Genomic DNA, 45,381 nt, shown 5'->3' with positions numbered 1-45,381 from the left:
TGCCGTCACGCCTCAGCGCGGGGCGCATGGCCTGTGTGACCCAGCGATGCAGTGCCGTCGCGGTTGCGCAATCCAGCGTTGCCGGTTGTGAGAGGCTGATTCCGTCGACATGCGTGACCTGCACGGGGGGCTGCCACGCCACAGCCGTTGGTCGAGGATGAAATTGGCGCGATGGTTTGACCTTGCAGGCCCGCGACGCCGCACAGGTTGCCAGCCGCCCCGCTGCCGCGCGACGCGATGCCACCTGTGAAGGGAATGACCCGCCCGATCAACCGCCCGACGCTGCTGCCTTCATCCGGCGCGCGCACGCCGCCCCCTGAACAACCCGACAAAATGACGGCGACCAGCAGGCCAGCAAGCGGTTTGCGCATGGTGTAACCCTATCGTTTTGTGCGACCGAAATCGGGGGCGTCTGTATCCTGACCCGCGTCGATGATACCGCGACGGATGGCGCGCGTTCGGGTGAAATAGGCATGCAGATGCTCACCATCGCCGCGCCTTATGGCGCGTTGCAGGGCGAACAGCTCTTCTGTGAAGCGCCCAAGAATTTCCAAGGTCGCATCCTTGTTGGTCAGGAACACGTCGCGCCACATGGTCGGGTCGCTGGCGGCAATACGGGTGAAATCGCGAAAGCCCGCGGCGGAATACTTGATGACCTCGCTATCGGTGACGCGGCGCAAATCGTCGGCCACCCCCACCATGGTATAGGCAATCAGGTGCGGGGTGTGGCTGGTCACGGCCAGAACAAGGTCGTGATGGGGCGGGTCCATAAGATCGACCTGCGCGCCCATGCCCTGCCACAACTGCGTCAGCCGGTCCAGCGCTTGAGGGTCCGCGCCATCCAGTGGGGTCAGGATGGTCCAGCGATTGTCGAACAGTTCGGCAAAACCCGCGCGCGGGCCGGAATGCTCTGTCCCCGCCAGCGGGTGGCCGGGGATGAAATGAACATGGTCGGGCATATGCGGTCCGACCACATCGACCACCGCCTGTTTGACAGACCCAACATCGGTCACAGTCGCGCCTTGGGCCAGATAGGGTGCGATTTCCTGCGCCACGGCACCCATTGCGCCCACAGGCACACATAGAACAACCAAATCCGCGCCCTGCACAGCTTCGGCGGCGGTTTCGGTCACGCGGTCAACCAGTCCGATTTCGGCGGCTATTGCGCGGCTTTCGGCAGACCGCGCGGTGCCGCTGGTTTCGGCCGCCAACCCGCCACGGCGCATGGCCAGCGCCATGGACCCTGCAATCAGCCCCAGCCCGACAAAGGCGACACGCTGATAGAGCGGCGTCATCCCTGCCCCCCCATGAAACGGTCGATGACATGCGCCACCCGGCGGCAGGCGGATTCGTCGCCCACGGTAATGCGCAGGGCTTCGGGCAGGCCGTAGCTGGAAACTTGCCGCACGATCAGCCCATCGGCCAACAAGGCGGCATTGCATGCTGCAGCTTGTTCGGCGCTGGCAAAGCGCGCCAGCACGAAATTGGCGAAAGAGCGGTCCGTGGCCACACCCGCCGCATTCAGCCGGTCGGCCAGCCAATCGCGCAGGCGCGCGTTTTCCGACAGCGAGCGCGTGATATGTGCGGCATCACCCAGCGCGGCCTCGGCCACTTCAAGCTGCATGTTCGACAGGTTGAACGGGCCGCGCAACCGGTTGAGCACATCCATCACATGCGCCGGGCCATAGCCCCAGCCAATGCGCAAGCCACCCAGACCGTGCAGCTTGGAAAAGGTGCGCGTCATGACCACGTTGTCACGCGCATCGACCATGGCGGCGCCACCGTCATAGCCATCCACATATTCGGCATATGCGCCATCCAGCACCAGCAGAACCCGCGGCGGTAGTCCATCGGCCAGCCGTTCCAGTTCCGATAGCGGCACCATTGTGCCGGTCGGGTTGTTGGGGTTGGCAACGAAGACTATCTTGGTGCGCTCTGTCACGGCGGCCAGCAGCGCATCAACATCGGTGGTGCGGTCCTGTTCGGGTGCTTTGACGGGCGTCGCCCCCGCCGCCATGGCGCTGATGGGATACATCAGGAAGCCGTGCTGCGAATACAGCACCTCGTCCCCCGGCCCGGCAAAGCCCTGGCACAGGAAGGTGATGATCTCGTCCGAGCCGACGCCGCACACGATGCGCCCCGCGTCTAGCCCGTATTGCACGGCAAGTGCTTCACGCAGGCTGGCATGGTCGGTCGAGGGGTAGCGATGCAGGTCATGCCCCGCGCGGCGATAGGCTTCGCGCGCCAATTCGCCGGCCCCGAACGGGTTTTCATTCGATGACAGTTTCAACGCATCGTCGCGCCCGGAGATCTTGGCGGTGCCACCCTGATACAGGGCGATATCCATGATGCCGGGTTGCGGGCGGATCTGATGAGGCATGGGGCATCCTTCTGGTCTTGCAGGCCATCTCTTAGCGCTGCAAATAGAATAGGGCCAGAACCCATCGACGCCAAACCAGCGCAGAGGGCAGTTCACGTTGCACTTGTGCCGCGCGGGTTAGTCTGCGGCCTCTGACGACAGGGTCTGCAAACCGCTGACCCTTGGGAAGGTGCCGGTATCGGTGCGGGTGCGGGTTTCCAGCACGGGGCGGTTCTCGGACACATTGGCGGTTTCCTCGCGCACCACAATGAACACGCCGCTGGCGATGATGATCGCGGCACCAAGGATGGTGAACAGGTCCACCCCCTCGCCAAAGATCAGCGCGCCAAACAGGATGGCCCAGATCATCTGCGAATATTGCATCGGTGCGACCTGAAAGGCCGGGGCGCGCTTATATGCGGCGATCACCGCCAAGCTGGCCGCCAGCGCCAGCGCCGCCATGGCCGCAAGCGCGCCAAGATCGGCCAACGGCATCGGGCGGTAAACAAAGGGAAGCGCCAGACCCATCACGGCCAGATTGGCCATCATTGGGTATAACAGCAAAACGACGTTGCGCTCTTCCGCGCCGATCTTGCGCACGATGATCGAGGCAATCGCGCCCCCCAGCGCGCCCAGAAGGGCCGCAAGATGACCCAGCCCCAGTTCGGCCCCCGCCGTCCCCGGACGCAACACCACCAGCACCCCGCACAGGCCGACCAGAACCGCCGCGCTGCGCCGCCAGCCCACGCGCTCGCCCAGCATGGGCACCGAAAGCACGGTTATCAGCAGCGGTGTTGCGAACAAGATCGCATATGTCTGCGCCATGGGCAGCACGGAAAACGCGTAGAACACGCTGACCCCGGTCAGAACCGCCGCGCCCGTGCGCAACGCCGTCCAGCCGGGATAGCGCGGCAACAGGTTGCCATCGGTGCGGTCGCGCATCAGCAGCAGCATGGCGATGGGCAGACCCAGCAGCACGCTGAAAAATACGATCTGTACCGGGCTGTAACTGCCACCCAGCAGTTTGACGATCACATCATGCGTGGAAAACAGCACGAAGGCCAGAAGCGCAAGCCCCGGACCGGCGAAACGCGATGTCAGGCCAAGTCGCATGGCGGCCCCTTTCGTTACTTTGCCGCTGCTATCGCTATCATGCCCTTGGGGCGTGTTTCAATCACTCTCACTCATCTCTGGGGCAATGATCGTGGCATCACCCGCCTGCAAAGCCCCAGACGCCCGACCAAAGCGCAGATAGGCAATCGCCTGCCCGCCGCTTTGGGTGAATAATTTGCCCACGGATTTGCCATCGGCCACAATCTCTGTGCCGACCGGCGCGTGTCCGTCAATCTGCACCGTGGTCAGGCCTTTGCGCAATTCGGTCTTGTGGTGCATCCGCGCGGTCACTTCCTGCCCGACATAGCAGCCTTTGCGGTAATCCACCCCGTTCAACCGTTCGAACCCGCATTCCAAGATAAAACTGTCATTCGGGATCAACTCTATCCCGCTTTCGGGCACGCAATGCGCCACGCGCAGCGCGGCCCAATCCGTGCCATCCTCCGGCAACGCTTGCCCGTATAAACGCCAACCCAGCGCCGCGTGGCGCGGATCGGGGCGCGCGCCTTCGGGCGCGGGGCCAGTGCCACGGCTGACCGGCATATCTTCACGCACCAAGGTGACAGGGGCGCGCAATTTGTACATGTTCAGGCGCTTGAAAAGGTCTTCGGCCATGGGGGATGCGACATCAACCAAGACATCGGCCCCGTCGGCCACTAGGAAGAAATCTGCCAGATACTTGCCTTGCGGTGTCAGAAACGCAGCATAGACGATCCCGTCGCGCGCCAGCTTGCGGGTGTCATTGCTGACCAACCCTTGCAAGAATCCTGCCGGGTCGTCGCCCGAAACACGGATGATTGCCCTGTCTTTCATCTTCACCTCTGGTTGCCTTGCGCCGGATATAGGCATGGGGTGTGGCCGCGAACACCCCTTTGCCCCAACATGCCGGTGGAGCGGGGGCCGTGCCCCCGCCCTGTGCCGTCAATGCGCAGGCCGGATGAAGGTGCCGTTGCGCAAATCGCGCATGGCTTGGCGGATTTCTTCTTGCGTGTTCATCACGATCGGGCCGTGCCAAGCGACCGGTTCCTGCAATGGCGCGCCGGAAATCAGCAAAAAGCGCACGCCTTTTTCGCCCGCCTGCACCGTCACCTCATCGCCGGTGCCGAAGCGGATCAGCGTGCGGTCACCGGACATGTCGCGGATATTGACCTCTTGGCCCATCACCTCTTTTTCCAGCAGCACGCCCGACGGCGCAGAGGCATCGGCAAAGGCACCCGACCCGGCAAAGACATAGGCGAAGGCGCGGCGATAGGTGTCAACCTTGAAGGTCTTGCGCACGCCCGGCGGCACGGAAATATCCAGATATTGCGGGTCGGCGGCAATGCCATCGACCGGGCCGCGCTTGCCCCAGAAATCACCCACGATGACCCGCACCTTGGTGCCGTCATCGTCAATCACTTCGGGGATATCGCCAGATTTCACATCCTGATAGCGCGGCGCCGTCATCTTCAGCGCGCCGGGCAGGTTCGCCCATAGCTGGAAACCGTGCATCTGCCCGCGCGCGTTCCCGCGCGGCATTTCCTGATGAAGAATGCCGGAACCAGCGGTCATCCATTGCACGTCGCCCGCGCCCAACGTGCCGGTATTGCCCAAGCTGTCGCCATGGTCCACCTCGCCTGCAAGGACATAGGTGATGGTTTCGATCCCCCGGTGCGGATGCCATGGGAAGCCGCGCAGGTAGTGTTCAGGTATGTCATTGCGAAAATCATCGAACAGCAGGAACGGGTCCAGCTCTGTCGGGTCCTGAAAGCCGAAGGCGCGATGCAGGTGAACCCCTGCCCCTTCAAGCGTCGGCACAGCTTGGCGGATATCAATGGTCGGACGGATAGACATGGCGTTCCCCTTGAAACAGCTTCCTTGCCAAGAAGATCGTCTGTTGCGCGCCAGATGCAAGCCGCGACACGCGCGCCAAGGCTGTTCGTTTACGCACACTCGCCCAGCGCGGGGTCGCAACCGCCTAAGGTATGGCCCAGAGAACACGCCAACTGTAGAACAGCGCGAAGAGGGCCGTTGCGCCAATTCCAAGCCGCATCAGCAAAACGAGCAACCATGACGCCCCGGTAGAGCCACCGTCTTGCAGTTCAGGCGTGCGGTCCGCGCCCTTTGGTTCCAGACGTGTCGCAGCCGTTTTTTGACGGCGCGGCACGCGCCACATCGATGATCGCTTGCGCGGCGCGTCGTCTTCTGCCGTGGTCGCGTTGGCAGGCGCACGGTTGGGCGCGGGACCGCTTCGGCGCACGCTTTGGACGAACGCGTCCAGCGACAAAAGATCGCTTCCATCCTGCCCGCCCGCATCTGCGCCTTGCGACCTGCGTTTCGCCGCGCGCAGATCGGGCCATCTGGTCCACACTTCGCGCGGGATGGGACGTGGAAGTTTTGGCATCTGCGGGTTGGCGATAATCCCAACGCGGGCCTGCCGCGCCGCAAGGCTTTCCCGCCGCCGCCCGCGCCCGGCTGTTGTTGTCCCGTCCATGCAAGCCCCCACTCGTCAATGCGTAGGGACAATTTAACCCAGCCAAGTTTATATTCTCTTACCGGGACGCCGCCTTGCGCCCGGCACGCGCGAGATGAACTCTGGCGGGCGCTTGGCAACCCAAGCCACGAATTTGGCCAAGCGCGGATGGTTGCGCAAGGCCTCTGGCGTATTGAAATCGCGGGCCAATTCGGTCTCTGACAAGGTGGCGTGAATTTCCTTGTGGCAGATATGGTGCAGCAAGATCACCGGTCCGCCCTTGCCCCCGCGCAGCTTGGGAACAAGGTGGTGCAGGCTTTGCGGCACGCCCGGCGGGATAGGCCGACCACATAGGGGGCAGACCGGGTCAGAGATGTCAGGCAAATCGGGCATGGGGCTGGCCGCGCAATAAAACTATGCTACACAAGCTATACGCGGATTGCCGTGTGACAACATCCAGCCGAACAGATCGACATGCCGACAGAAAAGATTGCTGCCTTGCTTGATGACTGGGGCGCGGCGCTCGCCTCGGGCGACCCTGCAAGGATCGCTGACCTTTACGCGCCCGATGCAGTGCTGCTGCCGACCGCATCCTACCAGATCCGGCTGGAACCCGGCCAGATCCGCCGCTATTTCCGCGATATCATGCAGCGCAACCCAAGTGCGCGCTTCATGGAGGTGCATTCGCGCGTGTTTGAGACGGTCGGCATCAATTCCGGCATCTACACATTCACGATGCACCGCGACGACGGCACGCCGTTTGATCTGGTCTGCCGGTTTACCTTCGTTTACCTGCTGTTCGACGAGGTCTGGAAGATCATCGAACATCATTCCTCTATCATGCCCGATCAGGTCTGACGGTCGGCACAGTTTTCGGCCATCGCATCTTCCAGCCGATCAAAGAATTTCGGGCTGGCATGGTGGCCGAACTGGCTGCGCAGCACCGTGGCCACCTCTGGCGTGGCCCCGACAAGGGCAAGGCACCCGCCCTGCCGTTCCAGCTTGCGCGCCAGCCCGGCGATGGATTGCGCGCCCGATGTATCGACAAAGGGCACGCGCGACAGGTCCAGCACCAAAGCGCGCGGCTTCTCCGAAATACGGTCCAGCACCCGGCCCATGGTGGCGGCCGCGCCAAAGAAATACGCGCCCCGCAGACTATAGACGACCACGTTATCGGCCTGCTCGCGCGGGGCAAGGTCCGGCGGCGTGACGGGTTCCAGCTTGGCGGCTTCCGACATGCGGCGAATGAACACCGCGCCACCCAGCGCCGTGCCCGCGATAATACCTTCGGTCAGATCACGGAACACCACCAGCAGAAAGGTAATCAGCAACACCGCCGCATCGGCCCGGCTGACGCGGATCAGGCTAAGGAATTCTTCCTTCTCGAACATGTTCCACGCCACCACGATCAGCACACCTGCCAATCCGGCCAGCGGGATATGCACGGCCAAAGGTGCGGCGACTAGCAGCACCATCGCCACGAAAACCGCGTGCAACATGCCCGACATCGGCCCCCGGCTACCCGCGCGCACATTGGTCGCGGTGCGGGCAATCGTGCCGGTCACGCAAAAGCCGCCGAACAGCGCCGATCCCATATTGGCCACGCCTTGCCCCAGCAATTCGGCGTTGGAGCGGTGGCGCTGCCCGCTCATCCCGTCGGCCACCACCGCCGACAGAAGCGATTCGATCGCCCCCAGCAGCGTGAAGGCCACGGCAAAGGGCAACGCGGCCAGCACATCCTCCATCGCAAAACCCGGCAAGGCGGGCGCGGGCAGGGCGCGCGGCAGATCGCCGAAGCGGTCGCCGATGGTTTCCACCGGTACACCCGCCCAAGCCGCCAGCCCGCCCAGCGCGATGGCGATCAACATGCCCGGCCAACCGGGCCGATAACGGCGCAGGCCTAGGATAACCGCAACCGTGGTCAGCGCGACCAAGGTTGTTGTTACATCCACCGTGCCACGCGCTTGCCAAAGCGCCGCCAGCTTGTGCAGAAATTCGGGTGGCGCGGCCTGTTCCAGCCGCAGCCCGAAGAAATCCGCGATCTGGCTGGCCGCGATGATGATCGCGATGCCCGATGTAAACCCGACCGTTACCGGAAACGGAATGAACTTGATGTAATCGCCCAGCCGCAGCAAACCGACCAGCATCAGCATCAGGCCCGACAGGAAGGTGGCAAGGATCAACCCCTCGACCCCGATCTGTAGGACCGCGCCGGCCACCAGCACGATGAACGCGCCGGCAGGCCCACCGATCTGGTAGCGCGACCCGCCCATCAGCGACACCAGAAAGCCGCCGACAATGGCCGTATACAGCCCACGTTCCGGCCCGACGCCAGAGGCTATGGCGATGGCCATGGACAATGGCAGCGCGACAATTGCCACGGTCAGCCCGGCCAGCGCATCGGCGCGCAGGTCGTGCAGCCCGTATCCGCGGCCCAGCGCGGTCAGGCTCATCGGGCGCAATTCTTCACCCAAACCGGGGGCTGTATTCGTAGGCATGGCGCTATCCTAGGTTTCGCGGCGGCTGTCTGCCTGTTGCAAAGCTTTGTCAAGACGACCCAGACGCGCAGGCACATGTCAAGCTGATGCAATATCCAGTGCGAATTGCCTTATTTTCGCTGCAATGATGGCATAACGTAGGAACTCGATTTTAATTTTAAAAGAAGACCGGGCCAGCTTAAACCGCTTCTTAAACAAATGCTGCGATATTGCAGCCGTTCTTCTATAATGCTGGACATGCCCATGTTAGCGATTACCCGCCTCAAACCCTCGGACAGTATCAGCGTGGATAGCGCGGCTATCAGCGCTCTGTTTCGCACACATGGCGCTGTCATTGCGGAAGATATTCTCATGCGGCGCGTTGTCGAACTTACCGATGGGATCACCTCGCTTGACGCCACGGCGCTGGAAAAGGCAAGCGCCTTGGACGCCGACAGGCTGCGCACTTTGGCGGCATTGGCAAAGGATACCGGGCTAATCACGCTGGCGCAGTCTTTGGGCGCGGTGGTGCAGGCCTTGGCGGCGGACAACCGCATGGCCCTTCCGGCGCTGTGGGAGCGCGTAAAGCGCATCGGCGACCGGTCGCTTGTCATGCTATGGGACTTGCCGCAACTGCGCATGTAGCCACGGCCCAAGACAACGAAAAAGCGCTGCAAATTCAGAGCTGGCTGGTCTAGTGTCCCTTCAAACGCATGGAAGGACATATCTGGATGACCGCCGCTTCGCCCTACAGCTTTGCCCCTGATGGTCATGGCACCAAGGAATTGCACCTTGTTGCCGTGGAAAATTTCGAAAGCTGGCTGGAAACCCAATCGCGCCGGGTGCGCACCTGGATCGGTGCAACCGGGTTTGCTGCAAAACTGGGCGATATCGCGTTGGTTCCCGACCCGGATGGGGGCTTGGTCAGTGCCGTGATCGGCCATGGCACGGCCCGCGACCGCCAGCGGGACCGCTTTTTGCTGGGGGGCTGCCGCCGCGCCCTCCCCGCCGCACGCTACAAGCTGCACCATGCGCTAGCCCCCGATGCGCTGGCCGAAGAATGTCTGGGCTGGCTACTGGCAGGCTATAGTTTCCGCGCCGGAGCGCCCAGCCCGCGCCCCGACATAGCCGAACTCGTGGTGCCTGACGGGGCGGACACCGCGCAGCTTCAGATCCTTGCCGCCGCCGAGGTCTTCACGCGCGATCTTATCAACACCCCCGCTGCGGCCCTTGGCCCGGAAGAGCTGGAAAGCGCGGCCATGGCGCTGGCCACCCGTTTCGGGGCCGACATGTCCGTCACCTATGGCGATGATCTTCTGTATCAGAACCTGCCGCTGATTCATGCGGTCGGGCGCGCGTCGGACCGCGCGCCGCGCCTGCTGGACATGCGCTGGGGCCAAACCGGGCCGAAGCTGACACTTGTCGGCAAAGGCGTCTGCTTTGACACGGGCGGGCTGAACCTGAAACCCGGTGCATCTATGGGCCTGATGAAAAAGGACATGGGCGGGGCAGCCACGGTGCTGGGTCTGGCACAGATGATCATGGCAACAGGCTGGCCCGTGCAGTTGCGCGTGCTGATCCCGGCGGTGGAAAACGCGGTGTCCGGCAGCGCCATGCGGCCGGGTGACGTGCTGACCTCGCGCAAGGGGCTGACGATAGAGGTGAACAACACCGACGCCGAAGGCCGCCTTGTGCTGGCCGACGCGCTGGCGCTTGCCTGCGAAGAACAGCCCGATGCCCTGATCTGCATGGCCACGCTGACCGGGGCCGCGCGTGTTGCCCTTGGTCCCGACATCGCGCCGTTTTACACGCATGACGACGGCTTTGCCCAAAGGCTCATGGCCGCCAGCGCCCGGATGCGCGACCCGCTTTGGCAAATGCCGCTCTACCCCGGCTATCAGACCATGATCGAACCGGGCATCGCCGATCTGGACAATGCGCCCAGCGGTGGCATGGCCGGGTCGATCACGGCGGCACTGTTTCTTGAGCGCTTTGTCACAGACGGCACACGCTTTGCGCATTTCGACATTTACGGCTACCAGCCCAAACCGGCCCCCGGCCGGCCCAAGGGCGGCGCGGCCCAAGGGGCGCGCGCGCTATTTGCCGCGCTGCCCGATGTGCTGGGTCTGTGAGCGATCCGCGCCTGACCCCGTTTTCGGGCCGCATTGCGCATGACAGCCTGCGCGGCCAGATCGACGCGCCCGCCTTCACGCCCGGCAGGCCCGCCAGCATTGTCGCCCCGCTGGCCAACCTGCTACGCCACCCGCATGGCCCGCGCGACCGCCAAGTGTTGCGCGGCGCGCAGGTCACCGTCATAGAGCAAGCGCAGGACATGGCCTATATCCTTTGGGATGGCTATTGCGGCTGGGTCCGGGCCGATGCGCTTGGCCCGGCGCAAACGCCCACGCATCGCATCAGCGCGGGGGCCAGCCATCTTTACACCGCGCCCGATCTGAAAAGCCCGGAACAGGCCGCGCTATCGCTGAACGCGCGACTGGTCATTACCGGCGCGCAGGCGGCGTTCCTGCAAACCGATTGCGGGCATTTCGTGCCTGCCCAGCACGCCGTGCCTTGCGATCGGCCCGAAACCGACCCTGTCGCGGTGGCCGAACGCTTGCGCGGCACCCCTTACCTATGGGGCGGCAACAGCCATGCAGGGATCGACTGTTCCGGGTTGGTGCAGGTGGCGCTGCACGCCTGCAACCGCCCCTGCCCGGCCGATAGCGATTTGCAAGAACGCGCCTTTGCGCTGCATGCCCTGCCGCCCGACACACCGGCCCAGCGCGGCGATTTGCTGTTCTGGCGCGGGCATGTGGCTTGGGTAATGGACCGCGATACGATTCTGCACGCGAACGCACATAGCATGTCGGTCGCCTATGAACCGCTGCAAAGCGCCATCGCCCGCATTGCCCCGGACGGTCCGGTTACGGCACATATTCGCCTTCCAAACCCCTAAGTTCATCTTGCCAAGACAACGAAGGGCGCGCATTCAGCCCTTGCGCGGCTTTGCGCGCAAAGTGGGATCGGCCTGCACCGGGTTTTCGGGCCAAGGGTGCTTGGGGTATTGGCCGCGCATATCCTTGCGCACATCGGCATAGCTGTTGGCCCAGAAGCCGGGCAGGTCGGTTGTCACCTGCACCGGGCGACGAGCGGGCGACAACAGAACCAACCGCAAGGGCACCCGCCCCGGCCCGATGGTCGGGTGCGTGGCCTGCCCGAACAGTTCCTGCAAGCGCAACTGCACCTCGGGCGCATCACCCGAATAGTCAATCGGCACGCGGTTGCCCAAGGGGCTGACGAAATGCGCCGGGGCTTGCTCATCCAACATCTGCGACTGCGCCCAGTCCAGCCGGGCGCGCAGGGCTGGCAGCAGGTCCAGCGCGCGCAGGTCTTCGGCGCTGCGCGCGTGGGACAGATACGGACCAAGCCAGTCTTCCAACCCGTCCAACAAGGCGTTCTCCGACATGTCGGGCAGCTCGGCCCCTTGCGCCCGCAGCAGCGCCACCCGTGCAAGAAACCGGCGCGCGGCATCGGACATTGGCAGCCCCAGATCGCGCAGTCCATCGCAAGCGGCTGCAATCAGCATGGCATCATCCGGGTCGCGCCAATGGCGTTCATGCAGCACCAAGGCACCGAAACATTCGCATTCGCGCGCAACGATCTTTCGCTCGCGTTTCGACCAGTGGCAGCTACGGTCCCAGCGAAAGCGCGCGCCATAGAGGCCGCGCAGATCGCTTTCCGCTATCGTAATCGCTTGGCGAATGCGCGCCTCGCGCGGGTCGCCATCGGTATCGGTCACGACCAGCAGGCGGGCCTGCGCCAGCGGGTCGCCTTCGGGCAGGACTGCGCCCTTGCCGCCCGACAGGACGTAGCGCGGAGCGTCGCCCTTGCGCCGCAGCCCGATGCGGTCTGGGTAGGCGAGCGCCGCTATTTCGGCCGGACTAAGCCCCGCGCTACCGACACCTTGCCGCTTGATCCGGCGCAGCGTGTCGCGCGCGCGCTCTAGTGTGGGGCGGTGCAGGTCATAGGGGTGGCGCGCCTGAAGTGCCTTGGCATCGCGCAGCGCGTCCAACCGCAAGGACAGGTCCACCGGCGCCGCGCGCAGCACATCGCCTTCGGACAAAAGCGCGGCCATGGGGGCTGCCCCCTGCCCTGCATGCAGCACCATATGCGCCAATCGCGGGTGCAGCGGCAAAGCCACCATCGCCCGGCCATGCGCGGTAATGCGCCCCGCCCCGTCCAGCGCGCCCAGATCGGCCAGAAGCGCGCGCGCCTCTGCCAGCGCGGCGTCGGGAGGCGGGGTCAGAAAGCGCAGATCGTCCCCACCCCACGCGGCCAGTTCCAGCGCCAGCCCGGCAAGGTCGGCGCGCGCAATCTCTGGCGGGGCGAAGGCGGCGAGTGCGCCTTCTTCAGCCCGCGCCCACATGCGGAAACACACACCTTCTGCCACGCGACCGGCGCGGCCCGCGCGCTGTGTGGCCTCTGCCCGTGTCACGCGCTCGGTAACAAGCCGCGACATGCCCGTGCCGGGGTCGAACCGCGCGCGCCGCGCCAGCCCGCAATCGACCACCACGCGGACATCTTCAATCGTCAGCGAGGTTTCGGCAATGGAAGTTGCCAGCACGATCTTGCGCGCGGTCGCGTCGGGCGCAATCGCCGCGCGTTGGGCCGCCATGGGCAGCGCACCATAAAGCGGGCGGATTGCACCGCCGGGCACGCGACCCTCAAGCAGCGACGCCACACGGCGGATTTCCCCTTCCCCCGGCAGAAAGACCAGGATCGCGCCTTCGGTCTGCGCGGCCGCATCCAGAACCAACGCAGCGGCGGCATTCTCAAACCGCTCCTCCTTGCGGCGGGGCCGGTCCAGCCAGCGGGTTTCGACCGGGAAAGCGCGGCCTTGGGCGGTCAGAATGGGCGCATCATCCAGCAGTGCCGCGACCGGGTCGGCATCCAGCGTGGCAGACATGACCAGCAACACCAGATCGGGGCGCAGCGCGCTGCGCACTTCGTAGGTCAGAGCCAAACCCAGATCGGCGTTCAACGACCGTTCGTGAAATTCGTCAAAGATCACCGCGCCCACGCCGGTCAATTCCGGGTCCGATTGCAGCATCCGCGTCAGAATGCCTTCGGTCACGACCTCTATTCGCGTCGCTTTGGACACCACCGCCTCGCCGCGAATACGGTAGCCTACCGTTGCGCCCACGTCTTCACCCAGCAACCGCGCCATTTGTTCGGCGGCCGCGCGCGCAGCAATGCGGCGCGGTTCCAGCATGACAATCCGGCCCGCAATCTGGTCCAACAGCGCAAGCGGCACGCGGGTTGTTTTGCCCGCGCCGGGGGGCGCTTGCAGCACCGCACGGCCATGGGCGGCCAAGGCGGTTTTCAGGTCGGGCAGGATATCGTCAATCGGCAGGCGCATGGGCGCGCTTATGCCTGTGCCGCGGGGCCTCGGTCAATCACCCGCAGGCGCGCCATAAGCCGCGATCAGGGCGCGCAAGCCGTCTTCCAGCGCGGCAAAGCGCTCTGGCCCGATACGCTCGACCATCGCGGCCTGATAGGCCACACCACGCGCGCCCAAAGCCACGAACACAGCGCGGCCCGCGTCTGTCAGGGCCAGATCCTCGCGGCGGCGGTCATCGGCGGCGCGGGCGCGGGTCAGGTAGCCCGCCCCTTCCAGTTGCGCCACGGCGCGCGAGACACGGGTTTTCTCGATATGGCTGATGCGGCAAATCTCGACCGCGCTCATAGCGCCGAAGCGGCCCAGATTGGCCATGACCCGCCATTGCGTGCGCGTCAGGCCATATTCCGCCTTGTAGGTGGCGGCAAAGCCAAGGCTGACATGCTCTGCCGCTTGGTTCAGCAGATAGGGCATGAAGGCATCAAGGTCGAATTCGGGGCGGGGCGTGTCACGCATGGTCGGACCTATAAGGTGTATTGCCGTTGCACGATAGCCTTGACATAGTTGCATTTGCAACAAATAACAGGGGCAAGCAAGGGAGGGCTGCCATGACCCGTCACGATCTGCCGCAAGGAATGGTCCGCGCGCCGTCGCACACTGGCCCGCACGAAGGCTACATGCCCGGCTGGGGCAACGATTTCGAGACAGAGGCCCTGCCCGGCGCCCTGCCCCAAGGCATGAACAGCCCGCAGAAATGCGACTATGGCCTGTATGGTGAACAACTGTCGGGCACGGCCTTCACGGCCAACCCGCCCGAACGCACATGGACTTACCGCATTCGGCCAAGCGTGAAGCATTCGGCGCGCTACACCAAGATCGACCTGCCCTATTGGAAATCCGCGCCTTGCGTGGACCCGGATGTCATTTCGCTGGGCCAATACCGCTGGAACCCGGTGCCACATGCCGACCAAAGGCTGACATGGCTGACAGGTATGCGCACCATGACCACGGCGGGCGATGTGAACACGCAGGTGGGCATGGCAAGCCATGTCTACCTTGTGACCGAATCGATGGTGGATGCCTATTTCTATTCGGCAGACAGCGAATTGCTGGTGGTGCCGCAGGAAGGGCGTTTGCGTTTTTGCACAGAGCTTGGGATCATCGACATAGAACCCAAGGAGATCGCCATCATCCCGCGCGGCTTGGTCTATCGGGTAGAGGTGCTGGATGGCCCCTGCCGTGGCTTCGTCTGCGAGAATTACGGCCAAAAATTCGAGATGCCGGGGCGCGGCCCCATCGGCGCCAATTGCATGGCCAACCCGCGCGATTTCAAAGCGCCCGTTGCGGCGTTCGAGGATCGCGAAGCGCCGTCCACCCTGACCATTAAATGGTGCGGCCAATTCCACGAAACCCAGATCGCGCAAAGCCCACTGGATGTGGTTGCATGGCATGGCAATTACGCGCCCTACAAGTATGACCTGCGCACCTATTGCCCGGTGGGTGCCATTCTGTTCGACCACCCGGACCCATCCATCTTTACCGTGCTGACCGCGCCTTCAGGCGTGCCGGGCACCGCGAATATCGACTTCGTGCTGTTCCGCGAGCGTTGGATGGTGGCCGAAAACACCTTCCGCCCGCCTTGGTATCATAAAAACATCATGTCGGAATTGATGGGCAATATTTATGGCCAGTATGATGCGAAACCCCAAGGGTTCGTGCCCGGCGGGATGAGCCTGCATAACATGATGCTGCCGCATGGCCCCGACCGCGACGCGTTCGAGAAAGCATCGAACGCGAACCTCGGCCCCGACAAGCTGGACAACACCATGTCCTTCATGTTCGAAACCCGCTTCCCGCAACACCTGACGCGGTTCGCCGCCACCGAAGCGCCGCTGCAGGACGATTATATCGACTGCTGGAACAGTCTGGACAAGAAATTCGACGGCACGCCGGGGCGCAAGTAAGCCATGGCAAGCGTCACCATCCTTGGGGCCAAGGGTGGCCCCGCCCTGCGCAAGGACGGGGCTATGCCCACATCCTTGCTGGTTCAGATGGGCGGCGCGCAGATCGTAGTTGATTGCGGGCTGGGCGTGACACGCGGGCTGGTGCAGGCAGGGGTCGATTTGCGCGGCCTGTCGCAGATTGTCATCACGCATCTGCATTCCGACCATGTTCTGGAACTTGGCCCGCTTGTGCACACGGCATGGACCACGGGGCTGAGAACGCCGCTGCATATCTGGGGGCCGCCGGGGCTGCGCGCCTATTGGGACGGGTTCATGGCGTCGATGGCGTTTGACTGCGACTTGCGCGTGACCGATGAAGGCCGCCCGCCGCTGGACGATCTGGTCCGCCTGCATGTACTGGACGAAGGCGCATTCACCCTCGGCCCGGTTCATGCCCGTGCCCTGCGCGTGCCGCACCCGCCAGTTACCGATTGCTTCGCCCTGCGCCTTGACGCAGACGGCAAATCGCTGTGCCTGTCTGCCGACACCGCCTATTTCCCGCCGCTGGCCGATCTGGCGCAGGGCGCCGATGTGCTGCTGCACGAAGCCATGTTGCCGCAAGGAATTGAAGCGATCATCGCCAAGACAGGCATGGGCGACAAGCTGCGCGCGCACCTGACAGGCAGCCATTCCACCGCCGACCAAGCCGCGCAGATCGCGACGCAAGCGGGCGTCGGGCATCTGGTCTTTTACCACATCATCCCCGCCGATGACCCGGCTTTCGGCTTGACCGATTGGCAGGCCGCCATTTCCGGGCATTGGGATGGCCCCTTCACACTGGCCCATGACGGGCTGACGGTCGAATTCTAGGGGGCGCGCGATGGGATTGCTGCCAAGCTGGGTCGAAAGCGCCAATGCACCGGACTGCGATTTTCCGCTGAACAACCTTGCGCTGGGGGTGTTCGATGCCGGGAATGGCCCCCGCTGCGGCGTGGCCATCGGCGACCGGATCGCAGATGCGACCGGTTTAGAGGGTGCCGGGCTGCTGGACCTTGGCGCGCCCCTGCTGGCCCACCCGTCATGGAACGCCTTGATGGCCGCTGGTCCCGCCATATGGGCCGCGTTCCGCGACCAAATGACCGACCTGTTGCGGCAGGCTGCATCAAAGCGCGACCGGGTTGCTCCCCATCTGCACCCGATGGCGGGGGCAACGCTGCAAATGCCCTTCACTGTAACGGAGTTCACCGATTTCTACGCAGGCCGCCACCATGCCACCAATGTCGGCACCATGTTTCGCGGGGCGGACAACGCACTGCCGGCAAACTGGCTGCACATTCCCATCGGGTATAACGGGCGGGCGTCTTCGGTCGTTGTGTCGGGCACGCCCATCCGCCGCCCTTGGGGGCAGGTCAAAGGCCCGGATGAGAGCGCGCCGCGCTTCGCGCCCTCGGCCCGGTTCGATTTCGAACTGGAGCTGGGCGCGATCGTCGGGCAGTCCTCGACCGGCCCTGTCACCGTAGCGCAAGCGCAAGACATGATCTTCGGCTATGTGCTGCTGAACGACTGGTCCGCGCGTGATATTCAGGCGTGGGAATACCAGCCGCTTGGACCGTTTCAGTCCAAGGCCACCGCCACCACGATCAGCCCGTGGATTGTCATGCGCACAGCGCTCGACCCGTTCCGCGCGCCCCCACCAGCGCGTGAAACTCCGCTGCTGCCGCATCTGGCCGATGCGGGCCACGATTTCCACGATATCGCGCTGTCGGTCACGCTGACACCCGAACACGGCACGCCCCAGACCATCGCCAGCACCAACACGCGCGAGCTTTACTATTCCCCCGCGCAGCAACTGGCGCATCACACCACAAGCGGCTGCCCCATGCGGGTGGGTGATCTGCTGGGCTCCGGCACCATCTCTGGCCCCACACCCGACAGTCGGGGGTCCATGCTGGAACTATCCTGGGGCGGGCAAACCCCTGTCACTGTCAACGGCACCCCGCGCGCCTTTTTGCATGATGGTGATACGATCACCTTCCACGGTGCGGCCATCGCCCCCGACCACCGCATCGGCTTTGGTGCCTGCGCCGGCACCGTCCTGCCCGCACATCCAAATCCTTATGCGCCCTGATTTCATCTTGCCCCAGAATACCCGCGCCACAGGCGCTTATCAGCCACAGGCACCACACTAGAAGGACGAACCCCATGGCCAAAGCCTTTGCCTCGCAAGGCGACATGACCGAAAAACAGATCAGCTTTACCGAAGTGGGGCGCGATCTTTATGCCTTTACCGCCGAGGGCGACCCGAATTCGGGCGTCATCATCGGGGATGACAGCGTCATGGTGGTGGAAGCACAAGCCACGCCGCGCCTGGCGCAAAAGGTGATCGACTGCATTCGCCAAGTCACCGACAAACCGATCACCCATCTGGCGCTGACGCATTACCACGCGGTGCGGGTGCTGGGCGCCTCGGCCTATGGCGCGGGGCAGATCCTGATGTCGGATGCCGCGCGCGGTATGGTGGCAGAGCGCGGGCAGGAAGATTGGAACAGCGAGTTCCAGCGCTTCCCGCGCCTGTTTCAAGGGCATGACAGCATCCCCGGCCTGACATGGCCCACCACCAGTTTCACGGGCCGCATGTCGGTTTTCCTTGGCAATCGCCGGGTGGACCTGATGCAACTGGGCCGCGCGCATACGGCGGGCGATATTGTCATCCATGTGCCCGATGAGAACGTCATGTTCACCGGCGATATCGTCGAATATCATTCCGCCTGCTATTGCGGCGATGGGCATTTTGCCGATTGGGGCAATACGCTGGACGCGATCAAGTCTTACCAGGTCGATGCCATTGCACCGGGGCGGGGTGACGCGCTGATGGGCAGTGACATGGTCAACCAAGCCATCGAAAACACGCGCGATTTCGTGCAATCCACCTATCGTCCGGCAGCCCGTGTGGCCGCGCGCGGCGGCAGCCTGAAAGACGCGTGGGACGCCGTGCGCGCCGCATGCGACCCGAAATTTGCCGATTACGCGATTTACGAGCATTGCCTGCCCTTTAACGTGGCCCGCGCCTATGACGAAGCGCGCGGCATAGCCACCCCGCGCATCTGGACAGCGGAACGTGACTTGCAGATGTGGCAAGACCTGCAAGGATGAGCCTTGGCCCTGACCGCATAGAAACCGGGCTTCGGCTGGGCGTGTCGCTTCCTTGGCTTGGTGCCTTGATCTGGATCATCGCACCCCGCCGCATGACAGGGTTTGCTTGGGGCAAGGTGCGCGCGGACGTGGGCCTGTTCTTTGGTGGCGCGGCGTTTTGGTCGGGCCAAAAGCTTTGGCGCGAAGGAACGAACAGATGAGCAAGATTTTTGATGTGCCCCTTTACCCCTATGCCCGCCATGCCGATCAGGACCGCGATCAGGACATGCCAGCGCGCCACCCGGTCGTGATTGTCGGTGCGGGACCGGTGGGCTTGGCGGCGGCGATTGACCTTGCGCAGCGCGATGTGCCGGTCGTGGTGCTGGATGACAATGACCGCGTCAGCTTCGGGTCGCGCGCGATCTGCTTTGCCAAGCGGACGCTGGAAATTCTGGACCGGCTGGGCTGCGGGCGCGCGACCGAACTGGGCGTGACATGGAACACAGGCCGCGTGTTCAACGGTGAGGGCGAGGTTTACGGCTTCAACCTGCTAGAGGAAGAGGGCCACAAACACCCCGCTTTTGTGAACCTGCAACAGTATCATGTGGAACATATCATGGTTCAGCGCGCGCAAGCGCTGATGGCCCAAGGCAAACCGCTGGAAATTCGCGGGCGCAACCGGGTCGACACCATTGGCACCCATGACGACCATGTGCGTCTGAACGTGGCCACGCCAGAGGGCGACTATGAGCTGCACGCAGATTGGCTGATCGCCTGCGACGGGGCCAATTCGCCCACGCGGCGGATGATGGGGCTGGATTTCGTCGGCCGCGTGTTCGAGGATAACTTCCTGATTGCCGATGTGGTCATGCAGGCCGATTTTCCGACCGAACGCTGGTTCTGGTTTGACCCGCCCTTCAACCGCGGGCAATCGGCGCTGCTGCACCGCCAGCCCGACAATGTCTGGCGCATTGACCTGCAACTGGGGTGGGACATTGACCGCGAAACCGAGAAACGCCCCGAACGGGTTATCCCGCGCCTGAAAGCCATGCTGGGGCCGGATGTGGAATTCGGCCTTGAATGGGTGTCAATCTACACCTTCCAATGCCGCCGGATGGAAAAATTCCGCCATGGGCGGGTGATCTTTGCCGGCGATTCGGCGCATCAGGTCAGTCCGTTCGGCGCGCGCGGGGCGAATTCGGGCATTCAGGACGCCGACAATCTGGCATGGAAGCTGGCCGCCGTGGTGCAGGGCCAAGCGCCAGAATCGCTGCTCGACAGTTACGATTTCGAACGCGTTTATGCAGCCGATGAGAATATCCTCCATTCCACCCGCGCGACCGAATTCATCACGCCCAAATCCGACACCAGCCGCCTGTTTCGTGATGCCGTGCTGGCCTTGGCCGGACGGCATGAATTCGCGCGCCCGCTGGTCAATTCGGGGCGGCTGTCCATGCCCAGCGCCTATGACGATAGCTGGCTGACAAGCCCCGATACCGAAGACCTGCCCGACGCCACGCGCCCCGGCGCGCCCATGCCGGACGCGCCGCTGCCGGATGGCTGGTTGCTGGACCAGACCGGCGGCGCGTTTTGCTTGCTATGGGTGAATGGGGCCGCACCGCCGGACCTGCCGCAAACGCCCGTGCCGCTGCGGGTGCTGCACATTGACCCTGCGCAAGCGCCGGTCCTTGCGCAGCGCTACCTTGGCGATGCGCCGCGCGCAGCCTACTTGCTGCGCCCTGACCAGCATATCGCCGCCCGCTGGCGCGCGCCCGAAACCATGCCGCTGACTGCCGCGCTGGCGCGTGCTTTGTCCCAGATGGAGATGGCCGATGCCTGACCTGATCTTGACCCGCAACCTGAGTGACCCGGACGGGTTCTATGCCGACCTGATGGCCGTGCATGACGGGCTGACCAAGGCGGAGAGCGACGCGCTGACCGCCCGGCTGGTGTTGATTCTGGCCAATCACATCGGATCGCGCGATGTGCTAAGCGCCGCGCTGCAAACAGCCAAGGGAACGGCGCAAGAGTCCCCCCAAAACGCCTGAACGCGTGCAGCCGGGCAGAACATGACGGGGTCATGCCTTGCTTTCGCCGTAATATCGTCGCCAAACCGCTTGAATAGCTGTTAATAAGTTCGAAACGGAAACAATGCTCCGGACGAACATGTAACGAGGCGCGCCCGGTATGGTGGACACGACACGGCTAGAGAAGCTTATGGGGGCAGCACCCGACCCCGGTCCGAAGCGCGCGGGCGGCGGGGGCGGTTCTGCGGCGCGCAGTCTTGCCTTGTCCGGGCATCGCGAGCTGCGCCGCGATGGTGCGCGCGCGCTGTCGCCGCAGCGTCTGGCCCAGATAGAGGCCGAATGGGCGCGCCTGAAACCCTTCACCCGCGACCCCGCGCCAAACGCGGGCATTACGCAGTTCAACAAGCAGGCGCGCGCGCCCGACATCGTGGCGCTGTTTGATGTGCTGCGCACCCAGCTTGCCCAGACATTTGCCGAGCGGCGCTTGCGGACCTTGGCCATCACCGCGCCCCATTCTGGCTGTGGCACCAGTTTCATCGCTGCGGGGCTGTTGGCCAGCTTCGCGCGGCGCAACGAAGAACGCGTGCTTGCGCTGGATCTGAACCTTGGCGCACCCGCATTGCACCGCTTTTTCGAGCTGCAAAGCCCCGGCCCGATAGAGGCGCTTTTGTCTGGCGCGGCCAGCCCGCAGGATCATCTTGTCAAAATCACCAGCCGGGTCGCGGTCGGCCTTGGTGCCATGGGCGACAGCCCGGAATTGCTGGCGCGGTCCATCTCTGCCCAAGACCTGACAGAGATGCTGGAAGAGCTGACAAGCGAATATGCACCACAGCTTGTGATCTGCGATCTGCCGCCACTTCTGGAGGGGGATGCCGCCATGGCCATTCTGCCGCAGATGGGGGCCACGCTTCTGGTGGCCGACAGCAACACCACCACCGCCGCCGAAATTACACAATGCGAACGTTTGTTAGCCGAAAAATCCGATTTCCTTGGCGTGATCCTGAACCAGAACACAAGCGCGGCGCGAAACAACGCCAGACGCGGTTAGAACAGGGGGCCGCTGATGGGTCCGATTCAGACACTTGACGAGTTTTTCGATTTCCTGCGGCGGCGCGCGGCGCTGGTCGCGGCCACGGCCTTTATTGCCACGGTTGGCGCGATCCTGTTCGCGCTGAGCACCGAGCACAGCTATCAAAGTCAGGCCGTGATTCAGGTTGAAGGGCCAAGCGTCAGCAGCGACGTGACAGCGCAGGCGGTGCCTTCCAGCGCGGCGCGGCGTCTAGCCTCTGTCGAGCAGCGGCTGATGTCGCGCGACAACCTGCTGGCCTTGGCGGACCAATACAACATGCTCCCCGGCCTGACCGCGCAAGAGCGCGTGCTGGCTATGCGCGAATCGATCCGTTTCGAAGTGGTCGCCGCTATCCGCGAGCGCGCCGCCCTTGGCACCGATGTGACCAGCGAGAACCGCTCGCGCACCCTGACGGTCAGCGTGACCGAAGCTTTTGCCACCGATGCCATCGTGTCGCTTGTGCGGGTCATGACCGAAGCGGGCGACCCGCGCGTGGCCGCCGATCTGGCCAATGAGCTTGCCGATGCCATCGTGCGGGAAAACGCCTCTGCCGTAGCTGGCAACGTGCGCGAGGCGATCGATTTTTTCGCCCGCCAGGAAGACCGCATCCGGCAAGAAATTGAAGCGGTCGCGGCCGAAATTGTCGCCTTCAAATCCGAGAATTTCGAATTGCTGCCAGAAGCGATGGAAGATCGTCGCGATGAACAAATCTCGATCCGCGATGACCTGTTGCGCACCAACCGCGAAATCGCGGCGCTGGGGAGCGAGATCGCCACGCTACAGGGCCAAAGCCGGTTGCGCGCCACCGAGCAACGCCGCCTGAATGCCGCGCAAGACGAACTGGCTGGCGCGCAGCGAGAGCAGGACCAGCTGCGCCAACAATCTGCCGAACTGGAGCGCCTTGCCCGCGCCGCGCCGCAGGTCGCGTTCGAATTGGAAGCCCTTGAGCGCCGCGAATTCCAGTTGCGCGAACAGGCCAACGAAATCGCCGAACGGCGGCTGAACGCATCGCTGGGCGAGCAACTGGATGACGAGCAGAATTTCGAACGCTTCCGGCTACTGGAACCGGCGCTTCCGGCGGATTACCCGTCGTCACGGTCGCGCGCTTCTATTGTTGTAATGGGGCTGGCGGCGGGCCTGTTCCTTGGGCTGATGCTATCCTACGCCATGGACTGGCTGAACCCCGCCCTACGCAGCGCCGCACAGGTCGAACGTGAACTGGGAATGCAGCCCGCGCTGGTCATCCCAAAGATTGAACTACCCGCAGAACGGCGGCGGCGCAGCATTGGCTGGGCCGCAGGTGGGGCGCTTGTGGTGCTGACCGCGCTGGCACTGGTCATGATGCGCATGAGCGGCTGAGGGGTGGCATGGGCAACGCTGTCGCATATCTCGCGCTGCTGACATGGCCTTTGGTCATTCTTGTCATGTTCAAGCGTATGCCGGTAGAGCGGGCCTTTATCTGGTCCATTCTGGGCGGCTACATGGCTTTGCCCCAGATTACCCAGATCGGCCTGCCGCTGCTGCCCGATTTGGACAAGGTGCTGATCCCCAATGTCACGGCCTTCGTGGTCTGTCTGGCGCTGGTGCGCGAACGCGTGGCGGTCGTGCCGCAAAACCTGCTGGCGCGGATATTGCTGGTGCTGTTCATCCTGTCCCCCGCGTTCACGGTGTTCACCAATACAGAGCCGCTGCTTTTCGGGTTGGTCACGTCGGATCATACAACATGGATGGGCATCTTTTCGCCCGCGAATGCCACCATTCCGGGATTGCGGGTGTACGATTCGTTGTCGGTTGTGGCGGCGCAGATTATCTTCATGCTGCCGTTTTTCCTTGCACGCAGCCTGCTGGCGCATGAGCGTGCCTTGGCGGAGCTGCCGCGCGCGCTGGTGGTCGCAGGGCTGATCTATTCGCTGCCCATCGTGGTCGAAAACGCCATCGGGCCGGAACTGCACCGCATGGTGTATGGCTTCATCCAGCATGATTACGCACAAGCCATCCGGTTTGGCGGCTTCCGCCCATATGTGTTCATGCCGCATGGCCTGTGGGTCGCGTTCTTTGCCATGATGTGTTTCGCATCGGCCCTGTTACAGGCGCGCCAAGCCGATGCCGCGGAACGCACCCGCGCGGTGATGATCGCGGTCTGGCTGGGGCTTATGCTGGTGCTGTGCCGCAGCGTCGGCCCTTGGGTCTTGGCGCTGGTCGTGGCCCCGCTGGTGCTGTTCTTCGGGCCACGCATGCAATTGCGCGTCTCGGCGCTGATGGCCTTGACGGCGCTTGCCTATCCACTGCTGCGCGGGTCGGGCATTGTGCCTGCCGATGCCATGGTCCGTTTCGTGGCCGGTATTTCCGAGGATCGCGCCGAATCGCTTGGCTATCGGTTCATGAATGAAGACATGTTGCTGGAACGCGCCGCCGACAAACCGCTATTCGGCTGGGGCGCGTGGGGCCGTAACCTGGTCTACGATCCCGAAACGGGCGAGGCACTGACCATTTCCGATGGTCAATGGATCATAACCATCGGGCAAGCCGGGTGGCTTGGCTATATCGCCACCTTCGGATTGCTATGCCTGCCACTTCTTGCGCTGTGGTGGCGGTATCGGCAGGTGCCGAACGCGCAGATCCCGGCGCAGGTCGGACTGTTGGCGCTGATCCTTGGCGCAAACCTTGTCGACCTTTTGCCAAACGCCACGCTTATTCCGTTTACATGGCTGGTCGCCGGCGCGCTGCTGGGCCATGCCGAACTGCAAAGCAGCCGCAGCCGGGCCGCGCGGCTTGACAAGCTGCGCATGTCCAGCACCCGACGAACCCTTTTGACCACCGCACAACCCCGCAACGTCGCGGGCCGTTTTCATTCCGAACAGGACCAAGTGTCATGAGTAACGAGCAGATTTCCAACGAGAATGACATTGCAATCATCGGCATGGCCGCGCATTTGCCCGGCGCCGCGTCGGTGTCGGAATTCTGGGACAATCTGCGTTCCGGTCGGTCTGCGATCCGGCGGCTGTCCGAGCAAGAACTGCTGGATGCAGGCGAATCCGCTGCCATGCTGCGCAAGCCCAATTATGTGCCATTCGCTGCGCCGCTGGACGGGTTTGCCGATTTCGACCCCGACCTGTTCGGCTTTTCCCCGAAAGAAGCGGCAATTCTTGACCCCCAGCACCGCCAGTTCCTGGAAGTGGCTTGGGAAGCGTTCGAGAATGCCGGCCACCCGCCACGCGGCGAAAAGGGCACGGTCGGCGTGTTTTCCGGCTGCGGCATGGGCAGTTATTTCTATTTCAACATCTGCTCCAACCCGCATCTGGTCGATGACGTGGGCATGTTCCTGCTGCGCCATACCGGCAATGACAAGGATTTCCTGACCACCCGCGTCAGCCACATTCTGGACCTGCACGGGCCGTCGGTGAACGTGCAGACGGCCTGCTCGACCTCGCTCGTGGCGGTGCATTACGCGGTCAATGCGCTGCTGACAGGCGAATGCGACATGGCGCTGGCAGGCGGTGTCACGATCGAGCTGCCGCAAGGGCGCGGCTATCTATACAAGGAAAACGAAATACTTTCGCCCGATGGGGAATGCCACGCGTTCGACCATCGGGCGCAAGGCACGGTGTTCGGGTCGGGCGCGGGCGCTGTGGTGCTGCGGCGGCTGGCCGATGCCGTGGCCGATGGCGACCGGATCATTGCTGTCATCAAGGGCACCGCCATCAACAATGATGGCGCGCAAAAGGCGGGGTATCTGGCCCCGTCTGTCGAAGGGCAGGCGCAGGCAATTTCCGACGCCCACCAGATCGCAGGTGTGCCATCCGACAGCATTTCCTATGTCGAATGCCACGGCACCGGCACCTATTTGGGCGACCCGATAGAGGTCGCGGCGCTGACGCAAGCCTTTGCCAGCGACAAGACCGGGTTTTGCCGCATCGGGTCTGTGAAAACCAATATCGGCCATCTGGACACGGCGGCAGGCGTGGCCAGCCTGATCAAGGTGGCATCGGCGCTGCACCACCGTGAATTGCCGCCCTCGCTAGGGTATGAAGCCCCGAACCCCGCAATTGATTTCGACCATTCGCCCTTCATCGTGAATAACACGCTTACCCCGTGGCAGGTGGATGGCCCCTTGCGGGCGGGGGTCAACAGCCTTGGCGTGGGGGGCACCAATGCGCATGTGGTGCTGGAAGAAGCGCCCGCGCGCGGCCCGTCGGATGACAGCGACTGGCCCTTCCAAATTCTGACATTGTCGGCCAAATCCAAAACCGCGCTTTCGGCCAATGCCACGCGGCTGGCCGCGCATCTGCGCGCGCATCCCGATCAGCCCTTGGCCGATGTCGCCTTTACCCTGAAGGAAGGGCGCACCGCGCTGGACCAGCGCCGCGTGGTCGTGGCCGAAACCCATGCCGAAGCCGCCGACCTGCTGGACCAAGACCACCCGCGCCGGGTGTTCACCCATACAGCACTCGACCGGCCCGACATGTGTTTCATGTTCCCCGGCGGCGGCGCGCAATATGCGGGCATGGCGCGCGAGCTTTATGAAACAGAGCCAGTCTTTGCCGAATGGATGGACCGGGGCCTAGCGCATCTGCAACCCAAGCTGGATTACGACCTGCGCGCCTTGTGGCTGCCAGAGCCGGGGCAGGAAGCGGCGGCGAATGCCCAGCTTACCAAGCCATCGGTGCAACTGCCGCTTATCATGATAACCGAATACGCGCTGGCGCAGATGTTCATGGGCTGGGGGGTAGAACCGCAGGTTCTGGTCGGCCATTCCATGGGCGAAAACACCGCCGCCTGTCTAGCCGGTGTCATGTCGTTCGAAGACTGCATCGGCCTTGTCCAGCTGCGTGGGCAATTGTTCGACACGGTGCCTGCGGGCGGCATGTTGTCGGTGCCCTTGTCGCTGGACGCGCTGCGCCCCTATCTGGACGACGACCACGATATCGCATCGGTCAATGCGCCGGAACTGACGGTGGTGTCCGGCCCGCAAGCCGCGCTCGACCGGCTTCAGGCCAAGCTGGCGGCGGATGAGGTCGAGGCGAACCGCATCGCCATCGACATTGCCGCGCATAGCCGGATGCTGGAACCCATTCTGGGCGCATTCGGCGATTACCTGCGCGCCATCTCGCTGCACGCGCCGCGCTTGCCGATTGTCAGCAACCTGACCGGTAATCTGCTGACCGATGCAGAGGCCACGAACCCCGAATACTGGGTTCAGCACCTGCGCAATACCGTGCGCTTTGCCGATTGCATCGGCACGCTTAGCCAGACCCCGAACTGCATTTATCTTGAAATGGGGCCGGGCAAGGCGCTGTCGTCGCTTGCCCGGATGCATGGCGCGGTGCCGGGCCAGCAAGTGCTGGCCGCCCTGCGCCACCCAGACGAAGAAATTGCAGATGACCTGTATCATCTGGGCGTTCTGGCGCGCATCTGGGCCTTGGGCGGCACGTTCGACTGGGCGCAAATCTGGGGCGACGCCAAACGCCACCGGGTGGAACTGCCGACCTATGCCTTTCAACGCGCGCGGTATTTCATCGAACCGGGCCAAACCACCGTGGATTCGGCGCCCGCCTTGGAACGCATCGACGATATTTCCCAATGGGGCACGAAAATCGCGTGGAAACCGGCCTATGCCGATTGCGAAATTGACGTGACCACCGATCTGCGCAGCGACCCGCAGACATGGCTGGTCTTTGCCGATGAGGACGGCACCGCCGCCCCGGTCATGGACCGCCTGCGCCGCGCCGGTCACAAGGTGATCGAAGTGCGCGCGGGCGATACCTATGCGCGCAAATCCGATACATCCTTCACCATCGCCCCCGAACATGGGCGCGAGGCCTATGCCCGCCTGCTGGCCGATCTGATCGCCAGCGGCACCGCGCCCACGCGGATCGCGCATTTCTGGTTGGTCACGGGGAAGGAACGCTTCCGCCCCGGTTCCAGCTTCCTGCACCGCAATATCGAACAGGGCTTTTACGCGCTGATGTTCCTGGCCCAGGCCATGCAAAGCGAAACCTTGCCGCAGCCGGTGCATATGGTCGTCTTCACCAACGGCGCGCAAGCGTTGGACGGCGAGGCCCTGCGCTACCCGGAAAAGGCCATGATCGCCGGTCCCGCCCGCGTTGCCCCGCGCGAGATTGCGGGCCTGACCTGCGCGACGCTGGATATTGACACCACCGCCACGCCAGAGGCGCTGCTGGAAGAGCTGTGTGCGGTCCCGGCCAATGGCACGGCGCTGCTGCGCGCGGGCAAACGCTACGGGCAGGTTCTGCGCCCAGCGCCATTGCCCGAAGCCCTGCCCGACATGCCCGATGGCGCACATTGGGTTATTACCGGCGGCTTTGGCGGCATTGGGCTGTCACTGGCCGAAGACCTTATCAAACGCTTCGCGGCAAAGATCACCCTGATCGCCCGCACCCCTCTGCCCGACCGCGCCGATTGGGCCGCATGGCAGGCCAACCGTGGCCCGGCAGATCCCACGACCCGGCGCATTCTGGCGGTCGAACGGCTGGAAGCCTTGGGCGGGCAGGTCCATGTCGCGGGTGCGGATGTGTGCAACATTGACCAGATGCGCGACGCGCTGGATGCCGCCACAAAAGCGCATGGCGCGCCTTACGGCCTGATCCATGCCGCAGGCCATATGGCCGATGCCCCGATTCTGGCCAAATCCACCGGCGATGTGGAAGAGGTGTTCGCGCCCAAACTACACGGGTTGCGTGTGCTTGACAGCCTGTTGCCCGATGGCTGCTTGGCGGTGATGGTGCTGTTTTCATCCAGCTCTACCCTGACCGCACCGGTCGGGCAGGTGGATTATGTCGCCGCCAACGAATGCCTGAACGCCTTCGCCCGGTCGCGCGTGGGCGCTGCGACCCGCGTGATCGCGCTGGATTGGGGGATCTGGGCAGAGGCAGGCATGGCCGCAGATGCCATGGCGACCCGTCTGGGCCAGACGCCCAGCACACCCGCCAGCCCCTGCGCACAACCGCTGTATGATGACATCGGGTTCGACCCGGCAGGCAACCGTCGCCTGACGCTGGGTCTGCGGTCCGATCACTGGATCGTGGACCAGCACCGCACGCGCGACGGCGCGGCCATTCTGCCCGGCACGGGCTATCTGGATATGGCAGCGCAAGCCCTGCGGGCCCAAGGCGAAACCGCACCGTTCGAGCTGCGCGATTTCTACTTTTTCCGCGCGCTGACCGTGCCAGATGGCGGCGCGCGCAAGCTGCGCGCCACGCTGGCCCGCACGCCTGAAGGGTATGATTTCACCTTGCGGTCCGATGTCATGCAAGGCGGGTCCGAAGGCTATGTGCTGAACGCGCAAGCACAGATCGCGCTTCTGGACAGCGCCGCACGCCCAACCGCGATTGACCCTGCCGCCATTGCGGCGCGCTGCCCCGACGTAACCGAAGGCACGGGCCTGTCCAGCCCGCAGGAAGCGCATCTGGCCTTTGGCCCGCGCTGGCGGGTGCTGAACCGCACCGCCTATGGTGAGGGCGAGGGCTTGGCGCATCTGGCCCTGCCCGATGCGTTCACGGATGATCTGGAGGCAGGCCACATTCTGCACCCTGCGCTTTTGGACCTTGCCACCGGCTGGGCCATGGGGCTGATCCCCGGCTATGGCGGTGCAAATCTGTGGGTGCCGGTGTCTTATGGCGCGGTGCGTGTCTGGGCCGACCTGCCGCAGCACATCGTCAGCCATGCCCGGCTGCGCGGCGATAGCGACCCCGGCTTTGCCAGTTTCGACATCATTCTGGCCACGCCCGAGGGCGCGGTTCTGGCTGAGATCACGCGCTTTACCATCAAGCGGCTGCAACAGGGCAGCTTTGCCGATGCGCCCCCCATTCGCGCCGCAGAGGTGCAGCATGACGGGCAACGCAATGCTACGCTGTCACCCGCCGAAGAACGGCTGCGCGACATGCTGGCACTGGGCATCACCCGCTCCGAAGGGGCAGAGGCATTCTTGCGCGCATTGGCGCTGGGCGTGTCACCGATTGTCGTGTCGTCCATCGACCCCAAAGCGCTGATCGCGCAGGTCGCGGCAGAGGCCAGCACGCCAACGCCGGAAGGCGGGTTCGAACGCCCCGACCTTGGGACCGATTACATCGCCCCGCGCAACGATGTGGAACGCACGCTGACCGGCATGTGGCAAAACCTGCTGGGGATTGACCAGATCGGGGTTGAAGACAGTTTCTTCGACCTTGGCGGGCATTCGCTGATCGCGGTGCGGCTATTTGCGCAGGTCAAGAAAGCTTACGGCGTGGATTTCCCCATCTCTGTGCTGTTCGAAGCGCCGACAATCGCCGCCTGTGCCGCCATGATCGCGGAACAGACCGGCGCCAGCCTGGCAGAGACGGGCGGCGACAACGTGGTGCAACTGCCCAAGCGCCGCCGCTTCAAGCACCTTGTGCCCATGCATGACGGCGAAGGCGGGTCGAAGCCGCCCTTCTTCCTTGTGGCCGGCATGTTCGGCAATGTGCTGAACCTGCGCCACCTGGCCACGCTGGCAGGCCGCGACCGGCCCTTTTACGGGCTGCAAGCGCGCGGGCTGTTCGGCGGAGAGGCCCCGCATGACCGCATAGAGGATGCCGCCGCCGATTACATCGCCGAGATCCGGCAGGTGCAACCGCAGGGGCCCTATACTCTTGGGGGCTTCTCTGGCGGCGGGATTACCGCCTATGAAATGGCCCGCCAGTTGGAAGCCGCTGGGGAAACGGTCGAAATGGTGGTCATGCTGGACACGCCGCTTCCGGTGCGCCCAAAGCTGACCGCGCCGGACCGCGCGCTTATCAAACTGGCAGAACTGAAACGCAAAGGCCCGGCCTATCTGGCGGAATGGTGGCAATCGCGCACTGCATGGAAGCAGAAACTGGCTGACGGCCCGGCAACCGATGCCGCGGATGCGTTCCACAATGCCGCGATCGAAGCCGCGTTCCGCCGCGCGGTCGCCGACTATCCGTTGCAGCCATGGAACGGTCGCCTTGTGCTGTTCCGCCCGCCGCTGGACAAGCATTGGAAGGTCACGGGCGGCAAATGGGTCAGCCGCGAACGCGAATATGTGTTCCACGACAATGAGTGGACGCGCTACGCCCCGGCGCTGGAAGTGTATGAAGTGCCCGGCAACCATGACAGCATGGTGCTCGAACCCAATGTGAGGGTTCTGGCGGCCAAGCTGCAAGCCCTGCTGCCCGACCTGCCCTGCTGTTCGGAGGCAGCGGAATGAGCACACGTGTTCTGACGGTGATCCTGAACTACCGCACCGCCGACATGACCTTGCGCGCCGCGCAGGCCGCGCAAACTGCCATGGCCGATGTGCCCGGAGAGATCGTCATCGTCGATAATGATAGCGGCGACGGGTCGGAAGATATGTTGCGCGCGGGCATCCTGGGCTGGGACCGGACCCGCCTGATCCAGTCGGGCCATAATGGTGGCTTTGGCGCGGGCAACAACGTGGGCATTCGCGCCGGGCTGTCGGATGGCACAGCACCGGATTTCATCTACCTGCTGAACTCCGACGCTTTCCCGGAACCCGACGCCATCGCTACATTGCGCGATTATCTTGTGGCGAACCCGGATTGCGGTTTCGTGGGCAGCCGTATTGCTGGCGAGGATGGGGGCGACCATGTGACCGCGTTTCGCTTTCATTCGGCGCGGTCCGAATTCGAGACAGCGGCACATACCGGCATCATCTCGAAACTGTTGCGTAACCATATCGTGCCCATGGGCGTGCCGGACGCGCCCACGCGGGTGGATTGGTGCGCGGGGGCCAGCGTGATGTTTCGGCAGGCAACGCTGGACCAGATCGGCCTGTTCGACGAGGATTTCTTTTTGTATTTCGAAGAAACCGACCTGTGCCACCGCATTGCCGATGCGGGGTGGCACGGCATGTATCTGCCGCAAAGCCGGGTTGTGCATGTGGGCGGGGCCTCTACCGGGGTTACGCAAAACGCCCGCAAACCCGCCTACTGGTTCGACTCGCGCTGGCTGTATTTCACCAAGCGCGGCGGGCGCGGCTATGCCGCGCTGACCACGCTGGCCTACCTGGCCGGGGCCGCCATCTGGACCCTGCGCCGCGTTGTCGAACGCAAAGAAGATCGCATTGCGCCATATTTTCTGCGCGATCTGCTGGCACATTCATGGCGTAACCTGATGCCGGGCGCGACGGCCTCTCGGGGCAGTAAAGGGGCACGCAAAGCGGCCCGATAGGGGTTTGGTATGACATTTGACAGCATCCTGATTGGTGACGAAACGCTGACCGCAGAATGCGGCGCGCAGCTATTGGCCCGTGGGCATTCGCTTTCCGCGGTCGTGACCGACAATCCGCGCGTGGCCGATTGGGCCAAGCGCGCGGGCGTGACCGTGCTGGCCCCCGGTGCGGGGCTGGCCGCGCGGCTGGCCGGGCTGTCGGTGGATTGGCTGTTCAACGTGGCCGGGTTGCGGATGCTGGGGCGCGACGTGCTGGCCCTGCCCGCGCAAGGCGCGATCAACTTTCACGATGGCCCCTTGCCGCGCCATGCCGGGCTGAACGCGCCGGTCTGGGCGCTGCTACAGGGCGAGCCCCGCCACGGCATTGCATGGCATATCATGGAAGACGGGGTCGATACCGGCGATGTGCTGGTGCGCGCCGATTTCGACATCACGCCGGACGACACGGCGCTGACGCTGAACACCAAATGCTTCAGCGCCGGTCTGGACAGTTTTTCGCGGGTTCTGGACATGGTTGAATCCGGAAACCTTGACCACCAGCCGCAGGACATGACCGCGCGCTCGGTCCATGCCCGTGCCGATCGTCCCGCGCTTGGCGGCCAGATCGACCCGCAACAGACCGTCGGCGCTATTCAGCGCCTTGTCCGCGCCATGGATCATGGCCCCTACTGGAACCCGCTGACCACACCCAAGCTGCGCTTGCGTGACACGGTCATTTGCGTGGGCCATGCCGAAGCGGTCGAGGGCCAGGCCGCCCCCGGCACAGTTCTGGACGTGACCGAGGACAGCCTAACCGTTGCTTTTGCCGATGGGGCGCTGCGCCTGTCCGCCTTGACCTGCCAGCAGGGGCAACCGCTGATGCCCGCAGCCCTTGTGGCGGTGGACGATACGATTGCCGCCCCAGAGACCCGCTTGCAGGACGTGTTGCAGAGAATTGCAGGTGCCGAACTGGACTATCGCGACGCGCTGCGCGCGGCACCGGATCTGGGCCTTGGGCGCGGCACACCGTCGGACCTGTTGGCGCTTTCCCGTGGCGACGCCAGCACCCCGCAATTGATTGCAGCCTTTGCCGGCGCTTTGGCCGCGCAATTTGGGCGCGACAGCCTGCGCGTGGCGCATGTTACCCGCGCGGGTGCCGATCTGGCCGCCCAAGCGCCCGATTTCCTGCTGGGCTGGGTGCCGCTGTCGATCCGCATGGATGACACTGGCCCGCTGACCGACCTTGCGGCACAGATCAACCGCAGCGCCCGCGCCCCCGCGCTGGCGCGTGACCTGCCCGCGCGCGACCCGGCCCTTGGCCCCATCGCGCCACCGGAATTGGCCGTGACCGATGGCACCCCGACCGAGGCCGCTTTGGTGCTGGACCTGTCCGGCCCCTGCCTGCGGTTTGACCCGGCTTGCCTGTCGGTCGAACAGGCCGAAGCGCTGTGCGCGCAGATCGAAACGCTGGCGCCGACGCTTGCCGATCTGCCGCTGGTAGGGCAGATTGAAGCACCAAAAACCCCAAAGGATGACAGCGCGCGGCCCTATGACCGCATCTGCATTCACCACGCGTTCGAAGCGCAGGTGGCCAAAACCCCCGATGCCGAAGCCTTGGCGTTTGAAGCACATAGCCTGACCTATGCCGAGCTGAACGCCCGCGCCAACCGTGTGGCACATGTGCTGCTGGGCATGGGCCTGCGCCCCGACACGCCGGTCGCACTATGCGCCAAACGCGGGCCGAACCTGCTGATCGGCGCTTTGGGCATTTTGAAAGCGGGCGGGGCCTATGTGCCGCTGGACCCGGCCTACCCCGCCGACCGACTGGCGCATTACCTAAGCGATTCGCGTGCGCCGATTGTCGTGACCGAACACACGCTGCTGGATGTGCTGCCCGACCATACGGCGGGATTGCTGCAACTGGACACCGACACACGGCTGGCCAGCGCACCCCAGACCAACCCCGATAGCGCGGTCACGCCCGACAATCTGGCCTATCTGATCTATACGTCAGGCTCTACCGGCACGCCCAAGGGGGTGATGGTCGAACATGGCAATGTCGCCAATTTCTTTGCCGGTATGGATGACTGCATCCGCCATGACCCGCCCGGCGTGTGGCTGGCGGTCACCTCGCTCAGCTTTGACATTTCGGTGCTGGAACTGTTCTGGACACTGGCGCGCGGTTTCAAGGTTGTGCTGATGGGCGACGAGGATCGCGCCATGGTGGCCAAAGGCCCGGTGCGCGTCTCTGATGGGCATATGGATTTCAGCCTCATGTATTGGGGCAATGACGATGGCCAAGGCCCGCAGAAATACCACCTGCTGCTGGAAGGCGCGAAATTCGCCGACACCCACGGCTTCTGCGCGGTCTGGACGCCGGAACGCCATTTCCACGCTTTTGGCGGCCCCTTCGCCAACCCGTCGGTGTCCGGCGCGGCGGTAGCGGCGGTGACCAAGAATATCGCCGTGCGCGCAGGCTCTTGCGTGGCGCCGCTGCATTCGCCCATCCGCATTGCCGAAGAATGGGCCATGATCGACAACCTGACCAATGGGCGCACCGGGCTGGGCATTGCGTCGGGCTGGCACCCGGTCGATTTCGTCATCAAGCCCGAAAACCGCCCGCCCCACAACAAGCCGGCCATGTTCGAAACACTGGACACCCTGCGCAAACTGTGGCGCGGCGAGGCGGTGGAGTTCGACAAGGGCGATGGCATGGTCCCGATCCAGACGCTGCCGCGCCCCGTCTCGGACGAATTGAACATCTGGCTGACCACGGCGGGCAACCCCGACACATGGCGCGAAGCCGGGCTTTTGGGCGCGCATGTGCTGACCCACTTGCTGGGCCAGTCGATTGATGAGGTCGCGGGCAAGATCAAGATCTACCATGACGGGCTGCGCGAAGCCGGGCACGACCCGGCCAAGTTCACCGTCACGCTGATGCTGCACACGTTCGTGGCACGCGACCGCGACCATGCCCGCGAAGTGGCGCGCGGCCCGATGAAAAGCTACCTGCTGGCGGCGGCGGGGTTGGTCAAGCAATATGCTTGGGCGTTTCCGGCTTTCAAGCGGCCCGAGGGTGCCAAGAACCCGATGGATATTGACCTGTCCACCCTGTCCGAGGACGAGGTCGAGGGCATTCTGGATTACGCCTTCAACCGCTATTTCGAGGATTCGGGCCTGTTCGGCACGGTCGAAGATTGCCTTGAACGGGTCGAGCAGTTGAAAGCCATCGGCGTGAACGAAGTCGCCTGCCTGATCGACTATGGCATTGCCACCGAACAGGTGTTGGAGGGCCTCTATCCGCTGGCCGAAGTGGTGAAGCGGTCCAATGCCGGTCTGCAATTGCCGGATGATGATTTCTCGCTGGCCGCGCAGATCCTGCGCCACAAGGTCACGCATCTGCAATGCACGCCGTCAATGGCCCGTATGCTGTGCCTAAGCGACGAGGCGCGCGCGGCCTTGGCCACGGTGCAGAATGTGCTGGTCGGCGGCGAAGCCTTGCCGGGGGCCTTGGCGCAAGACCTGACCGCGCTGACCGGCCAGCCTGTGCGCAATATGTATGGCCCGACTGAAACGACGATCTGGTCCTCGACCACCGAATCGCGCGGTGGCGCGGGTGTGGTCGGTATTGGCGCGCCGATTGCCAACACCACGCTGCATGTGCTGGACTCTGCGCAACACCCCGCACCGCTTGGGGCCGAGGGCGAGTTGTATATCGGCGGCGACGGCGTGACGCGCGGCTATTGGAACCGCGCCGAGCTGACCGCCGAACGCTTCATCCCCAACCCATTCGGGCCGGGGCGGCTATACCGCACGGGCGATCTGGTGCGCCGCAACCCGGCAGGGGGCATCGACTTTCTTGGCCGGGTGGACAATCAGGTCAAGCTGCGCGGCCACCGCATTGAACTGGGAGAGATCGAGGCCGCGCTGGAAGCGCAGCCCGGCATCACCGCCGCCGTGGTCATCGCGCGCGAGGACATCCCCGGCGATGTGCGGCTGGTGGCCTATTACACCGGCACACCCACGGGCGAATTGCGCGCGGCGCTGGCCGGGCGGCTGACCGCGCATATGCTGCCATCGCATTTCGTGCCCATGGCCAGCCTGCCGCTGACCCCGAACAAAAAGATTGACCGCAAGGCGCTGCCCGCCCCCGCGCAGGCCGCACCTGCCGCGCAACCGGTGGCACATGCCCCCGCCAGCGAAGGCACGCAGGCAATGATTGCCCAAGTCTGGCAAGACGTGCTGGGCGTGGCGCGGGTGCAAGCGTCGGACAATTTCTTCAACCTTGGCGGCCATTCGCTGCTGGCGGTGCAGACGCACCGGGAATTGCGCGCGCGGCTGAACCTGCCGGGCCTGTCGATTACCGACATTTTCCGCTTCCCGGTGCTGGGCGATCTGGCGCGCCATCTGGACGCCAAGCAACGCCCCGCCGCCCCGGCCGCTATGCCACCGCTGCATCCGGTGTCCAATACAGCACCGCCGCCGGACCGCATGGATGCCATGGCACGCCGCCGCGCCATGCGCGACAAACGGACAGGTTCGAAATGATCCAGCAACGGTTTTCCTTTTCGGAATTCGCCCGGCCCCTGTTCAGCGATCGTGTTGCGATGGCTTGGGCAGATCCGACCGCGCCCATGCCCCGGCTGATCGGGGACGAAGTGTTGGCCGTGGAACAGGTTCGCCCCGTGCGCGCTCGCGAATTCGGCGCAGGCCGTGCCGCCGCGCGCGAGGCGATGGGCTTGCTGGGCCACCCGCCGCGCCCAGTGCTGCAAGGCGAAGACCGCGCGCCGGTCTGGCCACGCGGGTTGACCGGGTCAATCAGTCACACCGCGCGCGATTGCATGGCCGTGGTCACCGACGCGCCCGAAATCCGCGCCTTGGGGCTGGACATTGAAATGGCCGCGGCGCTGGAACCCGCGCTTTGGCCCGAGATTTGCACCATGGCAGAGATGCGCTGGCTGGCCAGTCTTGGCCCGTCTCAGCGCGGGCATTTCGCCAAGCTGGTCTTCAGCGCGAAAGAAGCCGTCTACAAAGCGCAATACACGGTCAGCCGCCAGATGCTGGGCTTTCAGGACCTGACCCTGACGGTGGACCTGCCCCAGCACCGTTTCACCGCAGAGTTGACAACAGAAGTTGCAGGCTTCGCGCCGGGGGCGGTCTTGCAAGGACGATTCGCCATTCTGGGGGCGGTGTTCATCACGGCGGTCGAAATTTCGGCGGATGATCCGGCGCTATCGGGCGGGTCCAACAGCTAGGGCTGGTGGGGCGGGCCAGTCCTGCACCGATATCTGGCCAAGGCGCGGCAGAATGCCCAAGGCTCGGTTTTTCAATGGAAAACCAGGCCGTTTCTGGTAAGATTATACCTCAGGCAGTCAGCGTTGTCAGTTAATTTACCGATCAGCAGTATCGGCGGCAGCGCGTGGTAGAACATCGGCAGAGGTAACATGAAACAATTTCTTTCCGCCGCGGTGATGGGGGTTTTCCTTGTCGGGCCGCAGGGTGCGCTTGCAGGGCCAATCGAAAACGCATGTGTGCGGTCAGATCGCTCTCAGGCCACATGGGCGCTGTGCCGCTGTATCGACAGCGTCGCGCAAAGCACTCTCACGCGCTCTGAACAGCGCCGCGCCGCGCGCTTTTTTTCAGACCCTGATGAAGCCCAGCGCGTCCGGATGTCGAAAACCGTGCGCGACAACGCTTTCTGGGAGCGCTACCGCGCTTTCGGGGAACGGGCTGAACAGTATTGCGCCGGGCGCTAAGCCTGTGTCCGGTCAGGCCCCGCGCCTGACCAACGCCTCTGCCCCGGTTTCTATCATCTGGAAAACCTCCGCAAACCCGCCCGTATAATACGGGTCGGGAATGTCGCGGTTTGTGCCTAGGGCGTGGTCCAGAAACAGCGCCACAGTGGCTGTGGCACCATCCGGGCGCAAAGCCATGATGTCGCGCAGGTTGCTGCGGTCCATGGCAAGGATCAGGTCGAACTGATCAAAATCTGCGCGGCTGAATTGCCGCGCGCGCAGGTCGGCCATCGGGTAGCCGCGCGCCTCTGCCTCTGTCACCGCGCGGGGGTCTGGCGGGTCGCCGACATGCCAACCGCCAGTGCCCGCGCTGTCCACGGTCCACCCCAAATGCTGCGTCTTGGCGCGCAGCACTGCATGGGCAGAAGGCGAGCGACAGATATTGCCAAGGCACACGAACAAAACGCGCATTTTACCCCCAAGAAAGCGGGCGCAGGGCTACCCCCGCGCCCCCTGAATATTAGTGCTTATGGCCATGGTCATGGTTATGGCCGTGGTCCATCGCCTTGCCGCCCATCTCTCCGGTTACGTCATTGCGTTCCAGATCAACCGGGATGATGACATCCATCTCGCCGGCGTTCTCGAAAACCAGCGTTACGGCAACTTCATCACCATGGGCCAGTTTGCGGTTCAGGCCCATGAACATGACATGATGGCCGCCACGTTCCAGCATATGGGTATCACCGGCGGGAATCTCGAAACCTTCCTCAACCTCGACCATGCGCATCACATCGCCATCGGCGATATGGGTGTGCAACTCTACCCGCTGGGCCACGTCAGAGCGTGCCGAGAGCAGCCGGTCATTTTCCGCGCCGCTGTTCTGAATGCCCATAAAGGCCGCGCCCGATTGCGCCATGGGCGAAGCCACACGCGCATAGGCATCGTTGATGGTAATTTCTGCCGCAGCAGGCAGCGCGAACAGGGCAGCAGTTGCCGCCACGAATGCAAAACGTGTCATATCATATCCTTGTTTTTGCGTTGATTTCGTCAGGTCAGGCAAAAACAAGCGCAGGCGGTGCGCGCGCATCACGCCACGCGTCACTGGTCTGGGCGCGGGCCCGCACAGGCCCCGAATGGACACCAATCCGCGCCACTGACAAGCGCATGAAGGCAACACTTGGCGCAGAGACCGGCAAAGCCGCCGACAGCGCCATGCTGTCCGGGCAAGGCACGCCTTCGGCCACGCGGTTGCCGTTCTCATCAACCGTGATGGTGACAAGCCCGTAGCCGGTGCAGATGACATATTTATCCGCCCCCGCCCCGCTATGGTGAGAGGACGCGAACCCAACCGACCCAAAGGCCAGCACAAGAGCCAGCGCAAAAGGGGTTACAAGGGCAAAACAGCGACGCATGATGCAGGTTTTAGCGGCAAATCTTCTGCGCGCCTAGCCTATTCAGCCGCCACAAGGCGCTTAATTGCGGCGACATGGTCGGGCGCGGCGGCGCAGGCATCGGCAGCAAGCGCGCGGGCGCCGTCCAGCAGCGTTCCAGGCGCAGTGATCCGGTCGATCAGGCCCCAGCGCAGGGCGTCGTCCGCATCAGCCTTGACACCCGCCATCAGGATCATCTTGGCACGCGCCGGGCCGACCAAGGCCGCCAGCCGCGCGGGGTCCGAGGGTTGCGGCAGAAAGCCCAGTTTCATAACCGGGTAGAAAAACTTCGCGCTTGGCACTGCCAGCCGCATGTCGCAGGCCAAGGCCATGCCAAACGCGCCCCCCGCAAGCGTGCCGTTCAGCGCCGCGATGGTCAGGCAGGGCAAGGCAGCGATCTGGCCTGAAAGCCGCTCCCATAGCGGCGATGTCGCAAGCCCCGCGCGCGCGGCATCCAGATCGGCCCCGGCGCTGAACACCCGCCCCGCGCCAGTCAGGATAATGGCATTGGGCAGATCAGCCCGCGCGGTGATCTGGCATAACTGTTCCAGCATGTCGGCGGTCAGCGAATTGGCCTTGTCGGGCCGGTCCAGGGTGATGGTCCACAAACCCTTGGCCATATCGAGTGAAATCATCCAACCAGCCCCAACCGTTTGCGGATAGCTTCGTCGCGCAAGGACACTTCCTGCCCGACCCATGCATCGGCATCTGCGGTGCACATCCACGTCAGGGCACGCGCGGGCCATTCGGGCGGGATATGCACATCCCAATCCAACTGGCTGACCGGGTTTATCCCGCTATCGCGGATGGTGCGCTGCATATCGGTGGCGACAGTGCCGGGTGACAGACTTAGGATGCGCAGATGCGGCGCTTCCACCGCGGCAACGCGGGTCAGCATCCACGCGCCTGCCTTGGAGCTGCAATAGGCGCCCCAGCCCTCTAGCGGGTTATACGCCGCGCCAGACCCCACGGTTATGATCGTGCCGCCCTGCGGCAAAACCGGCAAGGCCGCACGCATGCCATGAAACACGCCTTTCAGGTTAATGTCGATCAGGCGACCGAATTCTGCCGGATCGGCTTGGGCAAGCGGTGCGATCGGGTCGATAACGCCCGCATTATTCACCAACACATCCAACCCGCCGAATTGGTCCTGCATCCGGGCAACCGCTTGCGACACGGCTTCGAAATTGGCCATGTCGCAAGAGATCGGCAGCGCGCCGGTTGCCTTGGCAAGGTCGTCCAGCGCAGCGCCGTCCCGCGCAACCATTCCAACCTGCGCCCCGGCGCCGACAAAGGCGCGCACCGCTTCGGCCCCAATACCCCGGCTGGCGCCAGTTATCAGAACCGCCTTGCCGTGCAGTGATGACAGGTCAACGGGCATCCCCACCTCCTTAATAGTCACGTTCAAAGAACACCCCGACGCTGGAGCGCCCGGCATTGTCCACCTGCCCCCGCGCCGTCAGCGACGGAGACAGGTCGATATTGATTGACGCTTCGCTATCGCCCTGCGGGTTCACCTCTAGGTCGGTATAGACGTTTTCTGTCAGGTAGCGGCCCACGCGGACGGTGGCCTCGCCCTCTTCATTGGTGCGGACATCCAGATCGTCCAGCCCGACATTGCGACGCAGCTTTTCCAATATGCCCTCGGACTGGCCCGACAGCGTGGCCAGCGAAGATGCAAGCTGCGCGGCCTGAAACAGGCTGAGCGTTTCAAACCCGCGCCCGAACAGCAGAAGCGAAACGATTTCCTCTTGCGGCAGTTCGGGGCTGGATTCGAATAGCAACTCTGGCGCGTTGGCGCGGCCTTGCAACACCACGCGGGCACTGACGCCCTCGCGCTCTGTAGACGCGATCAGCCGCACGAAAGGCATGAAATCGCCCTGAAGGCTGGCAAAGCCCTCGTTCAGGGCGAAACGGTTGCCCAACAGGTCCAGCCGCCCCCGTATAAGGTTGAACTGCCCAATGGGAATAAGATCAGCGGTGGTGCCGGTCAGACGCAATGTGCCGCCCAGTTCGGCATCCAGACCGCGCCCACGAATGAAAATGCGGTTCGGGGCATCTATGCTCAGGTCCAGCCGCGACGGGTTGCGCTGGCGGCCATTGGTTTCGCCCTGAAATATCCCGGCGCGCGCGCGTGTGGTTTGCGCAGCACCGGATTCGCCCAGATGTTCTATGCCCGGCGGAACATAGGCCGGGCCGGTCAGACCCACGCGCGGGATGCGCAGTTCCATACTGTCCAGCCGCAAGCGCCCACCCAGATCGGGGCCACGCGCCAACGGACCGGTAATTTCCAGATCGCCCGACACGGTGGCTTCGAACAATTGCGGGTCAATAATGCGCAGCGCGTCCAGCCGCGCCCGCAGGCTGGAGTCTAAGGGCGGGGCAAGGTTGATCGAACCACCCAGCGCAAGGCGGCCCCCTTGGGCGGATTGCCCCGTCAGGTCAATCTGCGCCTGCCCACCCGTCAGATCGGCGCGGGCCTGAACATCCGACAGGCGCACCCCATTGCGCGGGTCAACCACGCTAACACCGTCCAGCGTGGCCGTGCCAGAGGCAGAGGACAGCGCCAGCGGCCCTTGCAAGGCGATGTCAAACTGCGCTGGCCCCCTAACCGAACGCGGTTCGATCCGCGGGTTTATAAGCGCGACATCTGTGGTGCCGGAAATGGCCAGATTGGCCTGAAGCGCTTTTGTCACGCTGCCATTGACGCGCGCAGACAACCCGGCAGGGCCGTTCGCGGACAGGTCCAGCGCATAGGCCCGGCCCGTGTCGCGCGCGGTGCCGCCAAGCGACAGCGCGCCGGTAATGCCCGGCGCGACATAGTCCATATCGGCCAGCCGAGCCTCTAGCGTCAGGTCGGGGCGCCCGTCGCGCAATTGCCCCGCAACCCGCGCGAACAAGGCCGGACCATCAATAGACAGGCGTTCCAACAGCACCGCATCGGGTGTCACCTGCGCGCGCGCTTGCACTACATGCCGCCCCGCCAGCAAGCGGTCGGTGGCCTGCCCGCCAAAGGCCAAGTTGCGCGTTTCTGCATCCAGCGTCAGGCGGCGGCTCTCACCCTCTTCTAACAGGCCCAGAGTGCCGCTGACCGCGCCCCCAAAGCCCGGACGGACCAAAGCAAGATCGGGCAGCGCAAAGCGCCCATCCAGCACCGACGCGCCGGGATCGACCCGCCCTTGCATCTGTGCCGTCAGGGCGCGGTTTTCGACCTGAAACTCGGCCAGATCAAACCCTGCGCCGTTGCGTTGGCCCAGCAGTGTCAGACGCGTGTCGCCGCGCAAGGCGCGGTCAAGGTCCGGCTGGCCCAGCGCAAGCTCATTTGCGTCGGCGCTTAGCGTGACCGCGGCTTGTTCCACCGGGCCAGAGACCGCCAGATCGGCCATGACCCGGCCACCATATTGCGCACCCAGCACCGAAAGATCAGGAAAATCCAGACGGCCCGACAGGTCCAGCCCGGCTTGCGCCAATTGCCCGGACACATCCATGGTCAGGTTCTGCGCCTGCGCGCGAAGCTCGCGCAGCGTGACCTGCCCATCGGTTCCGCCCATATCCAGCGTGATGGCGCTTGCCCCGGCCAACAGCGCATCGGCCTGCGGCTGATCCAGTCCCAGATCTTCGCCATCAAGCCGCGCGGTCAGGTCAAAGCGGTCGCGTTCTGGCCCCCATCTGCCGTCAAGCCGGGCGCTCAACGCGCCGCTCAGATCGCGCCCGGCCAGCCCCGATAGCCGCGCAATATCCGTATATTCCGCGCGAATATCACCGTCGATGACACCATCATCCAACCGCGCGCGGCCTTGCAGCAGGTAATCGCGGCCTTCCAGCAGAAAACCGGGCAACAAGAAGGGCTGCCCATCACGCCAGATAAGCGCCACAGACCCGGTCACCGACCGTCCCAGCGCCGCTGCCAGATTCGGATCGCGCGCCGAAACACCCATGCTGGTGAAATCGACAAGCGCATCGACCGTGTCCCGATCTTCGCCAAAGGCCTGCGACGTGATCCGCCCCAAACCGTTGACGAACAGCGCCTCGACAGAGACATCGCCATTGTCGAACTCTGTCAGGTCCAGAACCAGATCCCAGTCTTCGCTGCGCTCGGCATCGAAAGCCAGTTGCAGATAGGCGCTTTGCACGCTGGTATCGGCACCCGCCACAGGCAAAAGCACGCGCCCGCCCTCGGGGTCGGCCAGCGTGCCGCGCAGGTCAATCAGTTCCGGCAGGCCCTTCGCGCCAATACGGGCGCGTCCTTCGACATTCAGGGTCTGGGTGCGCACCATCAACGTATCCAGCGACACCCGCCCGTCATCGAAGCGCCGAGCATTGGTGCGCAAGGTGCTTTCCGCCCCGAAAAACGGATGATACGCCTCTTGCAGCAAGGGGCGCAGATCGCCGCTCAGGTCCAGCGACACGGCCTGTTGCACACCCGGTTGCGCGGTTTGCAGGGCGAAACGGCCTTCAACGCGCGGTGTGTCATCGGTCGCCAGTTCGATATCGGCGGCGAAATCCTCTATCGGGCCATCGCCCGCAATCCGCAGCCGGGCAGAGGGGCGACCCGGCACGCCAAGCTTAGACACCGCTATGCCGCCGGGGGCCTCTGTCGTGTCAAGCACCAGCGACAATTCGCGGGTTTCGTTGGAAAAGGTGGTGTCCAGTTCGAAGCGGCCCTCGACCGCATCCAGCCGGTCCAGCGTCAGGTTGGCAGACCCTGCCCCACCCGCCAGATCGGCCCGTCCCCGCACCCCGGCGCGGATGGGCTGGCCCAGCAATTCGGGCGCAAGCGACACTTCGGCCAGCGACAGGCTGCCCAATTCCACCGACACAGGCAAATCCGGCAGCTCGAACCGACGCATAGGCACCAGTTCCTCTGACGGGGCAGCGACTGGCGCGCGCAGCACCTCGACCCGCGCGGCAGAGATTTCGGAAATCTCGATCCGGCGCTGAAACAAGGCCGCGCGGTTCCATTGCAAGGCAGCATCGCTGATCCGCAGCCACACGCCTTCATCATCGGCGATGGTCATCTCGTCAAAGGTTGCACGCGATGACAGCGCACCGGCAAAGCCCCTGATACGAACCTCGCGCCCGCGATCGGACAGGCTGTTTTGCAAAATGCGCGTTAGGAAGCCGACATCGCTTTCGCCCGCTTCGGGCACAACGGCGTCTTGGGCCAATGCGGCAAAGCTAAGCCCCAGAACAGCGCAGGCGGCAAGAATCCATCTGCGCATCAGAATGCCTGCCCGATGCCAAGGTAAAGCTGCGCGCCATTGCTGGTGCTGCCGCCAACCGGCAGACCCACATCCAGCCGCAGCGGGCCGATGACGGTATCGTAGCGCAGCCCAACACCCGCCCCGGCATGCCAGTCGGATGCGCCGGAAAATGCCCCTTCCGACACATAGCCTGCGTCCAAAAAGGCGGCGATCCCCAGTTCCTCGGTCGCGCGCATCCGCAATTCCAGCGAGGTCGCTGCAAAGCCCTGACCGCCAGAATCGACCCCGCCTGATGTTACACCAAGGCTGCGATAGGGCTGGCCGCGCACGCTGCCACCCCCGCCCGAATAGAACAAGAAATCGCGCGGGGTATCGGCCAGACCGGGGCCCTGCACGATCCCGAATTGGGCGCGTCCGGCCAGAACCAGCCGATCGCCCATCGGGTAATAACCGCGCAGATCGGCAGTGGCCTGCACCCCGGCCCCGGTGCCGGATGTTCCGAAAAACGGGGTCACTGTGCCATTGGCATACAGGCCGCGTTTGGGGTTGGTCTGATCGTCGCGCTGGTCCCATGTTGCGGCCAGCGGCAACAGCAACAACTGGTAGTCGCGGCGAATGGTTCGGCCCGGCCCGAAATCGGCGCGCTCTGCCAGCAAGCCCAGCCCGCCCGAAAAGGTCAGCCTGTCGCTGTAGCGATGCACCAAAAGCGCATCGGCCCGGATGCGGCTTGCGTCGAAATCGTCCTCGGATTCGGTTTCCAGATCCAGCCCGATGGTAAAGGTGGTGTCGGGGGTCAGGGTCGCGGGGCGGGTGAAATCCAACTCCAGAGCATAATCCAGCCCACCGACATTTGCGCCGATCCCGTCAATCATGCC

General features: G+C 64.0%; 37 protein-coding genes (2 of these 37 cut by a window edge). 19 read left to right on the top strand and 18 right to left on the bottom strand.

Features of this window, described 5'->3' with window-relative positions; genetic code table 11:
- The 8 genes from AWT76_RS16390 to AWT76_RS16355 all read right to left on the bottom strand — a co-directional run.
- Positions 1 to 142, bottom strand: partial view of an extensin-like domain-containing protein gene (locus tag AWT76_RS16390; RefSeq protein ID WP_072247401.1) — the 5' portion only. Its footprint begins 311 nt before the window's first position; 142 of the gene's 453 nt are visible here — the first part of the coding sequence; it begins with the start codon at positions 140 to 142; its stop codon lies beyond the left edge, outside the window.
- A 238-nt stretch (positions 143 to 380) separates the two neighbouring features.
- A complete protein-coding gene (locus AWT76_RS16385; RefSeq protein WP_072247399.1) occupies positions 381 to 1,295 on the bottom strand; it encodes a prephenate/arogenate dehydrogenase family protein in 915 nt (304 codons plus the stop codon).
- The gene (gene hisC, locus AWT76_RS16380) at positions 1,292 to 2,380 is read right to left on the bottom strand and encodes a histidinol-phosphate transaminase (protein ID WP_072247398.1); all 1,089 of its coding nucleotides are present in this window, start codon (positions 2,378 to 2,380) and stop codon (positions 1,292 to 1,294) included. Before hisC ends, AWT76_RS16385 begins: the two co-directional genes overlap by 4 nt.
- A 117-nt stretch (positions 2,381 to 2,497) precedes the next feature.
- The gene (locus AWT76_RS16375) at positions 2,498 to 3,472 is read right to left on the bottom strand and encodes a DMT family transporter (RefSeq protein ID WP_072247396.1); all 975 of its coding nucleotides are present in this window, start codon (positions 3,470 to 3,472) and stop codon (positions 2,498 to 2,500) included.
- 57 nt (positions 3,473 to 3,529) lie between these two features.
- The gene (gene ygfZ, locus AWT76_RS16370) at positions 3,530 to 4,285 is read right to left on the bottom strand and encodes a CAF17-like 4Fe-4S cluster assembly/insertion protein YgfZ (RefSeq protein WP_072247394.1); all 756 of its coding nucleotides are present in this window, start codon (positions 4,283 to 4,285) and stop codon (positions 3,530 to 3,532) included.
- A gap of 108 nt (positions 4,286 to 4,393) precedes the next feature.
- Positions 4,394 to 5,305 carry a pirin family protein gene (locus AWT76_RS16365; protein WP_072247392.1) on the bottom strand — a complete coding sequence of 304 codons (912 nt, stop codon included), beginning with the start codon at positions 5,303 to 5,305 and terminating at the stop codon, positions 4,394 to 4,396.
- 124 nt (positions 5,306 to 5,429) lie between these two features.
- The gene (locus tag AWT76_RS16360; protein ID WP_072247391.1) at positions 5,430 to 5,945 is read right to left on the bottom strand and encodes a hypothetical protein; all 516 of its coding nucleotides are present in this window, start codon (positions 5,943 to 5,945) and stop codon (positions 5,430 to 5,432) included.
- A 48-nt stretch (positions 5,946 to 5,993) separates the two neighbouring features.
- Positions 5,994 to 6,317 (bottom strand): HNH endonuclease family protein, encoded by a 324-nt coding sequence (locus tag AWT76_RS16355; RefSeq protein WP_176699420.1) that lies wholly within the window; start codon positions 6,315 to 6,317, stop codon positions 5,994 to 5,996.
- Between the two features lie 81 nt (positions 6,318 to 6,398).
- On the opposite strand from AWT76_RS16355, the gene AWT76_RS16350 reads away from it, so the two are divergent.
- Entirely contained in the window at positions 6,399 to 6,782 is a 384-nt protein-coding gene (locus AWT76_RS16350) for an SgcJ/EcaC family oxidoreductase (RefSeq protein WP_072247389.1), read from the top strand.
- On the opposite strand, the gene AWT76_RS16345 is transcribed toward AWT76_RS16350, so the two are convergent.
- Positions 6,773 to 8,422: a SulP family inorganic anion transporter gene (locus AWT76_RS16345; RefSeq protein ID WP_072247388.1), complete on the bottom strand. Its 1,650-nt coding sequence runs from the start codon at positions 8,420 to 8,422 to the stop codon at positions 6,773 to 6,775. The genes AWT76_RS16350 and AWT76_RS16345 overlap by 10 nt on opposite strands.
- 243 nt (positions 8,423 to 8,665) lie before the next feature.
- On the opposite strand from AWT76_RS16345, the gene AWT76_RS16340 reads away from it, so the two are divergent.
- From AWT76_RS16340 to AWT76_RS16330, 3 genes are all read left to right on the top strand, one after another.
- Positions 8,666 to 9,046 (top strand): hypothetical protein, encoded by a 381-nt coding sequence (locus AWT76_RS16340; protein ID WP_176699419.1) that lies wholly within the window; start codon positions 8,666 to 8,668, stop codon positions 9,044 to 9,046.
- An 86-nt stretch (positions 9,047 to 9,132) separates the two neighbouring features.
- On the top strand, positions 9,133 to 10,533 hold the full coding sequence (locus AWT76_RS16335; protein WP_072247384.1) for a leucyl aminopeptidase family protein: 1,401 nt from the start codon (positions 9,133 to 9,135) through the stop codon (positions 10,531 to 10,533).
- Entirely contained in the window at positions 10,530 to 11,357 is an 828-nt protein-coding gene (locus tag AWT76_RS16330) for a C40 family peptidase (RefSeq protein ID WP_072247382.1), read from the top strand. Before AWT76_RS16335 ends, AWT76_RS16330 begins: the two co-directional genes overlap by 4 nt.
- Before the next feature lie 33 nt (positions 11,358 to 11,390).
- Here AWT76_RS16330 and hrpB read toward each other — a convergent pair whose 3' ends face one another.
- Entirely contained in the window at positions 11,391 to 13,820 is a 2,430-nt protein-coding gene (hrpB, locus tag AWT76_RS16325) for an ATP-dependent helicase HrpB (RefSeq protein WP_072247380.1), read from the bottom strand.
- A 33-nt stretch (positions 13,821 to 13,853) separates the two neighbouring features.
- Positions 13,854 to 14,315, bottom strand: coding sequence for a MarR family winged helix-turn-helix transcriptional regulator (locus tag AWT76_RS16320; RefSeq protein WP_072247379.1), 462 nt, complete (start codon positions 14,313 to 14,315; stop codon positions 13,854 to 13,856).
- 92 nt (positions 14,316 to 14,407) lie between these two features.
- On the opposite strand from AWT76_RS16320, the gene hmgA reads away from it, so the two are divergent.
- The 15 genes from hmgA (at position 14,408) to AWT76_RS16245 (ending at position 37,893) form a co-directional block, all read left to right on the top strand.
- Positions 14,408 to 15,763, top strand: coding sequence for a homogentisate 1,2-dioxygenase (gene hmgA / locus AWT76_RS16315; RefSeq protein WP_072247377.1), 1,356 nt, complete (start codon positions 14,408 to 14,410; stop codon positions 15,761 to 15,763).
- A 3-nt stretch (positions 15,764 to 15,766) separates the two neighbouring features.
- The gene (locus AWT76_RS16310; protein WP_072247374.1) at positions 15,767 to 16,612 is read left to right on the top strand and encodes an MBL fold metallo-hydrolase; all 846 of its coding nucleotides are present in this window, start codon (positions 15,767 to 15,769) and stop codon (positions 16,610 to 16,612) included.
- Between the two features lie 10 nt (positions 16,613 to 16,622).
- Entirely contained in the window at positions 16,623 to 17,870 is a 1,248-nt protein-coding gene (fahA, locus tag AWT76_RS16305) for a fumarylacetoacetase (RefSeq protein ID WP_072247372.1), read from the top strand.
- Positions 17,871 to 17,944: 74 nt separating this feature from the next.
- Entirely contained in the window at positions 17,945 to 18,895 is a 951-nt protein-coding gene (locus AWT76_RS16300; RefSeq protein WP_072247371.1) for an MBL fold metallo-hydrolase, read from the top strand.
- Positions 18,892 to 19,095 carry a hypothetical protein gene (locus tag AWT76_RS16295; protein ID WP_072247369.1) on the top strand — a complete coding sequence of 68 codons (204 nt, stop codon included), beginning with the start codon at positions 18,892 to 18,894 and terminating at the stop codon, positions 19,093 to 19,095. The genes AWT76_RS16300 and AWT76_RS16295 overlap by 4 nt, the downstream gene beginning before the upstream one ends.
- Positions 19,092 to 20,714, top strand: a complete 1,623-nt coding sequence (locus AWT76_RS16290) for an FAD-dependent oxidoreductase (RefSeq protein WP_072247367.1) — start codon at positions 19,092 to 19,094, stop codon at positions 20,712 to 20,714. The genes AWT76_RS16295 and AWT76_RS16290 overlap by 4 nt, the downstream gene beginning before the upstream one ends.
- A complete protein-coding gene (locus tag AWT76_RS16285) occupies positions 20,707 to 20,922 on the top strand; it encodes a DUF2783 domain-containing protein (protein ID WP_072247365.1) in 216 nt (71 codons plus the stop codon). The genes AWT76_RS16290 and AWT76_RS16285 overlap by 8 nt, the downstream gene beginning before the upstream one ends.
- Positions 20,923 to 21,061: 139 nt before the next feature.
- Entirely contained in the window at positions 21,062 to 21,949 is an 888-nt protein-coding gene (locus AWT76_RS16280) for a CpsD/CapB family tyrosine-protein kinase (protein WP_072247364.1), read from the top strand.
- A 15-nt stretch (positions 21,950 to 21,964) separates the two neighbouring features.
- A complete protein-coding gene (locus AWT76_RS16275; protein ID WP_072247363.1) occupies positions 21,965 to 23,329 on the top strand; it encodes a GumC family protein in 1,365 nt (454 codons plus the stop codon).
- 8 nt (positions 23,330 to 23,337) lie between these two features.
- Complete coding sequence (locus AWT76_RS16270; protein ID WP_072247361.1) at positions 23,338 to 24,846, top strand: hypothetical protein; 1,509 nt, start codon at positions 23,338 to 23,340, stop codon at positions 24,844 to 24,846.
- Positions 24,843 to 31,175: a type I polyketide synthase gene (locus AWT76_RS16265; protein WP_072247359.1), complete on the top strand. Its 6,333-nt coding sequence runs from the start codon at positions 24,843 to 24,845 to the stop codon at positions 31,173 to 31,175. The genes AWT76_RS16270 and AWT76_RS16265 overlap by 4 nt, the downstream gene beginning before the upstream one ends.
- Positions 31,172 to 32,158: a glycosyltransferase family 2 protein gene (locus tag AWT76_RS16260; RefSeq protein ID WP_072247358.1), complete on the top strand. Its 987-nt coding sequence runs from the start codon at positions 31,172 to 31,174 to the stop codon at positions 32,156 to 32,158. The genes AWT76_RS16265 and AWT76_RS16260 overlap by 4 nt, the downstream gene beginning before the upstream one ends.
- Before the next feature lie 9 nt (positions 32,159 to 32,167).
- Positions 32,168 to 36,685: a MupA/Atu3671 family FMN-dependent luciferase-like monooxygenase gene (locus tag AWT76_RS16255; protein ID WP_072247356.1), complete on the top strand. Its 4,518-nt coding sequence runs from the start codon at positions 32,168 to 32,170 to the stop codon at positions 36,683 to 36,685.
- Entirely contained in the window at positions 36,682 to 37,392 is a 711-nt protein-coding gene (locus tag AWT76_RS16250) for a 4'-phosphopantetheinyl transferase family protein (RefSeq protein ID WP_072247354.1), read from the top strand. The genes AWT76_RS16255 and AWT76_RS16250 overlap by 4 nt, the downstream gene beginning before the upstream one ends.
- 189 nt (positions 37,393 to 37,581) lie before the next feature.
- Positions 37,582 to 37,893: a hypothetical protein gene (locus AWT76_RS16245; protein ID WP_072247353.1), complete on the top strand. Its 312-nt coding sequence runs from the start codon at positions 37,582 to 37,584 to the stop codon at positions 37,891 to 37,893.
- Between the two features lie 12 nt (positions 37,894 to 37,905).
- Here the strand turns inward: AWT76_RS16245 and AWT76_RS16240 are convergent, their stop codons facing one another.
- The 7 genes in view from AWT76_RS16240 to AWT76_RS16210 are tightly spaced (at most 49 nt apart) and all read right to left on the bottom strand, a layout consistent with a single transcriptional unit that may run on beyond the window.
- A complete protein-coding gene (locus tag AWT76_RS16240; RefSeq protein WP_072247352.1) occupies positions 37,906 to 38,343 on the bottom strand; it encodes a low molecular weight protein-tyrosine-phosphatase in 438 nt (145 codons plus the stop codon).
- Positions 38,344 to 38,392: 49 nt separating this feature from the next.
- The gene (locus AWT76_RS16235; protein WP_072247792.1) at positions 38,393 to 38,890 is read right to left on the bottom strand and encodes a copper chaperone PCu(A)C; all 498 of its coding nucleotides are present in this window, start codon (positions 38,888 to 38,890) and stop codon (positions 38,393 to 38,395) included.
- 34 nt (positions 38,891 to 38,924) lie between these two features.
- Positions 38,925 to 39,284 carry a hypothetical protein gene (locus tag AWT76_RS16230; RefSeq protein ID WP_072247350.1) on the bottom strand — a complete coding sequence of 120 codons (360 nt, stop codon included), beginning with the start codon at positions 39,282 to 39,284 and terminating at the stop codon, positions 38,925 to 38,927.
- A 38-nt stretch (positions 39,285 to 39,322) separates the two neighbouring features.
- Entirely contained in the window at positions 39,323 to 39,937 is a 615-nt protein-coding gene (locus tag AWT76_RS16225; protein ID WP_072247348.1) for an enoyl-CoA hydratase/isomerase family protein, read from the bottom strand.
- Positions 39,934 to 40,683 carry an SDR family oxidoreductase gene (locus AWT76_RS16220; protein WP_245638833.1) on the bottom strand — a complete coding sequence of 250 codons (750 nt, stop codon included), beginning with the start codon at positions 40,681 to 40,683 and terminating at the stop codon, positions 39,934 to 39,936. The genes AWT76_RS16225 and AWT76_RS16220 overlap by 4 nt, the downstream gene beginning before the upstream one ends.
- A gap of 10 nt (positions 40,684 to 40,693) precedes the next feature.
- A complete protein-coding gene (locus AWT76_RS16215; RefSeq protein ID WP_072247346.1) occupies positions 40,694 to 44,524 on the bottom strand; it encodes a translocation/assembly module TamB domain-containing protein in 3,831 nt (1,276 codons plus the stop codon).
- On the bottom strand, positions 44,524 to 45,381 hold the end of the coding sequence (locus AWT76_RS16210) for an autotransporter assembly complex protein TamA (RefSeq protein ID WP_072247345.1). Its footprint extends 933 nt past the window's final position; 858 of the gene's 1,791 nt are visible here — the last part of the coding sequence; its start codon lies beyond the right edge, outside the window; the stop codon is at positions 44,524 to 44,526. The genes AWT76_RS16215 and AWT76_RS16210 overlap by 1 nt, the downstream gene beginning before the upstream one ends.

The sequence above is a fragment of the Roseibaca calidilacus genome (genome assembly GCF_001517585.1).
Classification (GTDB): domain Bacteria; phylum Pseudomonadota; class Alphaproteobacteria; order Rhodobacterales; family Rhodobacteraceae; genus Roseinatronobacter; species Roseinatronobacter calidilacus.
This window is presented reverse-complemented; position numbering and strand designations above follow the sequence as displayed.

What these genes read in the sequence shown, in the direction of transcription:
- AWT76_RS16385 (WP_072247399.1), bottom strand. Translation starts at nt 1,295, where the DNA reads ATGACGCCGCTCTATCAGCGTGTCGCCTTTGTCGGGCTGGGGCTGATT.
- hisC (WP_072247398.1), bottom strand. Translation starts at nt 2,380, where the DNA reads ATGCCTCATCAGATCCGCCCGCAACCCGGCATCATGGATATCGCCCTG.
- AWT76_RS16375 (WP_072247396.1), bottom strand. Translation starts at nt 3,472, where the DNA reads ATGCGACTTGGCCTGACATCGCGTTTCGCCGGTCCGGGGCTTGCGCTT.
- ygfZ (WP_072247394.1), bottom strand. Translation starts at nt 4,285, where the DNA reads ATGAAAGACAGGGCAATCATCCGTGTTTCGGGCGACGACCCGGCAGGA.
- AWT76_RS16365 (WP_072247392.1), bottom strand. Translation starts at nt 5,305, where the DNA reads ATGTCTATCCGTCCGACCATTGATATCCGCCAAGCTGTGCCGACGCTT.
- AWT76_RS16360 (WP_072247391.1), bottom strand. Translation starts at nt 5,945, where the DNA reads ATGGACGGGACAACAACAGCCGGGCGCGGGCGGCGGCGGGAAAGCCTT.
- AWT76_RS16355 (WP_176699420.1), bottom strand. Translation starts at nt 6,317, where the DNA reads ATGCCCGATTTGCCTGACATCTCTGACCCGGTCTGCCCCCTATGTGGT.
- AWT76_RS16350 (WP_072247389.1), top strand. Translation starts at nt 6,399, where the DNA reads ATGCCGACAGAAAAGATTGCTGCCTTGCTTGATGACTGGGGCGCGGCG.
- AWT76_RS16345 (WP_072247388.1), bottom strand. Translation starts at nt 8,422, where the DNA reads ATGCCTACGAATACAGCCCCCGGTTTGGGTGAAGAATTGCGCCCGATG.
- AWT76_RS16340 (WP_176699419.1), top strand. Translation starts at nt 8,666, where the DNA reads ATGTTAGCGATTACCCGCCTCAAACCCTCGGACAGTATCAGCGTGGAT.
- AWT76_RS16335 (WP_072247384.1), top strand. Translation starts at nt 9,133, where the DNA reads ATGACCGCCGCTTCGCCCTACAGCTTTGCCCCTGATGGTCATGGCACC.
- hrpB (WP_072247380.1), bottom strand. Translation starts at nt 13,820, where the DNA reads ATGCGCCTGCCGATTGACGATATCCTGCCCGACCTGAAAACCGCCTTG.
- AWT76_RS16320 (WP_072247379.1), bottom strand. Translation starts at nt 14,315, where the DNA reads ATGCGTGACACGCCCCGCCCCGAATTCGACCTTGATGCCTTCATGCCC.
- hmgA (WP_072247377.1), top strand. Translation starts at nt 14,408, where the DNA reads ATGACCCGTCACGATCTGCCGCAAGGAATGGTCCGCGCGCCGTCGCAC.
- AWT76_RS16310 (WP_072247374.1), top strand. Translation starts at nt 15,767, where the DNA reads ATGGCAAGCGTCACCATCCTTGGGGCCAAGGGTGGCCCCGCCCTGCGC.
- fahA (WP_072247372.1), top strand. Translation starts at nt 16,623, where the DNA reads ATGGGATTGCTGCCAAGCTGGGTCGAAAGCGCCAATGCACCGGACTGC.
- AWT76_RS16300 (WP_072247371.1), top strand. Translation starts at nt 17,945, where the DNA reads ATGGCCAAAGCCTTTGCCTCGCAAGGCGACATGACCGAAAAACAGATC.
- AWT76_RS16295 (WP_072247369.1), top strand. Translation starts at nt 18,892, where the DNA reads ATGAGCCTTGGCCCTGACCGCATAGAAACCGGGCTTCGGCTGGGCGTG.
- AWT76_RS16290 (WP_072247367.1), top strand. Translation starts at nt 19,092, where the DNA reads ATGAGCAAGATTTTTGATGTGCCCCTTTACCCCTATGCCCGCCATGCC.
- AWT76_RS16285 (WP_072247365.1), top strand. Translation starts at nt 20,707, where the DNA reads ATGCCTGACCTGATCTTGACCCGCAACCTGAGTGACCCGGACGGGTTC.
- AWT76_RS16280 (WP_072247364.1), top strand. Translation starts at nt 21,062, where the DNA reads ATGGTGGACACGACACGGCTAGAGAAGCTTATGGGGGCAGCACCCGAC.
- AWT76_RS16275 (WP_072247363.1), top strand. Translation starts at nt 21,965, where the DNA reads ATGGGTCCGATTCAGACACTTGACGAGTTTTTCGATTTCCTGCGGCGG.
- AWT76_RS16270 (WP_072247361.1), top strand. Translation starts at nt 23,338, where the DNA reads ATGGGCAACGCTGTCGCATATCTCGCGCTGCTGACATGGCCTTTGGTC.
- AWT76_RS16265 (WP_072247359.1), top strand. Translation starts at nt 24,843, where the DNA reads ATGAGTAACGAGCAGATTTCCAACGAGAATGACATTGCAATCATCGGC.
- AWT76_RS16260 (WP_072247358.1), top strand. Translation starts at nt 31,172, where the DNA reads ATGAGCACACGTGTTCTGACGGTGATCCTGAACTACCGCACCGCCGAC.
- AWT76_RS16255 (WP_072247356.1), top strand. Translation starts at nt 32,168, where the DNA reads ATGACATTTGACAGCATCCTGATTGGTGACGAAACGCTGACCGCAGAA.
- AWT76_RS16250 (WP_072247354.1), top strand. Translation starts at nt 36,682, where the DNA reads ATGATCCAGCAACGGTTTTCCTTTTCGGAATTCGCCCGGCCCCTGTTC.
- AWT76_RS16245 (WP_072247353.1), top strand. Translation starts at nt 37,582, where the DNA reads ATGAAACAATTTCTTTCCGCCGCGGTGATGGGGGTTTTCCTTGTCGGG.
- AWT76_RS16240 (WP_072247352.1), bottom strand. Translation starts at nt 38,343, where the DNA reads ATGCGCGTTTTGTTCGTGTGCCTTGGCAATATCTGTCGCTCGCCTTCT.
- AWT76_RS16235 (WP_072247792.1), bottom strand. Translation starts at nt 38,890, where the DNA reads ATGACACGTTTTGCATTCGTGGCGGCAACTGCTGCCCTGTTCGCGCTG.
- AWT76_RS16230 (WP_072247350.1), bottom strand. Translation starts at nt 39,284, where the DNA reads ATGCGTCGCTGTTTTGCCCTTGTAACCCCTTTTGCGCTGGCTCTTGTG.
- AWT76_RS16225 (WP_072247348.1), bottom strand. Translation starts at nt 39,937, where the DNA reads ATGATTTCACTCGATATGGCCAAGGGTTTGTGGACCATCACCCTGGAC.
- AWT76_RS16220 (WP_245638833.1), bottom strand. Translation starts at nt 40,683, where the DNA reads ATGCCCGTTGACCTGTCATCACTGCACGGCAAGGCGGTTCTGATAACT.
- AWT76_RS16215 (WP_072247346.1), bottom strand. Translation starts at nt 44,524, where the DNA reads ATGCGCAGATGGATTCTTGCCGCCTGCGCTGTTCTGGGGCTTAGCTTT.